The following is a 56,228-nucleotide window of genomic DNA, read 5'->3' on the forward strand; positions in this document are numbered from 1 at the left end:
AAACAGGGTTTCTCGTACCCGATCGGTGGTCGGACGCAGGCCCGCGCTATCGGGGACCGGCAATTTGCGGCCGCGCCACTGGCCACCAATGATGCGGATCTGACCAGCAGCGCCGCTGCTGCGGGGGGATTTACTCATTTTGCTCACAACTCGTCATAATTTGTTGCGTAGTTTAACGGGCGTGGCAGGCAGAAGAAACGTAAAAAAGGGTGCTGTGGTGCGCTGGCTGGAAAGTGTTAGACTAGTGAGTTGGTATGGCGCGCGTAATTCACTGATTTTTACGCGGCTCACAACCTGTAAATTGAATTTTTTATCCCCTGGGAACAGCGTGCTACCGGGAATAAGCCATCGAGGAGTGTGGTCACACAATGGCAAAAGAGAAAAAACGCGGCTTTTTTTCCTGGCTAGGTTTTGGCAAAGAAGAAGAGACGCAACAGCCAGCGGAAGAGAAGCAGCAACCTGCTGAAGTCGCCCAAGAGCCAGCCGTTGAGGAGAGCGCGTTAGATCGCGCCGAAGCGCAGGCTGAAGCAACGGTCGCCGTCACTGAACAGGTGGCCGAACAGCAGGCCGAGCCGGTTATTACCGTCGTTGAAGAAGAGATTGTGCCGGTAGCGATCGCTCAACCTGAGGTTGCGCCGATTGAAGAAGAACCAGAGGCTGCAGCGCTGGCGCAGGACGACGACATCGCGCTAAGCGATGAAGAACTGGAAGCGCTGGCACTGGCTGAAACGGCACCTGAGGAAGCGGAAGCTGAGGATACCGTTAGCGATCTGCCGCTGGCCGCCGCGCCGATTGTTCAACAAGAGCAGGAGCGTCCAACCAAAGAGGGCTTCTTTGCCCGTCTGAAACGCAGTCTGGTAAAAACCCGTGAAAACCTCGGTTCCGGATTTATCGGGCTGTTCCGCGGCAAGAAAATCGATGACGATCTGTTTGAGGAGCTGGAAGAACAGCTGCTGATTGCTGATGTTGGCGTCGAAACCACGCGCCGCATTATCACCAATCTGACCCAGCAGGCGAACCGTAAACAGCTACGCGATGCAGAAGCCTTATACGGTTTACTGAAGGCAGAGATGGCCGGCATTCTCGATAAAGTCGATGCACCGCTGGATGTCGCGGGCAAAACGCCATTTGTCATTCTGATGGTGGGTGTCAATGGTGTGGGTAAAACCACCACCATCGGTAAGCTGGCGCGTCAGTACCAGGCCGAAGGTAAATCTGTGATGCTGGCGGCAGGCGATACGTTCCGTGCCGCTGCGGTTGAGCAGCTTCAGGTTTGGGGCCAGCGCAATAACATCCCGGTTATCGCGCAGCATACCGGTGCCGATTCCGCGTCAGTGATTTTTGATGCCATCCAGGCGGCGAAAGCGCGTAACGTTGATGTCCTGATTGCCGATACGGCGGGTCGTCTGCAGAACAAATCGCACCTGATGGAAGAACTGAAGAAAATCACCCGTGTGATGAAAAAGCTGGATGAAGATGCGCCGCACGAAGTGATGCTGACGATTGATGCCAGCACCGGGCAAAACGCGATTAGCCAGGCCAAACTGTTCCATGAGGCGGTGGGTCTGACGGGCATCACGCTAACAAAACTGGATGGCACCGCGAAAGGTGGTGTGATCTTCTCGGTTGCCGATCAGTTCGGTATTCCGATTCGTTATATCGGTGTCGGGGAAGGCATCGAGGATTTACGGCCGTTTAAGGCCGCAGACTTTATTGAGGCACTGTTTGCCCGAGAGGACTAATTGGGATGATTCGCTTTGAAGAGGTCAGTAAGGCATATCTGGGCGGACGCCAGGCGCTCCAGGGTGTGGATTTCCATCTGCGCCCCGGCGAAATGGCGTTTCTGACCGGCCACTCTGGCGCGGGGAAAAGTACCTTACTGAAGCTGATTTGTGGTATTGAGCGCCCGAGCGCCGGGCAGATCTGGTTCAGCGGGCACGACATTACCCGGCTGCGGAATAGCGAAGTGCCCTTTTTACGTCGCCAGATTGGCATGATCTTCCAGGATCACCATCTGCTGATGGACCGTTCAGTGTATGACAACGTGGCAATCCCGCTGATTATCTCGGGTGCCAGCGGTGAGGACATCCGTCGTCGCGTGTCAGCGGCGCTGGATAAAGTCGGCCTGCTCGACAAAGCGAAAAGTTTCCCGATTCAGCTCTCTGGCGGTGAACAACAGCGCGTCGGGATTGCCCGTGCCGTAGTGAATAAGCCCGCAGTTTTGCTGGCGGATGAACCGACCGGTAACCTCGATGAAGCGTTGTCAGAAGATATTTTGCGCCTGTTTGAAGAGTTCAACCGCGTGGGTGTCACGGTATTAATGGCGACCCATGATATGGGGCTGATCGCCCGGCGTAACTACCGCATGATGACGCTTAATCAGGGACGCCTGCACGGAGGCCATGATGGTCAATAAACGCAATAAGCGCACACCCGCGCCGAAAGCGAAGCAACAGCCGAAAAGCAAAGCGCTGAAGGGCGGCTGGCAGGAACAGTGGCGCTATGCGCTGCGTGGCACGCTGTCTGATATGTGGCGTCAGCCGCTGGCAACGCTGCTGACGGTGATGGTTATCGCTATCTCGCTGACGCTGCCGAGTGTCTGCTATATGGTGTGGAAAAACGTCAGTCAGGCGGCGACCCAGTGGTATCCAGCGCCGCAGCTGACGGTGTATCTCTCCAAAACGCTGGATGACACTGCGGCAGAAAACGTCACCGCGCAGCTTAAACAATTGGATGGTGTGGATAACGTCAATTATCTGACGCGTGAAGAGGCGCTCAACGAGTTCCGCAACTGGTCTGGTTTTGGTGGGGCGATGGACATGCTGGAACAGAATCCGTTGCCTGCCGTGGCGATCATCACGCCAAAACTGAATTTCCAGAACTCCGATACCATGGCGAATCTGCGCGATCGCGTGGCGAAAGTGCAGGGCGTGGATGAAGTGCGGATGGACGACAGCTGGTTTGCCCGCCTGGCGGCGCTGACGGGTCTGGTCGGGCAAATTGCCTCGATGATCGGCCTGTTGATGGTGATTGCGGTGTTCCTGGTGATTGGCAACAGCGTGCGTCTCAGCATCTTTGCCCGTCGCGATACCATTAATGTGCAGAAGCTGATCGGTGCCACCGACGGCTTTATTCTGCGTCCGTTCCTGTATGGCGGTGCCTTACTTGGCTTTAGCGGAGCGGTGTTGTCGCTGATCCTGTCGGAAGTGCTGGTGCTGCGTCTGCAATCCGTGGTGGCGCAGGTGGCCACGGTGTTCGGCACCACCTTTGTTCTGGAAGGGTTTTCCTGGGATGAAGGGCTGCTACTGCTGCTGATTGCCGCGATTATTGGCTGGATTGCCGCCTGGCTGGCGACAGTACAACATTTACGCCGATTTACGCCGCAGTAAACGCCTGACACATTTTTTTGGTATAATAGTCCTCTGCTGCCGACACTCGGGCGCAGAGGATTTTTTCTCCGCTTCCCTTCCTGTCATCTGTGTGTAAAATATTCACTGTTACTATGGAACTTGTGGATAACTTTGTTCTCTAAGTTCGGGTAGCACAGATTGCTTTCGGATTTCAGGCGACGTTGACATACTGTATCGTCTGCCCAAAGAAATGTGCGGCAATATTCAACTGAATTTGTGAGGGTTTGAATGACCAAAGAAATGCAAACTTTAGCTATTGCTCCTCTTGGTAACCTGGAATCGTATATCCGGGCTGCCAACGTCTGGCCGATGCTATCGGCAGAAGAGGAAAAAGCGCTGGCTGAACGGCTGCATTACCAGGGCGATCTGGATGCAGCTAAGACGCTGATCCTGTCTCATCTGCGCTTTGTTGTTCATATCGCTCGTAACTATTCCGGTTACGGCTTGCCACAGGCGGACCTGATTCAGGAAGGCAACATCGGCCTGATGAAGGCGGTGCGCCGCTTCAATCCTGAAGTCGGTGTGCGTCTGGTGTCGTTTGCCGTGCACTGGATTAAAGCTGAGATTCACGAGTACGTACTGCGTAACTGGCGTATCGTGAAGGTCGCTACCACCAAAGCACAGCGTAAGCTGTTCTTTAACCTGCGTAAAACCAAGCAGCGTCTGGGCTGGTTTAACCAGGACGAAGTTGAAATGGTAGCGCGTGAGCTGGGCGTGAGCAGCAAAGACGTGCGCGAAATGGAATCCCGTATGGCAGCGCAGGACATGACTTTCGACATGTCGTCTGATGACGAAAGTGGCGAAAGCAAAAGCATGGCTCCGGTGCTGTATCTGCAGGATAAAACCTCTGACTTTGCCGATGGCATCGAAGAGGATAACTGGGATGCGCACGCCGCCGATAAACTGACCGACGCGATGCAGGGGCTGGACGAGCGTAGTCAGCACATCATCCGTGCGCGCTGGCTGGATGAAGAAAACAAAACCACGCTGCAGGAACTGGCCGACCAATACGGTGTTTCCGCAGAGCGTGTGCGCCAGCTGGAAAAGAACGCCATGAAGAAACTGCGTATGGCGATTGAAGCCTGATAAGGCTCAGAAAAACAGGCGACTCCCGGAGTCGCCTTTTTTATGCCCGCAATTCATCGAATCCAGCCATCAACCTGCGCACGAAAACCACAAGCCTGCATAAACGCGGCGCGTATGCCTTGATTGGCCTCGCCGTCATCAGCAATCCACCAATCCGCCAGTGAACTGTTCTGCGCCAGTGTCTCTTCCAGTAAGTATTTCCCCACCCCGCGGCGACGCGTGACTTCGCGCACGCTGAGATGCGTAATCTTCCCCTGAGTGCCCTGAATCGTCAGTTGCAGTGCCGCCAGCAGGCGGTCATTAAAACGTGCGGCATAGACACGCTGCGTTTCGCTGAGCTGAGCGTCCAGTTGCGAAATATCGATCTGCGGCCAGACTTTGGTCAGGTCGATACGATCCTGCGTCGTCAACGATGTTAAGCGCTGAATAGTGAGCTTCATTACCCGTACCTGTACTAGTGCAAAGGGCATAGTGTAGCGAATTTAGACAGTCAGAGCGCTGTCACTTTTTTTTGATAAAAACAGGTCAAACAACAGCCAGTTTGCCAGGATTGTGGTTTAACAGTCCAGATGTTGTTTATTAAGCCAGCATAATACGCTGGTGAAATGGTGAAAATTCGGCCATAACAACCAGAGGATTCTGCTGTTTGACCTGGTCATTACTGAATATGTCAGTTGATTTACAGAAGAAAGTTCCTGTTTAATAACCTGAAAAATAACGCCTTATTACCTATAAATGCCAGAAAAGTGCGCTAACTCATTATTCCTGAATCAGTTTTCCTCTTTCACTGGCAGAAAATAAACCAACACACAACAGACACGACACAACAGATGGGGAAGTTCGCATGAAAATGAGTAAAGGACGCGCATTATTGGCGGGCTGCGTGGCGCTGGCGATGAGCCACGCGGCGCTGGCAAAAGACATCAAAATTGCCATCGTTGGTGCGGCAACCGGTCCGGTAGCCCAGTACGGTGACATGCAATTTACCGGTGCAGCGCAGGCCATCAAGGACATCAACGCCAAAGGCGGTGTCAACGGCGATAAGCTGGTGGGCGTGGAATATGATGATGCCTGTGACCCGAAACAAGCGGTAGCGGTGGCTAACAAAGTGGTTAACGATGGTATCAAATACGTTATCGGCCACCTCTGCTCCTCTTCAACTCAGCCTGCGTCTGACATCTATAATGATGAAGGCGTGCTGATGATCACCCCAGCGGCCACCGCACCGGAACTGACGGCGCGCGGTTATGCTGACGTGCTGCGCACCACCGGCCTAGACTCCGATCAGGGCCCGACAGCGGCCAACTACATCCTGGACACCATCAAACCGAAACGTATCGCGGTGGTGCATGATAAGCAGCAGTATGGTCAGGGTCTGGCGGAATCGGTGCAGAAAACCCTGAAAGCCAAAGGCGGCAACGTGGTGCTGTTCGAGGGTATCACCGCCGGTGATAAAGATTTCTCCACCCTGATTGCGCGTCTGAAGAAAGACAACGTCGATTTCGTTTACTACGGTGGTTATTACCCGGAGCTGGGCCAGATTCTGCGCCAGGCAAAAGCAGCAGGCCTGAATGCAGGCTTTATGGGACCAGAGGGTGTGGGCAACGCTTCGCTGTCTAACATCGCGGGTGATGCGTCTGAAGGCCTGTACGTGACGCTGCCGAAGCGTTATGACCAGCTGCCGGGCAACAAAGCCATCGTTGATGCTATCAAAGCCAACAGCGCACCGAACCGCAAAGATCCGACCGGTCCGTTCGTCTGGACCACCTATGCGGCGATTCAGTCACTGGTGGCCGGTATCGAACGCAGCAAAAGCGACGAACCGGATGCTATCGCGAAGAACCTGAAAGAAGGCGCGCCAGTGCCGACAGTGATGGGCGACCTGAGCTGGGATCAGAAAGGTGACCTGAAAGGCTTCGAATTCGGCATCTTCAAGTGGCACAAAGACGGCTCATCTACAGCGATTAAGTAATCGTTGCATCCAGCACGAAATCAGGGCGGCCTTCAGGCCGCCCTTCATCAAATCCGGTCAATTTACCGCCAGTCGCGGTAACGATTTACCATCACGGACGTGTTTCTAAGGTACTTGTTATGTCCGAGCAGTTCCTCTACTTCCTCCAGCAGATGTTCAACGGAGTGACCCTGGGCAGCACCTATGCGCTGATTGCCATCGGGTACACCATGGTTTACGGCATTATCGGCATGATTAACTTCGCCCACGGCGAGGTGTACATGATCGGTAGCTATGTTTCCTTTATCGTGATTGCCGCGCTGATGATGATGGGCATCGACACCACCTGGCTGATGATTGCCGCCGGGTTTGTCATGGCGATCATCATCTCCAGCGCCTACGGCTGGAGCATCGAGCGTGTGGCTTATAAGCCGGTACGTTCCTCGAAGCGCCTGATCGCGCTGATCTCCGCCATCGGTATGTCGATCTTCCTGCAAAACTACGTCAGCCTGACGCAAGGCTCGCGCGATCTCGCGCTGCCGAGCCTGATCACCGGCCAGTGGACGCTGGGCGAAAGCAACGGCTTTGCCGCCACGCTCTCCACCATGCAGCTGATGATCTGGGTGGTGACCTTTATCGCCATGCTGGCACTGACGATTTTTATCCGTTATTCACGCATGGGCCGCGCCTGCCGTGCCTGTGCTGAAGACCTGAAAATGGCCAGCCTGCTGGGCATCAACACCGACCGCGTGATCTCGCTGACCTTTGTGATTGGCGCGGCGATGGCGGCCGTCGCCGGGGTGCTGCTGGGGCAGTTCTACGGCTCCATCAACCCGTTTATCGGTTTTATGGCGGGGATGAAAGCCTTTACCGCCGCGGTGCTGGGTGGTATTGGCAGCATTCCGGGGGCGATGATTGGCGGCCTGGTGCTGGGCATTGCCGAAGCGCTGACGTCAGCTTATCTCTCCACCGAATATAAAGATGTGGTCTCCTTTGCGCTGCTGATTGTGGTGCTGCTGGTCATGCCGACCGGCATCCTTGGCCGTCCGGAGGTGGAAAAAGTATGAAGCGCCTCGGTCTGGTTAATGCCGTTATCTCTACGGTGATGTTGTTGGTGCTTGCCACCTTTTTTATGGGCATGCGCCTTGATCTTGATGGCACCAAACTGGTGGTGTCGAACGCCGGAACGGTGCGCTGGAACTGGATTTTTGTCGGTTGCGGCGTGGTGTTTTTGTTCCAGCTGTTGCGTCCGTTATTCCAGGGCGTGTTGAAACGTGGCGGAAACGGGCTGGTACTGCCGGGCTTTGATGGTTCAACGCCGAAGCAGAAGCTGGTGATGGCGCTGTTTATCGTCGCCGCGGTGATCTGGCCGTTCCTGGTGTCGCGCGGCAGTGTGGATATCGCCACCCTGACATTGATCTACGTGATGCTGGGGCTGGGCCTTAACGTGGTGGTGGGGCTGTCTGGCTTGCTGGTGCTGGGCTACGGCGGCTTCTATGCCATCGGTGCTTATACCTTCGCTTTGCTGAACCACTACTACGGTTTTGGTTTCTGGCAGAGCCTGCCGCTGGCGGGGCTGGTGGCCGGTGCGTTTGGTTTGCTGCTCGGCTTCCCGGTGCTGCGTCTGCGCGGCGACTATCTGGCGATCGTCACCCTCGGCTTTGGCGAGATTGTGCGTATCCTGCTGCTGAACAACACCGCTATTACCGGTGGTCCGAATGGCATCGCGCAGATCCCGAAACCGACCTTCTTTGGCCTGGAGTTTGGCCGCAAGGTCAGCGAAGGCGGCTGGGGCACCTTCCATGAGGTGTTTGGTCTGAAATACGACCCGAATGACCGCGTTATTTTCCTCTATCTGGTCGCGCTGCTGCTGGTGGTGCTGACGTTGGTTATCATCAACCGTCTGCTGCGCATGCCGCTCGGACGTGCCTGGGAAGCGCTGCGCGAGGATGAAATCGCCTGTCGTTCCCTCGGCCTCAGCCCGACGCGTATCAAGCTGACGGCGTTCACCATCAGTGCTGCCTTCGCCGGGTTTGCCGGTACGTTGTTCGCCGCGCGCCAGGGCTTTGTCAGCCCGGAATCCTTCACCTTTGTCGAGTCGGCGTTTGTGCTGGCGATTGTGGTGCTGGGTGGGATGGGATCGCAGTTTGCCGTGATCCTCGCGGCGGTGCTGCTGGTGGTGTCGCGCGAGCTGATGCGTGATCTGAATGAATACAGCATGTTGGTGCTGGGTGGCTTAATGGTGCTGATGATGATTTGGCGTCCGCAGGGTCTGCTGCCGATGAAACGTCCGCATCTGAAATTGAAACAGGGTAAAGCGGGAGAGCAGGCATGAGTCAGCCTTTATTAGCGGTAGAAGGCCTGATGATGCGCTTTGGTGGCCTGCTGGCGGTGAACAACGTGGCGCTGGAACTGCGCGAACAGGAAATCGTGTCACTGATTGGCCCGAATGGTGCCGGTAAAACCACGGTGTTCAACTGTCTGACCGGTTTCTACAAGCCAACGGGTGGCAGCATCAAACTGCGTGACCAGCATCTGGAAGGATTGCCGGGGCAGAAAATCGCGCGCATGGGCATTGTGCGAACCTTCCAGCACGTTCGTCTGTTCCGTGAGATGACGGTGATTGAAAACCTGCTGGTGGCGCAACATCAGCATCTGAAAAGCGGCGTGTTCTCCGGCTTATTTAAAACCCCGGCTTTCCGTAAAGGGGAAAGCGAAGCGCTGGACCGTGCCGCCACCTGGCTGGAGCGTATTGGTCTGCTCGAACTGGCTAACCGCCAGGCGGGTAACCTGGCTTATGGTCAGCAGCGTCGGCTGGAGATTGCGCGCTGTATGGTGACGCGTCCGGAAATCCTGATGCTGGATGAGCCTGCCGCCGGTCTTAACCCGAAAGAGACACACGAACTGGACGAGCTGATCGCGGAACTGCGTGGCGAGCATAAGGTATCGGTGTTGTTGATCGAACATGATATGAAACTGGTGATGGGGATTTCTGATCGCATCTACGTGGTCAATCAGGGAACACCGCTGGCCAATGGCACGCCGGAAGAGATTCGTAACAACCCGGACGTGATCCGTGCCTATTTAGGAGAGGCGTGATATGGCCAACCCGATGTTAACCATTGAAAACGTCAGCGCCCATTACGGCAAAATCCAGGCGCTGCATAACGTCAGCCTGTATATCAATCAGGGAGAGATTGTCACCCTGATCGGTGCCAACGGCGCGGGTAAAACCACGTTGCTCGGCACGCTGTGCGGCGAGCCGCGTGCCACCTCAGGTGCCATCACGTTTGATGGCAAAACCATTACCGACTGGCAAACCGCGCGCATTATGCGTGAGGCGATCGCCATCGTGCCGGAAGGGCGGCGGGTGTTTTCGCGCATGACAGTGGAAGAGAACCTGGCAATGGGCGGCTTCTTTGCCAGCCGTAGCCAGTATCAGGAGCGTATTGAACGCGTTTATGATCTGTTCCCGCGTCTGGCGGAACGTAAAGTGCAGCGCGCCGGCACCATGTCCGGTGGTGAGCAGCAGATGCTGGCGATTGGCCGTGCGCTGATGAGCCAGCCGCGCCTGCTGTTGCTGGACGAGCCGTCGCTCGGCCTGGCTCCGATTATCATTCAGCAAATTTTCGACACCATCGAACAATTGCGTAAAGAAGGGATGACCATCTTCCTGGTGGAGCAAAACGCCAACCAGGCGCTGAAACTGGCCGACCGTGGCTACGTGCTGGAGAATGGGCATGTGGTGCTGGAGGATACGGGTGAAGCGCTGCTGTCCAATGAAGCGGTACGTAGCGCTTATTTAGGTGCCTGACCCCGTAGCGGCGCGATTTATCGCGCCGCTACGCAATGTGCGGTTGGCAAGAACGTACCAATCTAAACCATAGCCCTTGTCACACTCCCGTCATTAACCTGTTATTTTTCCGTCATTTTCCCGTGTCATGTTACTTCGCGAACAAAAAATGCGTGATTTCGCGCGCGCCTCAAGCACAGGAAAACATTATGTCCGCTTTTACGCTTCGTCCCCGTCTGATGAGTGCCCTGCTCGGTCTGGCGCTCAGCGGTAATGCGCTGGCTGCGACCGAAATTCCTTTCTGGCACTCCATGGAAGGCGAGTTAGGCAAAGAAGTCGATTCTCTGGCACAACGTTTTAACCAGGCTCACCCAGACTACAAAATCGTCCCGGTCTACAAAGGCAACTATGAACAGAGCCTGGCGGCGGGGATTGCAGCTGTGCGTACCGGTAAAGCACCGGCCATTTTGCAGGTGTATGAAGTGGGTACCGCGACCATGATGGCGTCCAAAGCCATTGTGCCGGTGCATCAGGTGTTCCAGGACGCCGGTATCGCGTTTGATGAAAAACAGTTCGTCCCGACTGTCGCGGGTTACTACAGCGACTCCAGCGGCCATTTAATCTCTCAGCCGTTCAACAGCTCCACCCCGGTGCTGTACTACAACAAAGATGCCTTCAAAAAAGCCGGTCTGAACCCGGATCAGCCGCCGAAAACCTGGCAGGAACTGGCGAAAGACGCCGATGCGCTGCGTAAAGCAGGCATGACCTGTGGTTATGCCAGTGGCTGGCAGGGCTGGATTCAGATTGAAAACTTCAGTGCCTGGCATGCTCTGCCAGTGGCGACCAAAAACAACGGCTTTGACGGCACAGACGCGGTGCTGGAATTCAACAAGCCGGTGCAGGTTCGCCATATCCAGATGCTGGAAGATATGAACAAGAAGGGTGATTTCACCTACTTTGGTCGTAAAGATGAATCAACCGCCAAGTTCTATAACGGCGATTGCGGCATCACTACTGCCTCTTCCGGTTCACTGGCGGATATCAAGCATTACGCCAAATTCAACTTTGGTGTCGGCATGATGCCGTATGACTCCACCGTACCGAACGCACCGCAGAACGCCATCATCGGTGGTGCCAGCCTGTGGGTGATGAAAGGCAAAGATGCCAACACCTACAAAGGTGTGGCTGAGTTTATGCAGTTCCTGGCCCAGCCGGAAATCGCAGCGGAATGGCACCAGAAAACCGGTTATCTGCCGATCACCACCGCAGCGTATGAGCTGACCAAACAGCAGGGCTTCTATGACAAGAACCCAGGCGCAGACATTGCGACGCGTCAGATGCTGAACAAAGATCCGTTGCCGTTTACTAAAGGGATGCGTCTGGGCAACATGCCGCAGATTCGTACCATCGTGGACGAGGAGCTGGAAGGCGTGTGGACGGGCAAACAGTCACCGCAGGCAGCGCTGGATAACTCAGTGAAACGCGGAAACGAACTGCTGCGCCGTTTTGAGCAGCAGGTGAAGTAACCGCCGTAACGGGGCAGATCTGCGCGATCTGCCCCGATCTTTTTGCCTGAACGAGTCCGTTATGTCCTCATCATCACGCCCGGTTTTCCGCTCCCGTCTGCTGCCTTATTTGCTGGTACTGCCACAGCTGGTGATTACCGCCATCTTCTTTTTGTGGCCAGCGGGTGAAGCGCTGTGGTATTCGCTGCAAAACCTTGATCCCTTTGGCATCACCAGCACCTTTGTCGGGCTGGATAACTTCCGTCGCCTGTTTAACGATGAATACTACCTGGCGTCTTTCTGGACCACCATTGAGTTCAGCACGCTGGTGACAGTATGCGGCATGCTGTTTTCGCTACTGCTGGCGGCGCTGGTGGATTATGTGGTGCGGCTGAAGAAGCTGTATCAAACCCTGCTGTTGCTGCCGTATGCGGTGGCTCCGGTAGTGGCGGCGGTGCTGTGGATGTTCCTGTTTAACCCTGGGCTCGGGCTGTTCAGCCATCTTCTGAACCAAATCGGCTACGACTGGAACTACGCGCAGAACAGTGGTCAGGCGATGTTCCTGATTGTACTGGCGTCGATCTGGCAGCAGATGAGCTACAACTTCCTGTTTTTCTTTGCCGCGCTGCAATCGATCCCCAAATCGCTGGTGGAAGCGGCGGCGATTGACGGAGCCGGACCGGTGCGCCGTTTCTTTAACCTGTCTCTGCCGCTGATCACCCCGGTGAGTTTTTTCCTGCTGGTGGTCAATCTGGTGTACGCCTTCTTCGATACCTTCCCGGTGATCGATGCGGCGACCGGCGGTGGCCCAGTGCAGGCTACCACCACGCTGATTTATAAAATTTATCGCGAAGGTTTTACCGGGCTGGATCTCTCCTCGTCGGCGGCGCAATCGGTAGTGCTGATGTTGCTGGTGATTGGCCTGACTATCCTGCAATTCCGCTTTGTCGAGCGTAAGGTGCAATACCAATGATTGAGAACCGACGCGGGCTGGATATCTTCAGCCACACGCTATTGGTGCTGGGCGTGCTGACCATTCTGTTTCCGTTGTATGTCGCCTTTGTCGCGGCCACGCTGGATAACAACGCGGTGTATCAGGTGCCGATGACGCTGATCCCGGGCACGCATTTATGGGACAACATTTCCCGCATCTGGACCCAGGGTGTTAACGGCAGCGGCCCGGCCTTTGGCCTGATGTTGTTCAACAGCCTGGTGATGGCGCTCGGCATTACCGTGGGAAAAATTGCCGTCTCGATGCTGTCGGCGTTTGCGCTGGTGTGGTTCCGCTTTCCGCTGCGCTCGCTGTTTTTCTGGCTGATCTTCATCACCCTGATGCTGCCGGTAGAAGTGCGTATCTTCCCGACGGTGGAGGTGATTTCGACGCTGCATATGCTCGACAGCTACAGCGGTCTGACGCTGCCGCTGATGGCATCGGCCACTGCCACCTTCCTGTTTCGCCAGTTCTTTATGTCACTGCCGGATGAATTGATTGAAGCGGCGCGCATCGACGGTGCCAGCCCGCTGCGTTTCTTCTGGGATATCGTGCTGCCGCTGTCGAAAACCAATCTGGCGGCGCTGTTCGTGATCACCTTTATCTACGGCTGGAACCAGTACCTGTGGCCGCTGCTGATTATCAATGACGCCAGCCTGGGTACCGCGGTGGCGGGGGTGAAAAGTATGATCAACACCAGCGGCGGACCGACGCAATGGAATGAAGTGATGGCGGCAATGTTATTAACCCTGATCCCACCAGTGGTGGTGGTTTTAGTCATGCAGCGTGCCTTTGTGCGTGGCCTGGTGGAGAGTGAGAAATAAAATGGCAGGCGTAACCCTTCAGACCGTCACCAAATCGTATGACGGCAAAAATCAGATCATTCAGCCGTTGAATATCACCATCAACGACGGTGAATTTATGGTGATGGTGGGCCCTTCCGGCTGCGGTAAATCGACGCTGCTGCGGATGGTTGCCGGGCTGGAGCGCGTCACCTCCGGCGATATTTATATCGACGACAAACGCGTGACTGACCTCGAACCGAAAGATCGCGGCATTGCCATGGTGTTCCAGAACTACGCGCTCTATCCGCATATGACGGTGGAAGAAAACATGGCCTACGGCCTGAAAATCCGCGGGATGGGCAAAGAACAGATTCGTCAGCGCGTGCTGGAAGCGGCGCGCAGCCTGGAGCTGGATCACCTGCTGACGCGTCGTCCGCGCGAGCTGTCCGGCGGCCAGCGCCAGCGTGTGGCGATGGGACGCGCTATCGTGCGTGAACCTGCGGTGTTCCTGTTCGATGAACCTTTGTCGAACCTCGATGCCCGCCTGCGCGTGCAGATGCGTCTGGAGTTGCAGCAGCTGCATCGCCGTCTGCAAACCACCAGCCTGTACGTTACCCACGATCAGGTCGAAGCGATGACGCTGGCACAACGGGTGATGGTGATGAACAAAGGGGTCGTTGAGCAGTTGGGCACGCCAGTTGAAGTGTACGAGCGTCCCGCCAGCCAGTTTGTTGCCGCCTTTATTGGTGCACCGGCGATGAACCTGCTGCCGGGGCAAATCAACAGCGACGGCACGCGTTTCAATCTCGATGCACTGCATGCGCTGCCGCTGGGAGAAAGCAAAGCGAAATGGGCCAACCGCCCTCTGACGCTGGGCATTCGCCCGGAACATATCCAGCTCAGCAGCCGCGAAGAGGGGGGCATTCCGCTGGTGGTGGAGACGCTGGAAATGCTCGGTGCCGATAATCTGGCGCATGGTCGTATCGGTGACGCGCGATTGGTGGTACGTTTGCCGCACAGCGAACGCCCGCAGGCGGGCAGCACACTGTGGCTGCAACTTCCGGCGAATGCGTTACATTTCTTCGATTCAACCCATGGAAAGCGTCTGGAATGAGTAAGCACAACTGGCCTTATCCGCACATCGTTGCCCATCGTGGCGGCGGGAAACTGGCCCCGGAAAATACCCTCGCCGCCATTGATATGGGCGCGCATTATCGCCATCAGATGATTGAGTTTGACGCCAAACTCTCCGACGATCGGCAGATTTTCCTGTTACATGACGACACGCTGGATCGTACCAGTAATGGCTGGGGCGTGGCGGGCGATCTGCCCTGGGACAAACTGGCGCAGCTGGATGCTGGCAGCTGGTTTAGCAACAAGTTTGCCGGTGAACCCCTGGCGTTGCTGAGTGATGTGGCAGCACGCTGTCGTCAGCATCAAATGATGGCGAATATTGAAATCAAACCGACCACTGGCAAAGAGGTGGAAACCGGGCGTGATGTGGCGTTAGCCGCACGCGATCTGTGGCAGGGGCAAACTGCGCCACTGTTGTCATCCTTTTCGTATGATGCGCTGGAAGCCGCCATGCAGGCGGTACCGGAACTGCCGCGTGGTTTATTGCTGGATAGCTGGCATGACGACTGGCAGGCGCTGACGGCGAGCCTCGATTGCGTGTCGATACATCTCAACCATAAGTTGCTGGACGCCGAACGTACCGCGCAGCTGAAGGCGGCGGGTCTGCACATTCTGGTGTATACCGTGAATCAGCCCGAGCGGGCGCGCGAGCTGCTGAGCTGGGGTGTCGATGCGATCTGTACCGACCGCATCGACATTATCGGTCCCGACTTCCGTTAGTATCCATTCTGCTGTTGTTGCGGTTGCTGGCCCGGCTGCGCGTTAATGACGCGTTGCTGGGCGCTATCGCGATGTTCCTGCATTTTGCGCTGCAAATCCTGTTTTTGCTGCTGCTGATCCTGTTGCAGTTTCAGCTTCTCCTGTTGTTGCTGAATTTGCATCTGCGTCTGCATCCGTTGCTGACTCGGGTTATAGCCGGGTTCGAACGGCTGGTTGGTATTATTCAGCATATTCGCCATGCTGCTTAACGGCAGCAGGGCCGCGAAAACGATTAGCCATTTTTTCATGGTCATTCCTCCATTAATACCGCCGTGCTGTGTGCCACTGGTGCCTTTCAGGCACCAACGCGGTAATCATAAGTTTATGCGATATTAAAAAGTCGCTATCCAGGAGTGCGCCGAATTTAGCGAAGCTGCTAATCTTTTTTCAGTGTTTGTAAACACTTGCATCAATGATAACAAATGTAAACAACTGAAAAGGATGGTAGCGGCATGGGGATACAAGGCAGTGTGCGCCGGTTTAGCTGGGCGTTGTTGATGAGTTTTACCCTGGTACAGGGCACGCAGGCGGCAGTGGGAAGCGCGCCGCCGGTTTCTTACGGTGTGGATAGCGACACCTTTCATCCGGTGAAGGCGAAACACGGCATGGTGGCATCGGTGGATGCCACAGCCACGGAAGTGGGGGTGCAGATTCTCAGGCAGGGCGGTAATGCAGTCGATGCCGCCGTGGCGGTCGGTTTTGCACTGGCGGTGACCCATCCGCAGGCCGGTAACCTCGGCGGTGGCGGATTTATGCTGCTGCGTACCGCTTCCGGCCACACCACCGCCATCGACTTTCGTGAAATGGCCCCGGCACGCGCCTCACGCAATATGTTCCTCGACAAGCAGGGCAATGCCGACAGTAAGTTATCACTCACTTCCCATCTGGCCTCCGGCACGCCGGGTACCGTCGCCGGTTTTGCACTGGCAGCGCAGAAATATGGCACGCTGCCGTTAAGCACCTTGCTGGCACCAGCGATCAAACTGGCGCGTAACGGTATCATCGTCAATGATGCGCTGGCAGACGATCTGGCCACCTATGGCAAAGAGAATCTCATCAATCATGACAATAGCCGCGCCATTTTCTATAAAGCAGACGGCCAGCCTTACCAGCAAGGCGATCGTCTGGTGCAGAAAAACCTCGCGCACAGCCTGCAACTGATTGCCCAGCAGGGACCAGACGCTTTTTATAAAGGTAAAATCGCCGACGAAATCGCTGGAGAAATGGCGCAACACGGCGGCCTGATTGGCAAGGCCGATCTCGCGGCTTACCGGGCTGTCGAGCGTAAACCGGTGAGCGGCAGCTACCGTGGCTATGAAGTGTTTTCAATGCCACCACCGTCCTCCGGTGGCATCCACATTGTTGAGATCCTCAATATCCTGGAAAATTTCGACCTGGCAAAAATGGGTTTCGGCAGCGCGGATGCGATGCAGGTGATGGCTGAGGCGGAAAAATATGCCTATGCCGACCGTTCGGAATATCTCGGCGACCCGGATTTCGTCAAGGTGCCGCAGCAGGCGCTGACCAGCAAAGCTTATGCGAAATCGCTGGCACAGCAGATCGACATCAACAAAGCGCGTCCATCAAGCGAAATCAAACCGGGCAAGCTGGAGCCGTATGAAAGCAACCAAACCACTCACTTCTCGGTGGTGGATAAAGACGGTAACGCGGTGGCGGTGACCTACACCCTGAATACCTATTTTGGCAGCGGTATCGTCGCGGGTCAGAGTGGCATCCTGATGAACAACGAAATGGATGATTTCTCCGCTAAGCCGGGCACGCCGAATATGTATGGCTTAGTTGGTGGTGACGCTAACGCAGTGCAGCCAGCCAAACGTCCGCTTTCCTCGATGTCGCCGACCATCGTGGTGAAAGACGGGAAAACCTGGCTGGTGACCGGTAGTCCGGGGGGGAGCCGTATTATCACCACTGTGCTGCAAATGGTGGTTAATAGCATCGATTTTGGTATGAACGTCGCGGAAGCGACCAATGCTCCACGTTTTCATCATCAGTGGCTGCCGGATCAGTTGCGTGTGGAGAAGGGGTTTAGCCCGGATACTTTGCGTTTGCTGGAGAGCAAGGGGCAGCATGTGAAGGTCATGCCCGCGATGGGCAGCACCCAGAGCATTATGATTGGGCCGGATGGCACGCGTTATGGGGCGTCCGATCCGCGCTCGGTGGATGATTTGAGTGCGGGGTATTGAACCTCGTTCAGGGGTGATTTCGTTCGCTTCGAGCTGATTTCGTTCGCTACTGACTTAGGTAGTTTCAGTTCGCCAGTGCGGCGACCGAGCAAAGGGGGCCAGGCCGTCCCCTTTGCATTCCCCGGCCCTGCGCCGCCTGCCTCGCCGCTTCGCGGCTTTTTCGCGCGATAAATCGCGCCGCTACAACTTCCGACGGACCGGCGTCGATTCGCTCCTGCTCAACGCCGCCTTTCGCCGCATCCATGCGGCTCATCCTGGAATCGCTCCCTCGCTCAGCGAGTCCGGATGGTGCTCACACCCCCGCTGCAACCACGATGACTTTCTGGGTTTTTTCTTTTGCTGTTTGTTTTTTATTAGATGGTCCTGCAAACGGGGGGGTGAGCGGCATTCGCAGCGCCGAGCGCAGAGTGAAGGCCAGGACGAGCCGCATGGATGCGGCGAGAGGGCGGCATGAGCCATGGATGGCGAATCCGCGTGGTCCGTTGGCCTGAGTGATAAGCGAGGGAACAGCGCGTAGCGCTGCGCGAGGACGCCGCAGGGCGCGGATTGCAAAGGTCCGCGCCCTCGGACCTTTGCCCGTCCGCCTGCACAGGCGGTCCTGAAACTCGGCAATGCCTGGCGGGCGGAACCTTCTCGGTGTCAGCGCACTGCAACGGGCGGAACCCCCTATTTCAACCGCGCCATATAATCGGTATCCACCAGCTCGCCGTTACGCATTGCATGGCGGCGCGCGGTGCCTTCCCGCTCAAAACCGAACTTTTTATACAAACCAATGGCGGCGACATTGTCAGCAAACACCGTCAGTTCAATGCGCGTCACCTGCAACCAGTTGTCGCAAAGATCCACCATCGCCGCCATCAGCGCGGAACCCACGCCACGGCGATGAAACGCCGGATCGACGCCCATCCCCAGGGTGGCGGTATGGCGACGGCGCATCACCTCCAGCACGCTGACGGTGAGTTGTCCCACCACCTGTCCCTCAATGCACGCCACCAGACGTTGCTCCCCCGGGCGAATGCTTTGCAGTCGCTCCTGCCACAGCGCCGGTGATTGCAACGGCAGGTGCAGGGTATCCGCCTGGGTTTCTGCGTGGCTATACAGCTGGAACAGCGCGGTGGCATCAGCGGGCGTGGTGTGGCGGACAACGATGGGACTCATGGTGCGGCTCCTTATGCAAAATGGAAAAATCCCCTTTAACATCAAGGATTTTATACGTTGCGTCAATGGAAAATAATTCGCAAAAGGACTTTACAGACGAGAATGATAATGATTATTATTGCGATGCGGCCCCGGGAAGTCCTCCTGACAAACCGGGAAAGCACGACATTGCTCACATTGCTTCCAGTATTACTTAGCCAGCTCGGGTGCTGGCTTTTTTTTTGCCTTTTTCCGACATCCGGCACCGATCCTGCTTCCTGCGCCCCGTTTACAAACGTATGACAATTTAATGATAGACTCAGCGTATCTCTGACCTCAGGCGCTTACGATGAAGAAGAAAAGACCGGTACTACAGGACGTTGCCGATCGCATCGGCATCACAAAAATGACTGTCAGCCGCTACCTGCGCAATCCTGAACAGGTCTCCGCTGCGCTGCGCGACAAAATCGCCATCGCGCTGGATGAACTGGGTTATATCCCGAACCGCGCGCCCGACATGCTCTCCAACGCCACCAGCCGCGCCATCGGCGTATTGCTACCGTCACTCACCAACCAAGTCTTTGCTGACGTGCTGCGCGGCATCGAAACCGTCACTGATGAGGCGGGTTATCAGACGCTGGTGGCGCACTTCGGCTACAACGCGCAGAAAGAAGAGCTGCAACTGCGTTCGCTGTTGGGATGGAACATCGATGGGGTGATTCTGACGGAGCGCAGCCATACGCCGGGTACGCTGCGGATGCTGGAAGTGGCCGGTATTCCGGTGATCGAAATGATGGACTCGGTCTCGCCGTGTCTCGATATGGCTGTCGGTTTTAATAACGTCGAAGCTGCGCGCCAGATGACTCACGCTATTCTGAAAAAAGGCCATCGGCACACCGTTTATCTCGGTGCACGCCTTGATGAACGTACTCTGCAGAAACAGCAGGGTTATGAGCAGGCCATGCGTGAAGCAGGGTTAACGCCACACAGCGTGATGATGGAAGATGCTTCATCGTTCAGCGCCGGATCTTTGCTGCTGCGTGAGGCACAAAAGCGCTATCCGCAGACGGACAGCCTGTTCTGTACCAACGATGACCTCGCTGTCGGTGCGATGTTTGAGTGTCAGCGTCAGGGATTGCGTGTGCCTGACCAGATGGCGATCGCCGGTTTCCACGGTCACGATATCACCCAGGTGGTAAATCCGCGTCTGGCGACGGTGCTGACTCCGCGTGAGCGTATGGGACGGGAGTCTGCGGCAATGCTGCTGGCGCGCATTGGCGGCGATCGTTCCGTCACCGCACCGCTGGATGTCGGCTTTGAAATTGCCGAAGGCGGCAGCATCTGATTCTGGCGATTTTTTGAGTCAGTTCACACTTTCGTGCTTTTCCCGGCAAAAGGGTTGCCAGCCTGTGACCGGGTGCCGACAATGATGATCGAATTTGTTATCGGTAACATTGGCAGGAATCACTGCCGGAGCGCAAAAAAATGACAACGCCATCCCCGTCGCACCATGTTTTTATCCTGATGGGTGTGTCCGGCAGCGGAAAGTCTGCCGTCGCCAATCAGGTTTCACACCAACTTAACACCGCCTTTCTTGACGGTGACTTTCTGCATCCACGTAGCAACATCATGAAAATGGCCGAAGGCCATCCACTGGATGACAACGATCGCCGCCCGTGGTTACAGGCGCTGAACGATGCCGCCTTTGCCATGCAGCGCACTCAGGCAGTCTCCATCATTGTTTGTTCAGCGTTGAAAAAGTCCTATCGCGACATTCTGCGTCAGGGCAACCACAACCTGAAATTTGTCTATCTAAAGGGTGATTTTGAAACCATCGAATCACGCCTGAAAGCCCGCAAAGGCCACTTCTTCAAACCACAGATGCTGGTAACGCAGTTTGCCACGCTGGAAGAACCCGGCGCGAACGAACCCGATGTACTGGTGGTTGATATTAATCATTCACTGGATGAGGTAGTTGCGGCCACGGTTGCGACCATCAAGGGAGCAATCAACAAGGGTTAGTCATGAGTACCGCAACGCTGGTGTTAACTGCAGCAGGCTCTGTCCTGCTGCTGCTGTTTTTGGTGATGAAAGCGCGTATGCACGCCTTTGTCGCCCTGATGTTAGTGTCTATTGGTGCCGGTTTGTTCTCCGGTATGCCGCTCGATAAAATTGCCGATACCATGCAGAAAGGCATGGGCGGTACGCTTGGTTTCCTCGCGATTGTGGTGGCGCTGGGCGCGATGTTCGGCAAAATCCTGCATGAAACCGGCGCGGTCGATCAGATTGCCATCCGCATGCTGAAAACCTTTGGTGAAAGCCGCGCGCATTACGCGATGGGCATTGCCGGGTTGATCTGTGCGCTGCCGCTGTTCTTCGAAGTGGCGGTGGTGCTGCTGATCAGCATTGCCTTTGCTGTGGCGCGTCGTACTGGCGACAACCTGGTGAAGCTGGTGATCCCGCTGTTTGCCGGGGTGGCGGCGTCTGCCGCGTTCCTGCTGCCGGGGCCAGCTCCAATGCTGCTGGCATCACAGATGCACGCTGATTTTGGCTGGATGATTTTGCTGGGCCTGTGTGCCGCTATCCCTGGCATGCTGATCGCCGGTCCGCTGTTTGGCAATCTGATCGCTAAGCATGTGACCTTTAGTTCGCCGCCGGAGGATCATCAGCCGGATGTGGAAGAGGGCAAGCTGCCATCGTTTGGCTTCAGTCTGTCGCTGATCCTCTTCCCGCTGCTGCTGGTGGGGCTGAAAACCATTGGCGCACGTTTCACCACGCCGGGCACAAGTCTGTACCAGTGGCTGGAGTTTATCGGCCACCCGTTTACCGCGATTCTGCTGGCCTGTCTGGTGGCGATCTATGGTCTGGCCTATCGCCAGGGCATGGATAAAGAGAAGGTGATGCAGGTGTGCGGCAGCGCACTGCAACCCGCGGGGATCATTCTGCTGGTGATTGGTGCCGGTGGCGTGTTCAAGCAGGTACTGGTGGATTCCGGGGTTGGTCCGGTGCTGGGTCATGCGCTGATTGGTGCGGGTCTGCCGATTGCGCTGGCCTGCTTTATCCTTTCGGGTGCGGTACGTGTGATTCAGGGATCGGCAACGGTTGCCTGTCTGACGACCGTCGGCCTGGTGATGCCGGTGATCGAACCGCTGCATTACAGCGGCGCGCAGCTGGCGGCGCTATCAATTTGTATCGGCGGTGGCTCCATCATTATCAGCCACGTCAATGACGCAGGTTTCTGGTTGTTTGGCCGCTTCACCGGCGCTTCCGAAGGCGAGACGCTGAAGACCTGGACAATGATGGAAACCATCCTCGGCACCACTGGCGCGATTGTCGGGATGATTGCGTTTACGTTGTTGTCATAACAACCATGCGCAATAAATTGCGCCGCTACAAATCGCAGAGATCGGTAGCGGCGCGATTTATCGCGCTGTGTTATTCATCATCCCGATCGTCATCCGGCTGCTCCAGCACCGTGTAAGCCACGGCACAGAACAGCGAGTTCAGACGCTTCATATCCCCCAGCAGGCCAAGGTGCAGCGAACTGGTTTCGATGCTTTGCACATTTTGCTGGTGCAGACGTTCGACGTGGGCATGGGAAAAACGACGAATCAGAATCCGGAAGCGATGCTTGGCGCGGCGCAGACGTTTGGCGCTGGCGACATCGTGTGACAAAAATACCGACAGGCTAAGCCGCAGGTTATTCAGAACCTGTTCCTGCAGAGTCTCCAGCTCCTCCAGCCCTTCGGGTGAGAAGGCCCGGCGCGCGGCCAGCGCTTTATCCGCCACGTCAGCGCTCATGCGTTCGATGATATCTCCCGCCTGTTCCAGGTTCAGTGCCATCTCAATGATCTCAGCCCAGCGGCGCGAATCCTCTTCCGGCAAATCCTCTTTCGGCATGCGTGCCAGGTAGAGTTTGATGGCGGTGTACAGCACGTCGACGTCATCGTCCAGCCTGCGCACCGCGCGCTCTTCGCGCAGGTCGCCATGCACCACTTTGCTGAAGGTCTCCACCATCTGCTCAACCACATCACCGATACGCAGCGTTTCACGCGCCGCATTAACCAGCGCCAGCGCCGGGGTGTCGAGGGCGCTGCTGTCGAGGTGTTTCGGTTTCAGGCGGGCATCGATTTCCGTGTCATCGCTGATCATCCGGTGGCACAGGCGCGCCATCGGTTCAGCGAACGGCACCATCACCAGACAACGAATCAGGTTGTAGAAAACATGGAAGAAGATCACCAGTTCTTCATCATGCACTGGCAGCTTATCCAGTATATCGGCGATCGGATTGACGAACGGCAGGATGGCAACACAGCCGATCAGTTTGAACAGCAGGCTGCCGAGCGCCACGCGTTTACCCGCTGCATTGGAGCCGCTGGCGTTAATCATCGCCAGCAGGCCGCTGCCGAGGTTGGCACCAATCACCAGACACAGCGCCACTTTAAAGGAGATCACTCCGGTAGCAGTGAGGGTCGCGGTAATCAGCACGGCGGCAAGGCTGGAGTAACTAATGATGGCGAATACCGCACCAATCAGGGCATCCAGCATCACGTCGCCCGTCAGGGTGGCGAACAGCACATGTACGCCCGCCGCTTGGGTGATCGGGCGGGCTGCCGCCACAATCAGCTGCAATGCCAGCAGAATCAGCCCGAGACCAATGCTGGCACGTCCCAGCTGGCCGATGCGCATCTGCTTGCGGCTGAGGAACGCGATCACACCAAACAGAATAAACAGCGGCGAGAGCCAGGAGAGATCGAAGGTCAGGATACGCGCCATGATCGCCGTACCGACGTCCGCGCCGAGTACCACCACCAGGGCGGGTGTCAGGCTAACGAGGTTCTGGGCGACAAACGAGGTGACCAGCAGGGTGGTGGCATTGCTACTCTGAACCAGCGCAGTGACGCCGATACCGGCGAGAAATGCCATCGGTTTTTTTTCCACGCTGCGACTGAGTACGCGGCGTAAGTCGGCACCGTAGACCCGCATAATCCCGGTACGGACGATGTGGGTGCCCCATACCAGCAGGGCCACGGCAGACAAAAGGTTTAACAGGGTTAACACGTAAGCAGGCTCCTTAACCGTCAGGCTTTAACAGCAGGCTGCGAGCCTGACGGAGAGCGCAACCTGTACAAGGTAATGCCGCGCTGCGTTGCCAATTTTTCCTGTAATTTAAGCGACCTGGCGCAACGTCGACATCTCTAACTGTAGCCCAATCTGCATCCCGGTGGGGTGTAAATCGGCGACGCTACGGTTCAAAACATCAACTGAAAGCTCGACATTGTGCGCCAGCACACGATAGCGGATGACGTTGCCCAGCAGGCTATGGCTGAGAATAGTGGCCGGAATACCCGCTTCCGGGGCGCAGATCAGGATCGATTCCGGACGAATCGCCACCTGGCCGGTAAAGGTTTGTCCGGTCAGCTGAGTTGCCTGCTCGGCACTCAGCAGGTTGTAGTTGCCGATAAAACCAGCAGCAAACAGATCGGCGGGCTGGGTATATAAGGCTTCGGCGTTGCCGTTCTGCACAATTTTACCGCGATTCATCAGCACGATACGGTCGGAGAGCGTCAGCGCTTCTTCCTGATCGTGGGTGACGAAAATGGTGGTGAGCTTCAGTTCCTGCTGAATATTACGGATCTGCTCGCGCAAATGGCGGCGGATACGCGCATCCAGCGCCGACAGCGGTTCATCCAGCAGCAGCAGGCGCGGACGCGTCACCAGTGAACGTGCCAGCGCTACGCGTTGACACTGGCCGCCGGACAGCTGATGCGGATAGCGGCGGGCGAAATCGGTCAGTTCAACTAACGCCAGTGCCTCCATTACCCGTTGCTGGATCTCACCCGCGGCCAGTTTCTGCATCTTCAGGCCGAAAGCCACATTCTTTTCAACCGTCATATTCGGGAACAGCGCATAGCTCTGAAACACCATGCCGATGGTGCGCTTCTGCGGTGGCAGCGGCACGATATCCTGACCCTGCAACAAAATCTGGCCGCTATCGACCGAGGTTAACCCGGCGATACAGCGCAGCAGCGTGGATTTGCCGCAGCCGCTCGGGCCGAGCAGGGTGACAAATTCGCCCTCATCGGCGCTGAAATCGATATTTTCGAAAATGGTAGTTGGGCCGTAGCTTTTATTCAGCTGTTTGACGTTCAGATAACTCATGGTCAGCCTCGTTCAGGATTGAGGGCGTTCGCCAGCCAGGTAACCAGCAGGACGACAACAAAATAGGAGATCACCAGTGCGCTGGTGAAATGGCCGCTGCCATTGCGCATGTTGTAGAGATAAACCTGTAAGGTTTCATAGCGGGTGCCGACCAGCAGGTTAGCGAAGACAAACTCACCTATCAGGAAAGAGAAGGAGAGCAGCACGGCAATGAACACCCCTTTGCGCAGGTTGGGCAGCACCACAAACAACGCGGCCTGCCAGGTGCTGGCACCGAGCAGGTGTGCGGCATCAATCAGCTCCCGCAGGTTGATGGCCTGCATATTGTTGGAGATGGCGCGATAGATAAACGGCAGCGCGATGGTGAAGTAACACCCCACCAGAATCCACGGCGTACCGGTCAGCATCAGCGGCGATGATGAGTACAGCTGCAATAAACCCACTGACGAGACCACCGGCGGTACGGCAAACGGCATCAGGATCAGCACGTTCATCACCGCGTCCAGCTTCGGAAAATAGTAAGCGATCACAAACATCGCAGGCAGCACCAGCACTAACGAGAATAGCAACGCGCCAAAACAAATCAGCAGCGAGTGGCCGAGCGCGGTCAGGAACCGGCTGTCGCTCCACAATTCAAAGAACCACTTTAGCGTGTAGCCCTGCGGCAGAATGGTATCGCTCCATTCTGAGGAGAGCGCATACAGCAAGGTCGCGATCAGTGGCGTGGCCAGGATAATCAGCAGCAGCCAGACAATCAGGCGGTGATAGACTTTTTCTACGCGAGACATGGGCCGCTCCTCAGGACGGTTTAGCGTTGAGATAACTGCGGCGCACCAGATATTGCTGCACCACCGTAATCAGCGCCATCAGCAGCACCAGCAGCATCGCCAGCGCGCCGCCGGTGTTGGGATCAAGCGAGATATCGCCCGATACCAGCGCGGCAATACGCACCGGCACCACGTTAAAGTTACCGGTGGTGAGTGCATAAATGGTGGCATACGCGCCAAGGGCGTTTGCCAGCAGAATCACAAAAGTGCCGAGCAGGGCCGGGAACAGAATCGGCAGGCCGATATGCCACCAGTAGCGCCAGCGGCTGGCCCCCAGCAGTGCAGCGGATTCCTGCCAGTCCTGACGCAGGCCATCAAAGGCCGGATACAGCAACAGAATGCCGAGCGGGATCTGGAACCAGGTGTAAACAATCACCATGCCGTCGCGCGAGAACAGTTTGAAGCTTTCCAGCAAATTGTAGTGGCGCAGCAGCAGCGTCAGGCAGCCGTTCAGGCCCAGCAAAATGACAAAGGCAAACGCCAGCGGGACGCCGGCGAAGTTGCTGGTCATGTTGGTAAATGACATCAAAAAACGCTGAAAGCGTCCGCTGCCCAGCTGATGCAGTGAATATCCGGCGACCAGCGCAATCAGCAAACCATAAATGCTCGACCAGATGGAGATATCCAGCGACAGGCGAAACGCCTGTAAATAGAAGGGTGAGGTCAGGATATCGGTGTAATTATCCAGCCCCCAGGCTTCATTCATGTCGCTCCAGAAGCTGTTGATGGCGATCCACAGCAAGGGCGCGAGCTGGAATGCTACCCAGAACAGGGCAAAGGGCAGCAACAGCAGTAGCGCGAGGCCTTTACCCTTCATGACGCGGCTCCGCCAGCAGGCCGCGGCAGACCGGTTTATCATGCTCAACGCCAAGCAGGGTGCAGACGATACCGCACAGCTCCGTCTGTTGTGGTTCCAGATCAGGCTGCTTTGAGAAGCCCTCACCAAACACAAACAGCGGGACATGGGTCTCTTCCGGCAAAATGCCGCCGTGCGAACGGTCGTCGTTCATGCCGTGATCGGCAGTGACAATCACCTGATAACCGGCGGCCAGCCAGCCCGGCATCCAGTGCGACAGATAACCATCGGCCATGCGTGCGCGGTTGCGGTACTGTGGCGATGACAGGCTATGTTTGTGCCCGGCATCATCGATGTTCATCGGGTGGATCAACAAAAAGTCAGGGTCATGACGCAGACGCAGGCTTTCCGCGTCTTCAAACAGATGGGAATCCGGATAGCCGTCGTCCCAGTAAAAGTGCCCATATTGAATGGGCAGATCAGGCGCGACCGTATGCCGGTCGCGCGCTGCATTGAAGGGGGTTTGGTTATAGAGTTCACTCACCCAGTGGTAGGCAGCGGCAGCGGTGGTTAAACCGGCGGCGCGCGCGTAATGGAAGATGCTGCGCTCTTTACTCAACCGGCTGACACCGTTATGAATAATACCGCTGCGCACCGGCGTGATGCCGGTAAGAATGCATTCATACAGCGGTCGCGACAGTGACGGCAGTTCGCAGGTCAGCGTGTAATATTGACCATTGCCCTGCGCGCATTCGGCAAACAGGTAGCCCATCGCATGTTGTGCGACCTGATTGCTCAACCCATCCAGTACCACCAGGATCGTTTTCATCCCCTTCTCCTTACTGCTGCATATTGATGATTACGTTCTCCTGCCACAGACGCGGCAGCGCTTTTGACGTTTTGTCCCAGGCAGCCTGGTCTTTGATCGGGCGGGCATTTTTATATTCAGACTGCGGCAGCAGTTTGGCCTGCACGTCTGCGGGCAGCGTCAGGTATTGCGCGCGAATCGGGCGGGCATAACCTTTCGCCAGGTTGGTTTGGCCAGCATCAGAGAAGATATATTCACGCGCCAGTTTGGCGGCGTTCGGGTGTTTGGCGTATTTGTTGATGATGGTGGTGTAACCAGAGGTCACGGAGCCGTCAGACGGGATCACCACTTCATAGCGGTTTTTGTCGATCTGATCGCGATAGTTCAGGCCATTAAAGTCCCACACCACAGCAACCTGGATTTCGCCTTTTTCGATGTTGGCAATCACCGGATCGGTCACGCCCAGGCGGCCCTGTTTGGCGAGATCAGCAAAGAAACCCAGTGCCGGTTTCAGGTTCTTTTCATCACCGCCCAGCGCATAGTTGGCCGCTAGCACGCCGTTGGCAGCCTGAGCAGCCACGCCTACGTCACCGATAGTGACCACATACTTACCTTTCTTCAGATCGGCCCAGCTGTGCGGCACATCTTTAACCTGCTGTTTGTCGACCAGGAAAGCGATGGTGCCGGTATAAGCCAGCATCCAGTTACCTTCTTTGTCTTTCGCCCAATCCGGGACCTGATCCCAGTGTGTTGGCTTATAAGGCTGAGCCAGACCTTTCGCGACCGCAACAGGACCGAAAGCGGCACCCACGTCACCGATATCGGCGCTGGCGTTCTCTTTCTCTGCGGCAAATTTCGCCAGTTCCTGCGCCGAAGACATATCGGTATCGCTGTGCTTCAGGCCATATTTGCTGCTGATGTCATTCCATGTGTCTTTCCAGTTGGCCCAGCTATCTGGCATGCCGACACTGTTGATTTGACCTTCGCTGCGCGCGGCTTTTTCCAGCGCGGCAAGATCGTTGTCGGCAGCTTGCGCGGCGGGCAGCGCAAGCAGTACGGCACTGGCTACTACAGAGGCGATTAACGCTTTCATCTCAGTTGCTCCCGGTGTAAGTTGAGGGACATCTTGGTCTAGTCCAGCAAGAACCGAGCCAATGTAGCCTTTGCATATGAAGGTTTTATGACTACAGCGGTAAAATGTGGTGTGGCGAGCAAATCCACATGCCATGCTGGAGCGCAATGATGTCGGGCATAGCTTGTCACTGAATTGTCATCGAACTGTCATAGTGCAGCTTCGCACCAAAATGAGGCTTTATAGATGTCGTCGAAAACGGCGGACGTAATTGCAGCCGCGCTGCACAGTCGTATTGATGCAGGGGAGTTCGCCAGCGGGCGCTTACCGGCTGAACGCAGCCTGAGCGAACAATATTCCACCACGCGTATTACCCTGCGTGAAGCGCTGGGATTGCTGGAGGCGCAGGGCATTATCTACCGCGAGCTGCGGCGTGGCTGGTTTCTGGCACCGCCAAGGCTGGTATATAACCCGCTGCATCACAGCCATTTCCACGCGATGGCGGCACAGCAGGGACGTATTGCCAGCACCGAAGTGATTGAGGCGCGCCAGGTACTGGTGCTGCAATCGGTGGCGCAACAGTTGCAGCTGGCGGAGGGGGATGATGTTTATCTGATTCGTCGTCTGCGCCGCATCGATGGCCGTGCGGTGTTGTATGTGGAGCACTACCTCAATCCACATTATTTTCCCGGCCTGCTCGAAGAGGATCTCACCCGTTCCCTGACTGACCTCTATAACCAGCGCTATGGCATCCGTTACGGCGGTGCGCGCTTTACTATTTTGCCGGGGCCATTGCCTGCTCGCGCAGCGCCTGCGCTGAATGTTGCCAGTGGCACACCGGGGTTACTGATCACCCGTATCAACCGTGACCAGCATAAACGGGTGATTGACTGTGACTGTGAATACTGGCGCTACGATGCGCTCTGTGTGGATGTTGATGTCTGAGTATATTGTGAATTTGATCACACTATCGCATGATAGCGCCAGAGATAAGGCGTTCTATTAAGGCGAAGAAATGACTGAAAAATCAATGGCGGGGCAACTGATTGCCCGGGGTCTGCAATGGGTGCTGAACCTCGGGTTGGTGATCCTGGCAATCATTCTGGTGGTGTTTCTCGGTAAAGAAACTATCCATCTGGCGAATGTGCTGTTCAGCACTGGCGAACAGGCATCGTCATTCCTGCTCATCGAAGGGATTGTTATCTATTTTCTCTATTTCGAGTTTATCGCGCTGATTGTGAAGTATTTTCAGTCGGGTTATCACTTCCCGCTGCGCTACTTCGTCTATATCGGTATTACCGCGATTATTCGTTTAATTATTGTCGACCATAAAAATCCTTTCGATACGCTGTGCTATTCGGCGGCGATTCTGATTCTGGTGATTACCTTGTGGCTGGCGAACAGCAACCGCCTGAAACGCGAGTAATTCACCTGCTATAGCGGCGCGATGTTTTATTTTGCCTTCGGGTGCCGAAAACCGCGCCGTTACCAATTCGTGCAAGCACGCAGCGGCAGTGGTGCGTTACACTGAGACACTTTTTTCTGTGGAGTGTTTTTATGTCTCAGGATGCGCTGGCGCAACTGCGCGCGCTGCACTGGCTGCCCGCTTCTTCTCCTTTGCTTTCCGCTCCTTTGCTGGACTGGCTTATGGAAGAGGATTCAATGACCCGGCGCTTTGAGCAGCATTGCCAGCAGGTCACCGTCAAGGTTGTGCGTGAAGGTTTTATCCCTGCCAGTGAGCTGGAGGATGAAGGCCAGCAACTGCCAGAGGATGAACGCTTCTGGCTGCGGGAAATTATCCTGTGTGGTGACGGTATCCCCTGGCTGGCTGGGCGAACGCTGGTGCCCGAAAGCACGCTAAATGGACCTGAGCAAATGCTACAGCAACTCGGCACGCGACCTCTTGGCCGTTATCTTTTTGCTTCTTCAACGCTGACACGCGATTTTATCGAACCAGGCCAGGTTGATGAATTGTGGGGACGTCGTTCACGCCTGCGTCTATCGGGCAAGCCGCTGTTGTTAACTGAACTGTTTTTACCTGCGTCACCGCTGTACCGCACGCAGGTTCAAGGATAAAGATTGTGCAAAAGACTCTGGGAATAAATAAATTGCAGGCGTACAGCCGCCTGATGCGTATAGATAAACCCATTGGTACCTTGCTGTTGCTGTGGCCCACACTATGGGCGCTGTGGTTATCGGGGATGGCGATCCCGCCGTTATCGGTACTGCTGGTGTTTGTGTTGGGTGTGATCGTGATGCGTGCAGCCGGTTGTGTGATCAATGACTACGCTGACCGTAAAGTCGATGGGCATGTGAAACGCACTGCCGCCCGCCCGCTAGCCAGTGGCCTGGTGTCTGAGAAAGAGGCAAAGCTGCTGTTTGTTGGCCTGGCGTTGTTGGCATTTGTGCTGGTACTGACCATGAATCTTATGACGATTCTGCTGTCGGTTGTCGGGCTGGCACTGGCCTGGGTCTATCCCTTTATGAAGCGCTATACCCATCTGCCACAGGTGGTCCTGGGCGCGGCATTTGGCTGGGCGATTCCGATGGGTTGGGCCGCAGTTAGTGAGTCCTTACCTCTGGTTTGCTGGCTGGTGTTTATTGCTAACCTGTGCTGGACCGTTGCATACGATACGCAATACGCCATGGTGGACAGGGATGATGATCTGAAGATTGGGGTGAAATCGACGGCGATTCTGTTTGGTCGGTATGACAAGCTGATCATCGGCCTGCTACAACTGGCGACGCTGGGTCTGATGGCTGTGGTGGGATTACTGCTGAATCTGAATGGTGCATTTTACTGGTCGCTGCTGCTGGCGGCAGGTTTGTTTGTCCATCAACAGAAACTGATTGCCCGGCGCGAGCGTGAGCCCTGCTTCCAGGCGTTCCTCAACAATAACTACGTTGGCCTGGTGCTGTTTATTGGCATTCTGTTGAATACCCTGCCGTTTATTGGTTTGATGTAGTCGCGGTAGATCAGATGAAAAAAAAGCCGTCATCGGTAAAGGATGACGGCTTTTTTATTTCTGGCTGGCGTTAATCGTGAACGGTGGCGCTCTCAATCGTCAGGCGCACATCGCTGGTGACCAGCTCTGCCAGCATCAGCCACATAATCTGCGTACGTTGCACATCGGCATCGCCGCTGTCGTTGAGATAGCCCTCATCTCGCAGGGTCATCACCAGTGTCGTGAATACCGCTTTATCGAAGAACTCTGGTGCATTAATGCCATGGAGCACTGACAGGCGCTGTGCCAGCGTGCGGCTCTCTTTCTCCAGCGTGCCCCGGTTGATGCTGGGTTTCGCGCTGAGGATGGAGAAGGTAATGGCAAAACGCTGTAAGGTTTCACGAATACCGGCTGCCAATAGCTGAAGGGTACGAGAGCGTGCAGCACTCAGCTTCAGCAGGCCATCCTGTTGGCTCACCAGACCCTGGCGCGCCATTTCAGCACAAAGATTCTGCAGCAAGACAGGTAACTCATCGCTGCTCCAGCGCAGGAACAGTTCACTCTTCAGCATTGGATACACCAGACTCACCTGGCGCAGTAACTCCGCTTCACTGATTTCCCGGTGCTGCTGCACAATCGCGGCAATCAATGATGGCATAACCAGCATATGCTGGATATTGTTGCGGTAATAGGTCATCAGAACCGCCTGCTCGCGCGGCAGAATGATGATGTCACCAATGTTGTCCTGCTCGGTCTCAAACTTGTTCATGCCCATGGCGTGATCAAGCAGCGCTTCAGCACTGAGGTCCGGCACTGTGGCTTCTGACGAGTAAGGGACATTGCGCAGCAACTGGGTATAGCATTCCAGTTGCTCAATCAGTTGCTCGCGGGTAAGCGAACGCTGACGAGATGCCAGCAGTGCGGTAACGCACAGGTTCATCGCATTGGCGGCCCCGGCTTCGTTAATTCGCACCATCAGACGGTTCGCGATGTCATTGACGGCGGGGGTCATCCACGCCTGACGCGGTGGTTCAATCGGATCGATGGACTCACGCCATTCCGGCACATGTTTGTTCAGGTAATTCACCAGCGGCAGCGGTTCGCCGAAGTTGACATAACCCTGGCCCAGATTGCGCAACTTGCGCAGGCCGCGCACCATCTGCATAAAGCCTTCTTTTTCTTTCACCGCCCCGCGCAGTTCTTTGGCGTAGGTCCCCACTTCCATCACATGCTCGTACCCAATGTAAATCGGCACGAAGGTGATCGGACGGCTGCTGCCACGCAACAGGGCCTGTAACGTCATCGACAGGGTGCCGGTTTTCGGGTCCAGCAGGCGGCCGGTACGTGAACGTCCACCCTCGACAAAGTATTCAACCGAGTAGCCGCGATTAAACAACTCGCCAAGATATTCACGAAAAACAGTAGAATAGAGCTTGTTGCCTTTAAAGGTACGGCGAATAAAGAACGCACCCAGGCGACGGAAAATCGGACCGGCAGGCCAGAAGTTAAGATTGATACCGGCAGCGATGTGCGGTGGTACCAGGCCCTGGTGGTAAAGCACATAGGAGAGCAGCAGGTAATCCATATGGCTGCGATGGCAGGGAACATAGACAATCTCGTGACCATCCTGTGCCAGCTGACGTACGCGCTCGCCGCCATTGACGTTGATACCCTGATAGAGTCGGCTCCACATCCATCCCATGACGCGGTCAGTGACGCGGATGGCCTCATAGGAGAAGTCAGCCGCAATCTCTTCCATCATTTCAATGGCGTTCTGCTGTGCCTTCTCATGGGAAATCTTTTTGCTGCGCGCTTCATCTTCCACAGCCTTTTCAATGGCTTTCGATTGCAACAGCTTGTTAAACAGATCCTGGCGGGCGGGTAAACGCGGGCCGATGGCAGCCAGACGCTGGCGGGCGAAGTGAATACGCGCCACGCGGGCCAGTTTTTGCGCAATTGACTTGTCAGTTCCATGCTCGGTTGCCATCTGACGTAGCGACACTGTCGGCGAGAAGCGGACAAAGCTGTCGCGGCCATGCCAGAGAATGGCAAAGAACTTCTGTACACCGTTAAGAATGCGCAGATGTGGCGTCTGTTCACCCTGTACTTCACGGCCTGGTGCGCGTCCAAACATCACCGACACGGGCAGCATTTGCACATCCAGTTCGGGGTTGCTGCGATGCAGATCGAGATAGTCATGAAATAGCTTCACTGACTCCAGATTCGGCACGAAATAAGGGAAAACGCGCGGACCGTCGTGGATAAAGACATAGCGTGGCAACAACGTACCATCAATTTCCAGCGGTGTAAGCGGATCCGGCAGATCGTGTTTCAGACACTGCGAACGCAGTGTGAGTAGATCGGCCTTGGAATCGTAAGGCAGCACATATAGGATTGGCCGCGTTGAATCTAACCCATGTTCAGACACAGGATCCGACGGAATAGCCTTACTCTTTACCAAAATGGAGAGTGGTAAATTCAATAATTTATAATAAAGTTTACGCCAACCTGACATAGACAACTTTAAGCCTCTTGTTAGCAAAGCGCGGCAAGCATACCAGAAAGTGCCGCGAAGATCTGTGGCCGTGCCATTCCCGGCTGCCCAGACATTGACGTCAAAACGAGTAAAGGGTTCAACGACATGGCAAATAACGTCACCGGTATTCTCAGGATAGTGAAAGCTGCCGGTTATTCCTGGCAGGGATTGCGCGCCGCCTGGCAACATGAAGCGGCATTTCGCCAGGAGGCTATCGCCGCACTGGTGGCGATTGTGGTGGCATGCTGGCTGGATGTTGACGCAATCTCCCGCGTACTCATGATCGGTTCTGTGGTGCTGGTGGTCATCGTTGAGATTATGAATAGTGCCATTGAAGCCGTCGTCGACCGCATTGGTCAGGAGCGTCATCCGCTGGCCGGACGCGCGAAAGACATGGGGTCGGCTGCTGTATTGTTAGCTATCTTACTGGCTATTTTCGTCTGGATCGCGCTGCTTTGGTCGCATTTGCGATAAGGATTCCGGATTCATCAACTCGCTGATTTTTCCCTCAGTTTTGGTTTCCATTTCGCCAATACCTGTATATACTCACAGCGACTGTATAAACAACCAGGGGGCGGGATGAAAGCGTTAACCAGCAGGCAGCAACAGGTCTATGATCTGATTCGCGACCATATCAACCAGACGGGCATGCCGCCAACGCGTGCGGAAATTGCTGCTCAACTGGGCTTCCGCTCACCGAATGCGGCAGAAGAGCATCTGAAGGCTCTGGCACGCAAAGGCGTGATTGAAATCGTCTCCGGAGCGTCGCGCGGTATTCGTTTATTAATGGAAGAAGAAGCCAGTGAGGGGCTGCCGCTGATTGGCCGTGTCGCCGCGGGTGAACCGTTACTGGCCCAGGAGCATATCGAGGCTCACTACCAGGTTGATGCCAACCTCTTCAAACCTACCGCTGATTTCCTGCTGCGCGTTAGCGGCATGTCGATGAAAGATATCGGCATTATGGATGGTGACTTACTGGCGGTACACAAGACTCAGGAAGTGCGCAATGGCCAGGTCGTGGTGGCGCGCATTGATGATGAAGTCACAGTGAAACGCTGGAAAAAGCAGGGCGCGATTGTGCAGCTGCTGCCAGAAAACAGTGACTTCCAGCCGATTGTGGTCGATACCCGTGAACAGTCACTCACCGTTGAAGGGCTGGCGGTGGGTATCGTGCGCAACGGCGAATGGCTTTAATCCTTTAAATCCCCCACTACGGTAGCGCCTCTGCGCTGCCGTGGTTTGATTTGCCAAAATAACTGTAGCGCAGCACAAACCGGGACGGGCTGATGCAGCTGTTTTCCTCCTCTGATAAGACACTCTGGCGGCTGGCGCTGCCGATGATCCTTTCGAATATCACGGTGCCATTGCTCGGCGTGGTGGATACCGCGGTGATTGGCCATCTTGACAGTCCGATCTATCTCGGTGGCGTGGCAGTGGGTAGCACGGCAACCAGCTTCATTTTTATGCTGCTGCTGTTTTTACGCATGAGCACGACCGGACTGACTGCGCAGGCATTTGGTGCCAGCGATAAAACGGCGCTGGCGCGTGCGCTTACCCAACCGTTGCTTATCGCATTGATCGCAGGCGTGTTGTTTATGTTGCTGCGCACACCTGTCAGCAATCTGGCGGCTGCGCTAATGGGGGGCAGCGTTGCGGTACAGCAACAGGCGCAGCTGTTTATTCAGATTCGCTGGCTCAGTGCTCCCGCTACGCTGGCTAATCTGGTACTCCTGGGCTGGCTGTTGGGTGTGCAGTATGCACGTGCACCCGTTGTTTTGCTGGTGGTGGGCAACCTGGTTAATATTCTGCTGGATCTGCTGTTTGTGCTCGGTCTGCACTGGGGAGTGGCAGGTGCTGCTGCGGCTACAGCGCTGGCCGAATATGTCACCCTGGGTGTCGGGCTGTTAATGGTCGCTCGGGTATTAAAGCTACGTGGTATTGATTTCACCCTGCTAAAAGCGAGCTGGCGCGGTGGTGCCGCCCGCCTGTTTCGTCTCAATCGCGACATTATGTTGCGCTCATTTCTGCTGCAAATCTGTTTTGCTTCTCTGACGATCTTTGGCGCGCGCATTGGGCCGGATGTGGTTGCAGTCAACGCGGTTCTGCTGATGTTTCTCACTTTCACAGCTTACGCATTGGATGGTTTCGCTTATGCGGTTGAAGCCTGCTCTGGTGAAGCGGTTGGTGCGAAAGATCGCAGCCAGTTGTTGTTGGTCTGGCACGCGGCATGCCGTCAGGCGGGCCTGGTGGCGTTGCTGTTCGCCATGATGTATGCCCTGTGCGGGGTGCAAATTGTCGGGTTGCTGACCTCGCTGGACGAACTCCGCGAAGCCGCCGACCGTTACCTGGTGTGGCAGGTGGTGATGCCCCTGGTGGGGGTATGGTGTTATCTGCTGGATGGCATGTTTATCGGCGCGACGCGTGGCAGGGAAATGCGTAACAGCATGGCGCTGGCGGCGCTGGGTTATGGCCTGTCGTTGCTCACCTTACCCTGGTTGGGAAATCATGGTTTGTGGCTGGCGGTGACGGTATTTCTGGCATTACGCGGACTCACGTTGTGGCTGGTCTGGCGTCATCACTGGCGTCACGATAGTTGGTTTTCGCATAGTGGAATATAATTTGTTAATTACAGATTAATCCGTAAGTGTGCTATCTGATATTCATTGTCTACTATAATTATCCTTAACAGCGCAATTAAGTAGCGTGTTATATCGGTTTTTACCTTCAGGAAATGGGTATGCCGTCAACTCACTGGAAATGACATGGAGAACGGTTATGAACAAAGACGAAGCGAGTGGAAACTGGAAGCAATTCAAAGGGAAAGTGAAAGAAAAATGGGGCAAGCTGACTGATGATGATATGACCGTCATCGAAGGGAAACGTGATCAGCTTGTCGGTAAAATTCAGGAACGCTACGGCTACGCTAAAGACCAGGCCGAGCGTGAAGTGAAAGACTGGGAAAGTCACAACAAGGATCACCGCTGGTAACGGACCCGTTTAAGGACGATGCTCCTAAGCTCCGATCCTGATGATCGGGTTGGCACAAGGAGGTGCCATTTATCCCTTCCTCAACCGCTTTTTGCCTTCAACCTGATGATCATGATCGCAACTTTCATGATGGGTACAGGCTTCCACTTCGGCACAATTTTCACAGAGTCCGTGGGCTTCAATCACGCTATGGCGCAACGCAAAACCCGCTTGTTCAGCCAATCCGGAGATGATCTTTTCAACGCCATGCGCATGTTTTTCACTGACGGCTGCACAGCGGTCACAAACCAGCATCACTGAGGTGTGTGCAGGTTCATCAAAATGATGGCAGACCACGTAGCTGTTGTTGGATTCAACGCGATGGATAAATCCCTGCTCCAGCAGAAAATCCAGTGCGCGATAGATGGTTGGCGGTTTTGCCTGGGGTTCACTGACGCGCAATTGATCCAGTAAATCATAAGCACTGATCGATCCATTTTGCTCGGCCATCAGGCGTAGCACTTCGGCACGTTGTGTGGTCAGACGCACGCCGCGTTGCAGGCAAAGCGTTTCAGCCTGGTTCAGAAGTTGGTCTGGCGACAAATTTGACATAAGTGTTCTCCGGGTGGCGAGTGATGTTATTTTATCACACAAATTTTTACGCTGCTGTGATTGCTTTTCTCGCTGAACATTGCCAGGAAAAATCTTGTTTTTCATAAGATTAATATCAGTGTTATTCCCCTTTTTTTCTCATACTGTCATCTGCGTTCTTTGTTACGGATTTATTATAAAGCCGGCTAATTGGTTTTTGCTTTGCAACTCACCGACTTAGCGTCTAAGGTTCAAAAGGGCTTAAGTAATGTCTGGCCTTAATTTAGACATCGTTTAATTTTCTGCATAAATACACGACAGATTGCTGCACCAGCAGTCAATTCTGCGAATAGCAGTGCTATTTCCTTTTATTTCACAGCAATAAATCGTTAGCCCAGGTTCACAATAAGGGCTGGTAAATTGTTTCGTCGATGACGTAGTCACGACATTTGAAAGGTGATGGCAGGCTCATGGTGAAGACATTATTCAGGCGCAAAAAAGTTGCTTATCTTGTTGTTTTGAATTCAGTATTTCTTTCCTCTTCAGCTCTGGCAGCAGGTACCTGGTACGACGCACGTAATGACGCAATGGGCGGCACAGGTGTTGCGTCTTCCACCTGGAGCTCTGCGGTACTGGCGAACCCGGCATTGATGACCAAAGCAAAACCTGATGATGACGTAAGCATCATTTTCCCTTCAGCGGGTGTGCAGGTTACCGATAAAGACAAACTGATTAATAAAGTCGATGACATTACGGATACCGTTGACCGTTATCAGGATGTCATCAATAACTTAACCTTCCAGGATTATCTCAACGGCTACCCGCAGCTTAAAGCCGCAGCAGGGGATATGGCGAATCAGTTGAGTGACCTGCGTGGCAACAAAGCAGATGGCTCGGCGGGTGTGGCGCTGGCTGTCACCGTGCCAAATGAGACGCTGCCCTTTGCGTTTATCACCAAGGCTTATGGCACTGCACATGTTCGTGCGAATGTGGCGCAAAGCGATATAGATTATCTGAACGGCGTGGCCGACGGGACCATCATTCCGGTGCCGGGTGATGAAGATAATTTGCGCTCCAGTGCCAATGGGCTTGCGGCGTTAGTGACTGATTACGGTATTTCCGTGGCGCACCAGTTTACTATTGCGGGCCATCCGGTCTCTGTAGGCATCACGCCAAAACTGCAGAAAACCTGGTTGTATAATTACACCGCCAGCATCTACAACTACGACAAAAGCGACATCAACAACAGCCGTTATCGCAGTTCCGATACCGGTTTCAACGTGGATGCCGGTATCGCCACTGATTTTGCCGACAATTGGACTTTCGGTTTGACCGGTCAGAACCTGATTTCGCGCAACATCGATACCAAAGAAGTGGATGGCTATCGCGATACTTACCAAATCCGTCCGCTGGTCACTACCGGTCTGGCCTGGAACTACGGTCCTGTGACCCTGACTGGCGATGTCGATCTGACGCAAACTAAGCGTTTTAAATCAGAAGACAGTAGCCAGTATATCGGCGTGGGTGGCGAGTACCGTGTGCTGGACTGGTTGCAGCTGCGTGCCGGCTATCGCGCCGATATGAAGTCGAATGATACCAACGTTTTCACTGCCGGTTTTGGTGTGTCACCATTCAACAATACGGTACATCTGGATCTGGCCGGTTCGGTTGGTGCAGACAATACCTGGGGTGCGATGGTGCAGCTCGGATTTAACTTCTGATTGATGTTCATCACACCGACGGGCGGCTGTGTCGCCCGTCAATCCTGTGGTATGATTGCGCAGATTCTCATCACTTAACCCCGGATTTACTGCGTTTCATGACCGATACCTTCTCTTCGCAACGTTTTTCCATTGCTCCCATGCTCGACTGGACTGACCGTCACTGTCGTTATTTTCACCGCAAGTTAAGCGGCGATACGCTGCTTTACACCGAAATGGTGACCACCGGCGCAATCATTCATGGTAAGGGCGATTATCTGGCCTTTAGCGAGGATGAGCATCCGGTCGCACTGCAACTGGGTGGCAGCGATCCGGCGGCGTTAGCGCAGTGTGCTCAGTTGGCAGAAGCGCGTGGCTATGACGAGATCAACCTTAATGTAGGGTGTCCGTCCGATCGTGTGCAGAATGGTCGCTTCGGTGCCTGTCTGATGGGAGAAGCTGCGCTGGTCGCGGATGGTATTAAAGCAATGCGCGATGTGGTGAGCATTCCGGTGACGGTGAAAACCCGCATCGGCATTGATGATCAGGATAGCTACGCATTCCTGTGCGATTTCGTTGGCACTGTGGCGCAGCAGGGGGGTTGTGACACCTTCATTATACACGCGCGTAAAGCCTGGCTTTCGGGTCTGAGTCCGAAAGAAAACCGTGAGATTCCGCCACTCGACTATCCACGCGTCTACCAACTGAAGCGCGATTTCCCGCAGTTAACTATGGCTATCAATGGCGGTATCAAAACGCTGGAAGAGGCGAAAATCCACCTGCAACATATGGATGGTGTGATGATGGGGCGCGAAGCCTATCAGAACCCCGGCATTCTGGCGCAGGTTGACCGTGAATTGTTTGGGCGTGATACCCCGGTGGTGGATCCTGTGGCGGTGGTGCGCAGTATGTACCCTTATATCGAAGCGGAACTGGCGAAGGGGACTTACCTCGGCCACGTCACACGCCATATGCTGGGGCTATTCCAGGGAATCCCGGGAGCACGCCAGTGGCGTCGTTATCTGAGCGAAAATGCGCATAAACCGGGAGCGGATGTGCGTGTGCTGGAAGCCGCACTGGCACTGGTGGCGGATAAGATCCCACAGGAAGCCTGATTGGATTCGTAACGGCGCGATTTATCGCGCTGTTACGGCAGATCTATGATCTGGCATCACAGAACACGGTTTTATTTACACCACAAGTTAGTGAATTTCACCATTTCCTCTGCGCGCAATTCGCACAAAATCCAACAATATCAGATAGTTAGCGAAATTCTCATTCTGGCACGCATCTTGTAATGCATCACCTGTTACCAACACAGGAGAGCCTTCGTGGAAATATTATTTATTATCGGCTTTTTTCTCATGCTGCTGCTGACCGGCGTGTCATTGCTGGGTGTGATTGCGGCGCTGATTGTTGCAACGGTGCTGATGTTCCTCGGTGGGTTGTTTGCGCTTGTTATCAAATTGTTGCCGTGGCTGGTGCTGGCCGTGGTCGCCGTCTGGTTATATCGAGCCTTCACCACGCCTGATGGTGAAATAAAGATGCAGCGACTGAAAAGAAAAATCAGTAAGTTAGAGAAGAATGGCTGGCGCTAAATGCGGGTGTGATCACAGAGTTAATCATTGCTTAGTACAAATACGCAATTAAACATATTTTTTACTTATGTTTTCTGCCAGGATAGCTGCCGTTGAGTCAACAATGAATTCATCGCCGCTGTCCCTACACCAGCGCGAACTATAAAAAAGAAAAAGGGGCTTCCTACGGGAAGCCCCGTTTGCTTTCTGGCGTCAGGGAATCAGCAGGCTGGATCCCAGCGTGGCGCGGCTTTCCAGCACGCGATGAGCCTCGGCCGCATCGCTCAGCGCAAATTTTTGCTGTTCCGGCACGGTGATTTTAATCGCATGGCTGGCGATCAGAGAAAACAGTTCAGCACTGGCGCTGTCGAGTTCTTCACGGTTGGTAATGTAGCCGAACAGCGAAGGGCGAGTGACAAACAGCGACCCTTTCTTATTCAGAATCCCTAAATCGACACCGGTTACTGCGCCGGAAGCATTACCAAAACTCACCATAAGGCCATGACGGCGCAGGCTATCGAGTGAAGGTTCCCAGGTATCTTTACCGACTGAGTCGTATACCACCGCCACTTTTTTACCGTTCGTTAGCTCGCTAACACGCTGCGCAATATCCTCGTCGCGATAGTTAATGGTGGCCCAGGCTCCGGCATCTTTGGCCATCTGCGCTTTTTCGGCTGAGCCGACGGTGCCAATCAGGTGCGCACCTAACGCTTTCGCCCACTGGCAGGCAATCAGGCCAACGCCGCCAGCCGCCGCATGAAACAGGAACGTCTCATCCGGTTTGACTTTATAGGTCTGGCGCAGCAGATATTGCACCGTCAGACCTTTCAGGAACGAGGCTGCTCCCTGCTCAAAACTGATTCGCTCCGGCAAAATCACCAGACGATCTTCGTGCACATTGTGCGCCTCGCTGTACGCGCCGAGGGATGACTGGCAGTAGACCACGCGGTCGCCCGCCTTAAAACGCGTCACCGCAGAACCGACTTTTTTCACCACGCCCGCCGCTTCGGTGCCCAGCCCGGATGGCTTCGTCGCGACCGGATATAATCCGCTGCGCACGTAAGTGTCGATGTAATTGATGCCAATCGCCCGGTTTTCTACCTGCACTTCATGTTCAGCGGGATCGGCAAGATCAAAATCCACCCATTGCAACACTTCAGGGCCGCCGTGTTCGTTGAACTGAATACGCTTTGCCATTCTGACTCCTGTGATTGTTCAGCCTGTGACGTTATACTTGCGCGTCACTACTTAAGATCGGTAATGCATTCACTATGGCAGGAAATAAACCCACCAACAAATCGAACGAACCCCGCGACCGTCAGCTGGAAGGTGTGAAAATGCCACCGCATTCCATTGAGGCGGAGCAGTCGGTACTCGGTGGGTTGATGCTGGATAACGAGCGCTGGGACAATGTGTCCGAGCGTGTGGTCGCGGATGATTTTTTCAATCGCTCACACCGGCTGATCTTCTCCGAAATGCAACGGCTGCTGGAAGCCGGTCAACCTATCGACCTGATTACGCTGTCGGAATCGCTGGAAACACGGGGTGAACTGGATATGGCGGGGGGCTTTGCCTACCTGGCCGAACTGGCGAAAAACACCCCAAGTGCCGCGAACATTGGCGCTTATGCGGATATCGTACGTGAACGTGCGGTGGTGCGTGAAATGATCTCGGTGGCGAACCAGATCGCCGATGCCGGTTATGATCCGCAAGGGCGCAGCAGTGAAGATCTGCTCGATTTCGCCGAATCTAACGTCTTTAAAATCGCGGAACAGCGCGCCAATAAAGATGATGGCCCGAAAAACATTGAGCAAATCCTCGAAGCCACGGTATCGCGCATTGAATCGCTGGTTGCCACGCCGCACGATGGTGTTACCGGGGTGGATACCGGTTATCAGGATCTGAACAAAAAAACCGCCGGTTTACAGGGCTCGGATCTGATTATCGTTGCAGCTCGTCCGTCGATGGGTAAAACCACGTTCGCCATGAACCTGTGCGAAAACGCCGCCATGCTGCAGGAAAAACCGGTACTGATCTTCAGTCTGGAGATGCCCAGCGAACAGATCATGATGCGTATGCTGGCTTCATTATCACGCGTTGATCAGACCCGCATCCGTACCGGCCAGCTGGAAGATGAAGACTGGGCGCGTATTTCGGCCACCATGGGTATCCTGCTGGAAAAGAAGAATATGTATATCGATGATTCTTCTGGTCTGACGCCGACGGAAGTGCGCTCCCGTGCACGCCGTATCTATCGTGAAAACGACGGTCTGAGCATGATCATGATCGACTACCTGCAATTGATGCGTGTGCCATCGCTGTCCGACAATCGTACGCTGGAAATTGCGGAGATCTCGCGCTCGCTGAAGGCGCTGGCAAAAGAGTTGAATGTGCCGGTCGTGGCGTTATCGCAGCTGAACCGATCGCTGGAGCAGCGTGCTGATAAGCGCCCGGTCAACTCGGATCTGCGTGAATCCGGCTCGATCGAACAGGATGCTGACCTGATCATGTTTATTTATCGTGATGAGGTTTATCACGAAAACAGCGATCTGAAAGGTATCGCTGAGATCATCATCGGTAAACAACGTAATGGACCGATCGGTACAGTACGTCTGACCTTCAATGGCCACTGGTCGCGTTTTGATAACTACGCAGGCCCGCAATACGACGACGAATAATCCTCTTTCCCCCTATGCATGCACGATTTGTGCATGCATTTCACGTCATCACAAAATAGTGTTGGACAACCCCGTCTTTAATCAGGTTATCTGTAGCAAAGCGCACCCTATTACGCTGTGGAAGCAGAATGACTCAGGTAGACGATTACGACCTTAAGATACTGACATTATTACAATCTAATGGCCGCCTCACGAACCAGGAACTCAGTGATTTGGTGGGCCTTTCGGCGTCCCAATGTTCACGCCGCCGCATCAATCTGGAACAGGCAAACCTGATTCTCGGCTATCATGCCCGGTTGTCGCCCGATGCTATCGGCCTCGGCATGGTGGGTTTGATTGAAGTGCGGTTGATTAATCACACCCCCGATTACGAAGAAAGTTTTCACCGGATGGTGGAGCAGGAAACCGCCATCGTCGATGCGTTTAAAACCACTGGTGACGCCGATTATCTGCTGAAAGTTGCCGTGTCTGACCTGGCTTCATTGAGCGCGTTAATCAGCCAGCTGGTGTCGGGTCATCAAAGCGTGGCCCATGTTAAAACGTCGGTGGTATTAAGCCGTTTAAAAGAGAACGGTTTGATGATAATTCCCGAGCACAAAACGCGCCAAAAAAGTGCGTGATGTGCTAGTCTGGTGCAATTAATGCCATTCAAATGCAAAAAACGCGCACCAGATAACAGATTTGTGCATGGATTTATGGATTAGTCATTCATCAATGCACAAAAACCTGCAATAAAGCGCCTTAGTTATCAATTGGATAATCACTGGCACCCATCGGCGACGAGCAGACGTCGCCGATGTGGTGCGTTTTTTGCATTTGAACCGCATCAATTGCAATGAGAAAAATCCATGGATAACGTTGTTCAACCTACCAAAATTCCCCATTCCCGCATTGAAGATGCGTTGGCGATTGTGCTGGGTACGCTGATGGTCTCGTTTGGCGTCATTATGCTAAAGCAGGCCGGTGCGCTCACCGGCAGCTCAGCCGGGATTGCCTTCTTAATCAGCTATCTGACACCGCTTTCGTTTGGCAGTGCGTTTTTCCTGATTAACCTGCCGTTTTACTGGCTGGCAGTGCGCCGGATGGGCTGGGAATTTACCCTGAAAACCTTCTGTGCCGTGGCGCTGGTCTCGCTTTTTACCCATCTGCATCCGCTGTTCATCCATTTTTCTGCGCTAAATCCGTTTTATGCGACATTGTTCGGTAACGTGGTGATGGGAATTGGGTTTATAGTGTTGTTTCGTCACAAGGCCAGCCTGGGTGGCGTCAATATTCTGGCGCTCTGGCTGCAGGACCGCATCGGTCTGCGCGCCGGAAAACTGCAAATGGCCGTCGATACCTGCGTGGTGCTGGCGTCGTTATTTGTGGTCTCTGTACCTATGTTGCTTGCCTCGATAGCGGGTGCGGTGGTCCTCAATCTCATCATCGCCATGAATCACCGTCCTGGCCGCTATATGGTTTGACGATGCATCGTTACCTGACTTTTATGACCAATCATGGAGATCTGCACCGTGTTTCAAAATGTTGATGCCTATGCCGGCGATCCGATTCTGTCGTTGATGGAAACCTTCAAACAGGACCCGCGTGACAATAAAGTGAATCTGAGCATCGGCCTCTATTACAACGAGCAGGGCATCATTCCTCAGTTGCAGGCCGTAGCCGCAGCGGAAGAACGCCTGCAGGCGGCACCGCATCAGGCTTCGCTTTACCTGCCAATGGAAGGTTTCGGTCCTTATCGTAACGCGATTGCCCCGCTGCTGTTTGGCAATGAGCACCCGATGCTGAAAGCGGGTCGCATTGCCTCCATTCAGACGCTGGGTGGTTCCGGTGCGCTGAAAGTGGGTGCGGACTTCCTCAAACGTTACTTCCCGAATTCAAATGTCTGGGTCAGCGATCCAACGTGGGAAAACCATATCGCTATTTTTAACGGCGCAGGTTTCGAGGTGAATACCTATCCCTGGTATGACGCAGAAACCAACGGCGTGAAATTTGATGCCTTTATCGCGGCGCTGAAAACCCTGCCGAAGCAAAGCATTGTGCTGCTGCATCCGTGCTGCCACAACCCAACCGGTGCTGATCTGACCGATGCGCAGTGGGATCAAACCGTTGAGGTACTGAAGGCGCAGGAGCTGATTCCGTTCCTCGACATCGCTTATCAGGGCTTTGGTGCAGGTATGAACGAAGATGCCTATGCGATTCGCGCGGTGGCTGCTGCGGGCCTGCCAGCGCTGGTCAGCAACTCCTTCTCGAAAATTTTCTCACTGTATGGTGAGCGTGTCGGCGGACTCTCCATTGTCTGTGATAGCGCAGAAGAAGCGGGCCGTGTGCTGGGTCAGTTGAAAGCCACCGTGCGTCGCAACTACTCCAGCCCGCCGAACTTCGGTGCTCAGGTGGTTTCCTGTGTGCTGAACGATGAAGCATTGCTGAATAACTGGCTGGCGGAAGTTGAAGCGATGCGTCTGCGCATCATTGAAATGCGTCAGGCGTTAGTCGCGGTGTTGCGTGAGAAGCTGCCGGGTCAAAACTTCGATTATCTGCTGAAGCAGCGCGGTATGTTCAGTTATACCGGCCTCAGCGCCCAGCAGGTTGATCGCCTGCGTGATGAGTTTGGCGTGTACCTGATTGCCAGCGGTCGTATGTGTGTGGCGGGTCTGAATAGCCGCAACGTCCATCAGGTGGCGGAAGCCTTTGCTGCCGTGATGTAACGCCTGCCTCTGGCCGTATCTGAACCGCCATGCCTTCGGGCTGGCGGTTTTTTTATGGATAAATCATCAAGCTTGCCGAAAAACAATAGTTTTTGTCAGAAAACAGAAGACGATAGTAAGTAGCCTAAAGAATAATTAATCCTGACTCAGAAAGAATTAAAGGGTTTTATAAATCGACTCCACTAAATTTTAATATTCTTCTGGATTTTTTTTAATAAACCTTTTGATCTTGATGAATAATTTTACAATCAGGAGGTTTATTATGTTGGAAAATGTTATTCACACTCGAACTTGTAATGGGATACTATCCACCTCAATTCCTACCACGCAAGCAGAACCTGAAAATAATGAGGGTGACTTAGATTATGAAGAGTACGCTATATCTGGCACTGATGGGGATTTAAGTGTTGGTGTCTATCGGCCTAAATCAGTTAATGGGCAAGGTGATGCGTTTATTATCGATGATAAAACCTTTGCTTCGCTGAGGCAGAATGAGGACGTATTTAAAGAGCTGGGTAAGTTATGTGAACACAGTAACAGTTCAATTGTCGTGGCTAAACACCTAATGCAGGATTCTGATGGCAGTGATGGGGAGAAAATAATAAAGTCATTGTCAGATGATGGTGTTTTTGACAAACATCGCATTCACAATGTGAAAAATCCATCTGGAGATATTAGCGCGATATTCAGATGTGTTAATACTGTGATGGATTTAAAAGGAAAAACTAATAATGAACTGACTGAAGATTATCGCAGTTGTTTCAGAGGATTCGAGAATGATTTTGTCACCACGATTGTTGTCGATGGGGAGCTCAGAACCATCGTGAATGGCGATCTGCCCAAACTGATCGCAAAAGAGTTAGCTCAGGAATCGGCGAAAGTGATCATTGGCGGCGCAGGCTGGGTGGCGGGGGGCGCTCTTGCGAGTGTGCTGCTGCCGTCTGCGGCCGCAGGAGCCGGTGCTTTAATTTTAGGCAAGGCTTTATATAAATGCAGTACCCAACTGTTATCTTCCGCAATAGACCGGATATTGCTTGCCTACCGATGCCCATTCCCCAACTGGGTTTATCCTGTTGGCTCTGATATGAAAGCCGCATATGAAAATGCGCAGACACCGCGTTTTTTCCCATTCCTGGCCAATATCAATATGAACCATGAGTTGTCTGGTCGTTTACTTAAAGATGAACCACAATTAGACATAAACAAACTCTTTGTCGGGCGAAAACCTGCTCCTGAGTCTCTACCCGAAGGCACTTTAATCATCAGGGAAGCTCCCCCACTTTTGACTAAAGTGAAACCAGAAAATAAAAAAAGCTCGCGTTCTAAAGTTGGCTCTTTGGCAGCAGCAATGAATACGCATAAAAGCCAGAAGGATACTGTGCAGGGTTCTAACGGAGGGATCGCCAGTCAAACTTTAAACGTTGCTCTTGATTATGCCAGGACGCCATTTATGGCCTTAGATATATTTTCGAACCGGGCATACGATTGGATAAAGGCGGGGAAAGGTATTGATCTGGAGAAGGCACAGAAGTTAAAAGATGTGATTAAATTTGCAAGTGAGAATCATCAGAGAAACGTTCAGAAATTTGATCTTATCTGCGACGAAATGGCAGCCAGGAATATTAATACTGACAACATTCGGCAAAATATTCCAGACAGTATCACAACCTATCTTTCATTCTTTACCGATACTAAAGTCACAAAAGATACCGTTGAGTGGAAAGCCGGTAAGGTCAGTGCGACGCTTGATGATCTGACGCGATTAGTTGATTCAATGGCGAGAGGTGATAATCCAGCCAAAACGCTCGCAAAAGAAAAGAGATATTATACGGAACAATCTGCGGATAAATTATCAAAGGCGGATACGCAATCTACAGAGGATCGCGTCAAACTTTATTCAGCAATGATTACGAGTTCGCTGAAGGATGATTTATCTGCTCAGGTCAAAACCATGGTTAATTCTTTGAAGTATGCCCATAAACTGCATGCTGAGTTTGACAGTGGCAAAGTGGACAAAGATTACAGCCGATTTATTAACAAAGAAGGGCTGCAAAGGCAGGTTGAAATGTTGCCGAAACTGGCGGGGATGCTTGAGGAGCTGGACCTGGAAATCGAGGCATTTTTGCCTGCGCTCAGTCTGTCTGCGGCACGGGAGTCATTCCGCAAATCTGAAGATTTATCAAAGATAAATCAAAAAACGCCTAAAGCCATCACTCTCAATGAGGCGAACCTCGAAAGAATCCATAACATGCTGGAAAAGTGTATGGCGGCATGCCTGTATGCCAATGAGATACATCTGGAGCCAACCCTCAATCGTGGAGAGGATGTTTTACCGTCCGGCAAGGATGAGGTCTCTGCAACACATGCGTTATCCGAAGAGGCGTTCGCAGGCCTGCTATTGCCGCTGGAAAAAGCGGTAAAAAGTATTAGCGCCAGTGCTTCTTCACTGGCAGCCCTGGGTTTTGTCGCGTAGGCGGCAGTGCTTCACCAATCAGCCGCCATGTCTCCGGGCTGGCGGTTTTTTTCGCACTATTCCAGGCCGCTTTTTCCTTTTCCTTTACCTTTTGCCGACATGCTGCACACTTAAACGGTGTGTTTAATTCAGGATTCCAGTATGTGGCACCAGCAAACCTTAACGCTTAGCGCTAAACCCCGTGGTTTTCACCTGATCACTGACGAGGTAGTCGGGCAAATTCGTGCGCTATCAGATGTGCGTATCGGGCAGCTGCATTTGTTGCTACAACACACTTCAGCCTCGCTGACACTCAATGAAAATTGCGACCCCACGGTACGTAGCGATATGGAACAACATTTCCTGCGTCATGTGCCGGAAAATGCCCCGTATCAGCATGATTATGAAGGTGCAGATGATATGCCTGCGCACATTAAGTCATCGTTACTCGGCGTATCCTTGTTACTTCCGGTCAGCCGGGGACGGCTGGTATTGGGTACCTGGCAGGGGATTTATCTCGGTGAACATCGGGTACACGGCGGATCGAGGCGCATAGTCGCCACCTTACAAGGGGAGTCATCATGAACACTTCGGATTTACTGACGTATTGCATGAGCAAGCCGGGCGCGGAACAGAGCGTACACAGTGACTGGAAAGCCACGCAGATTAAAAGTGAAGGTATTTTGTTTGCCATGGTGCATGACGTAAAGGGACGTCCGGCGGTATCGCTGAAAGCCACGCCTGCGCTGGCAGAGTTATTACGTGAGGAGCATAGCGATGTGTTTCCAAGTGAACATCTCAATAAAACCCACTGGAGTACCCTGTGGCTGGATGGTTCACTGAAGGATTCGCAGATTTACTATCTGGTGGATGCCTCCTGGCAACAGGCTGACGCCACGCGCGCGGCGGGCGTCAGCCATAACGAGGATTAAGCCGCAGCTTCCTCACGCAGGGTGTTGATATCAATCACAAAGCGGTACTTCACGTCGCTTTTCAGCATACGCTCGTAGGCTTCGTTGATTTGGTTCATGGCGATCAGTTCGATATCGGAAGTGATACCGTGCTTGCCACAGAAATCCAGCATTTCCTGGGTTTCCGCAATGCCACCAATCAGCGAGCCAGCGATGCTGCGACGCTTGAAGATCAGGTTAAACACCTGTGGTGCCGGGTGATCATGTTCCGGTGCACCCACCAGTGTCATATTGCCATCGCGTTTCAGCAGGGCAATAAACGGGTTGAGATCGTGCTGTGCTGCCACGGTGTTGAGGATGAAGTCAAAGCTGTTGAGGTGCTGTGCCATCTGATCGGCATCTTTCGAAATCACCACTTCGTCAGCGCCCAGACGTTTACCATCTTCGATTTTTGACGGTGAAGTGGTAAACAGCACTACATGCGCACCCATCGCATGTGCCAGTTTCACACCCATATGGCCCAGGCCACCCAGGCCGACAATCCCCACTTTTTTACCCGGACCGACGTTCCAGTGGCGCAGCGGCGAGTAAGTGGTGATACCGGCACACAGCAGCGGTGCGACACCCGCCAGATCGAGGTTTTCTGGTACGCGCAGCACAAAGTTTTCATCCACGACCATGCTGGTGGAGTAGCCGCCGTAGGTGATGGCTTTGGTTTCGCGATCTTCACCGTTATAGGTGCCGACAAATCCGTTTTCGCAATATTGCTCCAGCCCTTCCTGGCAGCTCGGACAGCTGCGGCAGGAGTCAACCAGACAACCTACACCTACCAAATCACCCACTTTGTATTTGTGGGTGTGTGCGCCAACCGCAGTGACGCGACCAACGATTTCATGGCCCGGCACCACCGGGAAAATGGTGTTTTTCCATTCATTACGCGCGGTATGAAGGTCAGAGTGGCAGACGCCGCAGTACAACACTTCAATCTGCACATCATGAGCGCGCAGTTCGCGCGGCTTATAGTCGAACGGGGCGAGTTTGGATTTCGCGTCCTGTGCGGCATAGGCATGCGTAATATTCATGGTGTCTCCAGTTACGATGTGTCGAGAGTTTTTTGCGGGATCCCGTCAACCGAAGCGGGCGGGATAAAGGCACGTTAAGCGTGCCAAAAAGGAACTGTGTAAGGATAGTCAGCCAGGTAGAAAGCGTATATGCCTGAAGTTGTCTGATTCTTGCCTGTTTCTGCATTTCGCTGCGGAATCCGGCAGAAAAAATCAGGCCCGCAATCGCGGGCCTGGGAAGGGAATTATTTAGTTAACATCGGTTTAAGGAAGCGTGCCGTGTGGGATTTTTCACACTGCGCCACGGTTTCCGGTGTCCCTGCGACCAGGATTTCACCGCCGCCGCTACCACCTTCCGGGCCGAGATCGACAATCCAGTCCGCGGTTTTAATCACGTCAAGGTTGTGCTCAATCACCACGATGGTGTTGCCCTGGTCGCGCAGCTGATGCAGCACTTCCAGCAGTTGCTGGATATCGGCGAAGTGCAGACCGGTGGTCGGCTCATCGAGGATGTATAGCGTCTGTCCCGTACCGCGTTTCGACAGCTCGCGCGCCAGTTTAACGCGCTGTGCCTCACCACCGGACAGCGTAGTGGCAGACTGACCGAGGCGGATATAGGACAGACCCACATCCATCAGCGTTTGCAGCTTACGCGCCAGCGCAGGCACGGCATCAAAGAAGTCACGCGCTTCTTCAATGGTCATCTCCAGCACTTCGTGGATGCTTTTGCCTTTGTACTTAATTTCCAGCGTTTCGCGGTTATAGCGTTTGCCTTTGCACTGATCACAGGGGACATAAATGTCCGGCAGGAAGTGCATTTCCACTTTGATCACGCCATCGCCCTGGCAGGCTTCACAGCGTCCGCCGCGTACGTTAAAGCTGAAACGGCCCGGGTTATAACCACGGGAACGCGCTTCCGGCACACCGGCAAACAACTCACGAACCGGGGTGAAGATGCCGGTATAGGTGGCCGGGTTAGAACGCGGAGTTCGGCCGATCGGGCTTTGATCGATATCGATCACTTTGTCGAAATGCTCAAGGCCGGCGATCTCGCGATACGGAGCCGGTTCGCCGCTGGTGGCACCATTTAACTGGCGCTGAGCAATCGGGAACAAGGTATCGTTGATAAGCGTAGATTTACCGGAACCGGAGACGCCGGTGATACAGGTAAACAAGCCAACCGGCACCGTCAGCGTCACATCTTTCAGGTTATTGCCGCGTGCGCCAGTGAGCTTCAGCACTTTGGCCGGATCACCTTTGACGCGCTCCTTCGGTATGGCGATTTCACGTTTGCCGCTCAGGTACTGGCCGGTGAGAGAGTCTTCATGCGCCATGATGGCATTGACATCACCTTCCGCCACCACCTGGCCGCCGTGCACTCCGGCACCTGGGCCGATATCAATAATATGGTCGGCGGCACGGATCGCATCTTCATCGTGTTCGACCACAATCACCGTATTGCCGAGATCGCGCAGGTGAATCAGGGTGCTCAGCAGACGTTCGTTATCACGCTGATGCAGACCAATGGAGGGTTCATCCAGCACATACATCACGCCAACCAGCCCTGCACCAATCTGGCTTGCCAGACGGATACGCTGTGCTTCACCACCGGAAAGTGTCTCGGCGGAACGCGACATGGAAAGATAATTCAAGCCCACGTTGACCAGGAAGCTCAGGCGGTCGCCAATTTCTTTCAGCACTTTTTCCGCGATTTTGGCGCGCTGGCCGCTCAGTTTGAGTTCGCGGAAGAAATCCATCGCGTGACCGATGCTCATATCCGAGATGGTCGGCAGATTGGTATTTTCCACGAAGACGTGACGCGCTTCGCGGCGCAGGCGGGTACCTTCGCAGCTGGCACAGGCACGGTTGCTGATAAATTTCGCCAGTTCCTCGCGGACTGCGTTGGATTCCGTTTCTTTATAACGGCGTTCCATATTGTGCAGCACGCCTTCAAACGGATGGCGACGTACCGAGGTATCACCACGGTCGTTGATATATTTGAACTCGATGCTTTCCTTGCCGGAACCGTACAAAATCACCTGCTGCGCTTTGTCGCTCAGGCTGTTGAACGGGGCTTCGACATCGAAATCGAGATGCTCTGCGAGCGAGCGCAGCATCTGGAAATAGTAGAAATTACGGCGATCCCAGCCGCGAATCGCGCCGCCAGCCAATGACAGTTCCGGGTTTTGTACCACGCGGTCAGGATCGAAATATTGTTGTACGCCGAGACCGTCGCAGGTCGGGCAGGCTCCCGCCGGGTTGTTAAACGAGAACAGACGTGGCTCCAGCTCGCGCATACTGTAGCCACAGATCGGGCAGGCAAAGTTGGCGGAGAACAGCAGTTCTTCGACGCTGCTGTCGTCCATATCCGCGACAATCGCCGTGCCACCGCTCAGCTCCAGCGCGGTTTCGAAGGATTCGGCCAGACGGGTGGCAAGATCGTCACGCACGCGGAAGCGGTCAATCACCACTTCGATAGTGTGCTTCTTCTGTAGTTCCAGCTTCGGCGGATCGGAGAGATCGCAAACCTCGCCATCGATACGGGCGCGGATGTAACCCTGGGTCGCCAGGTTTTCCAGCGTTTTGGTGTGTTCACCTTTGCGATCTTTCACCACCGGAGCCAGCAGCATCAGGCGGCGGCCCTCTTCCTGTGACAGCACCTGATCCACCATTTGGCTGACAGTCTGTGCCGCCAGCGTGACATCATGATCCGGGCAACGCGGTTCACCGACGCGGGCAAACAGCAGACGCAGGTAGTCATGGATTTCCGTGATGGTACCCACCGTCGAACGCGGGTTATGGGAAGTGGATTTTTGCTCAATGGAGATGGCGGGCGAGAGACCTTCAATGTGGTCAACGTCCGGTTTCTCCATTAAAGAAAGAAACTGGCGCGCATAGGCAGAGAGCGACTCCACATAGCGACGCTGACCTTCCGCGTACAGCGTATCAAACGCCAGAGAGGATTTACCGGAACCTGACAGGCCGGTAACCACAATGAGTTTGTCGCGAGGGATGATCAGGTTGATGTTTTTCAAATTATGGGTGCGGGCACCACGAACTTCGATCTTATCCATTCACCTTTCCCGGATTAGAAGCACTCGCCGCGCCTTGCCGACGGCGGCCAGAAGAAACGCGTATTATGGCACAAAAAATAGACTGAATAAATATCCAGTGTTTTGTGTTTTTTTTGTCTATTATGGAAGCGCGCTCGAAAGTGGGAACAGCCGCCATGACGTGTTAGAATTGATCGTTTAGAATTGACGCATTAACTCATCGGGAGACAGCAACATGGCCAGTCGTGGCGTTAACAAAGTGATTCTTGTCGGGAATCTGGGTCAGGATCCGGAAGTGCGTTATATGCCGAATGGTGGTGCAGTTGCCAACATTACACTGGCTACGTCAGAAAGCTGGCGCGATAAGCAAACCGGTGAAAACAAAGAGATCACTGAATGGCACCGCGTTGTGCTGTTTGGCAAGCTGGCGGAAGTGGCCGGTGAATATCTGCGTAAAGGTTCGCAGGTCTATATCGAAGGTCAGCTGCGCACCCGTAAATGGCAGGACCAGGGTGGTCAGGATCGTTACACCACCGAAATCGTGGTCAATGTTGGCGGCACCATGCAGATGCTGGGTGGACGTCAGCAAGGCGCTAATGCCGGTGGTGCGCCGATGGGCGGCCAGGGCGGCGGCAACAATAACGGCTGGGGCCAGCCGCAGCAACCGCAGCAGAGCGGCGGTAACCAGTTCAGCGGCGGCGCACAGCAGCGTCCGCAGCAGCAGAGCGCACCGGCGAACAATGAACCGCCGATGGATTTTGATGACGACATTCCGTTCTGATTCGATTTGCTTTGCAGACGTTTTAAAACCCCGCTGGTCGGGGTTTTTTATTGCCCAAATCCCACATACGAAAAAGGCCACCTTGCGGCGACCTGTCCCGGTACTTCCCTGTACGACCATCCGTTATTTATACAGTTCTGCGGTCATATGAACACGATTATTGGTGTTCGCTTCGGTGATTTTGTACTGAGCACCCTGTTGCGCTGCCTGAGCGGCGATTTTGGCTTCTGCACCGTCCAGAGTTGAAGCGGAAGCGGTAATGCTCTGTGCGAAGCTGCCGAAAGAAACCAGTGACAGGGCCGCAACTGCAACGAAAGTTTTGATAGATTTCATGGTCATTTCCTCAGAGATAATTTTTAGTTGGTGGGGCGTTGTGCCCCGATGTGAGAAAGAATAGACCTGTAGCCCGGTAAGTAAAAGCTGATGGTTTTGCTGAAAGCATTCAAAAAAATTGATTAAATTTTCGTATGCATCGCGACACGACAACGGAGTGCGATATATCACGAGATAGTCTTTCATTTAACCTTTTGCCACATTCCCTCTGAAGTGGCACAAAAAGCCGTTCATGCGCCATGCTGCTCCGCCATCCTGTCTGACCAATTATCCCGGCTGAATAAGGAGCGTGAGTGAACCTCAACCGCCGTACATTTTTATTAGCCCTCAGTGCGCTGGGCGTGGTGCGCAATGTTCAGGCGTTCACTGCGGAAGATCCTTTGCCACTGGATGTCGCGTTAGTTTCACCGTGGATGGCGAATCAGGTGGCACTGACGCGGAATAACCTGTTGTTTCTTGGCTTGCCGCGCTATGCCAAAGATAAGCCGACGCCGTCACTGGCGCGACGTGAATCCGATGGCACCCTGCGACCCTTTCCGGGCAATAGCTGGAATGAATGGCAACCCGGTAAAGATGGACGCAATGCGTTTGTTTACCTGAATTCCGTGCATATTTTTGCCGATGATACGGTGTGGTGTGTCGATCAGGGTTCACTTAGCGCGGGGGTATTCTCGCCAGAAGATGCGATACCGCAACCGGGGGCGCAGAAACTGGTACAGCTGGATGCCCACAGTGGCGCAATCCTGCAAATCCTGCGTTTTGACGATGAGATCCTGCCGCCAGGCGCGCAAATGAATGATCTGCGATTCCACGGCAACGCGCTGTATATCAGCGATTCCGGCCTGGGCGGCATCATCGTGCATGACATGGTCAGTGGCAGAACGCAGCGCCGCCTGTCTGGTATGCGCGTGGTGAAAGCGTCAGATAAAGCCCCGCCCGCGATGTTAGCCGGGGTCAAAGGGGGTAAAACCTTCCATCCGCCCAATAGCGATATGATCGAAATTACCGCCGATGGTCAATGGCTGTATTGGGCTGCACCGACCGGCCCGCTATATCGGGTCGAGACCCGCTGGCTGCAACAAACTGAGCTGAGTGATGAACAACTCATCAGCCATGTTGAGCAGGTATACGACAATAATTTCTCCGGAGGTTGTTGCATGGACTCGGCGGGAAATGTCTATTTTTCCGAAACCGTGACCCACAATATTCGGGTCCTTGCTCCCTCCGGTGAGACACGGGTACTGACCAGTGATAAGCGGCTACTGCGGCCGGACGGTACCTTCATCAGTCATGACCGGCAGTTCTACATCCCGGTAAAACAACCGCTGGCAGCGCAACCCGGCGCAGCTGCGTGCTTCGCCATTTATAAGCTGTCACTGCCAGATGAGTTTCAGGGGATCAGCCTCGGCGGCGCGGTTACGGGTTAACGGCTTCCACCTGCCAGCTGGCAAGCAGTTCGGCTGTCGGGCGAACCTGTACGGGATTGCCCGGCAGAATCAGATCTGCCCAGACTTCGTT

The 56,228-nt window shown here is 54.3% G+C and carries 55 protein-coding genes (2 of these 55 running past the window's edge); 38 read left to right on the forward strand and 17 right to left on the reverse strand.

Going from position 1 to position 56,228, the window contains the following annotated elements; all coding sequences use genetic code 11:
- Nucleotides 1-138, reverse strand: partial view of a 16S rRNA (guanine(966)-N(2))-methyltransferase gene (gene rsmD, locus AC6I8X_RS01550; RefSeq protein WP_332668069.1) — the 5' portion only. 453 nt of this gene lie to the left of the window's left edge; only the first 138 of its 591 coding nucleotides appear in the window; its start codon is at nt 136-138; its stop codon lies off the left edge, out of view.
- 230 nt (nt 139-368) lie between these two features.
- Between rsmD and ftsY the strand changes: the two genes are divergently transcribed.
- The 4 genes from ftsY to rpoH all read left to right on the forward strand — a co-directional run bounded on the left by ftsY (nt 369) and on the right by rpoH (nt 4,496).
- Nucleotides 369-1,742, forward strand: a complete 1,374-nt coding sequence (ftsY, locus tag AC6I8X_RS01555; RefSeq protein ID WP_497840442.1) for a signal recognition particle-docking protein FtsY — start codon at nt 369-371, stop codon at nt 1,740-1,742.
- A 5-nt stretch (nt 1,743-1,747) separates the two neighbouring features.
- Nucleotides 1,748-2,416: a cell division ATP-binding protein FtsE gene (gene ftsE / locus AC6I8X_RS01560; protein ID WP_084871797.1), complete on the forward strand. Its 669-nt coding sequence runs from the start codon at nt 1,748-1,750 to the stop codon at nt 2,414-2,416.
- Entirely contained in the window at nt 2,406-3,389 is a 984-nt protein-coding gene (gene ftsX, locus AC6I8X_RS01565) for a permease-like cell division protein FtsX (RefSeq protein WP_416413247.1), read from the forward strand. The genes ftsE and ftsX overlap by 11 nt, the downstream gene beginning before the upstream one ends.
- 249 nt (nt 3,390-3,638) lie before the next feature.
- Nucleotides 3,639-4,496, forward strand: coding sequence for an RNA polymerase sigma factor RpoH (rpoH, locus tag AC6I8X_RS01570; RefSeq protein ID WP_084871799.1), 858 nt, complete (start codon nt 3,639-3,641; stop codon nt 4,494-4,496).
- 53 nt (nt 4,497-4,549) lie between these two features.
- On the opposite strand, the gene panM is transcribed toward rpoH, so the two are convergent.
- Nucleotides 4,550-4,936, reverse strand: a complete 387-nt coding sequence (panM, locus tag AC6I8X_RS01575) for an aspartate 1-decarboxylase autocleavage activator PanM (protein ID WP_313688798.1) — start codon at nt 4,934-4,936, stop codon at nt 4,550-4,552.
- 404 nt (nt 4,937-5,340) lie between these two features.
- On the opposite strand from panM, the gene AC6I8X_RS01580 reads away from it, so the two are divergent.
- The 10 genes from AC6I8X_RS01580 (at nt 5,341) to ugpQ (ending at nt 15,375) form a co-directional block, all read left to right on the forward strand.
- Entirely contained in the window at nt 5,341-6,468 is a 1,128-nt protein-coding gene (locus tag AC6I8X_RS01580) for a branched-chain amino acid ABC transporter substrate-binding protein (protein WP_313688800.1), read from the forward strand.
- A gap of 119 nt (nt 6,469-6,587) precedes the next feature.
- Nucleotides 6,588-7,514: a high-affinity branched-chain amino acid ABC transporter permease LivH gene (gene livH / locus AC6I8X_RS01585; protein WP_084871802.1), complete on the forward strand. Its 927-nt coding sequence runs from the start codon at nt 6,588-6,590 to the stop codon at nt 7,512-7,514.
- A complete protein-coding gene (locus AC6I8X_RS01590; protein ID WP_313688802.1) occupies nt 7,511-8,782 on the forward strand; it encodes a high-affinity branched-chain amino acid ABC transporter permease LivM in 1,272 nt (423 codons plus the stop codon). The genes livH and AC6I8X_RS01590 overlap by 4 nt, the downstream gene beginning before the upstream one ends.
- Nucleotides 8,779-9,546: a high-affinity branched-chain amino acid ABC transporter ATP-binding protein LivG gene (gene livG / locus AC6I8X_RS01595; RefSeq protein WP_084871804.1), complete on the forward strand. Its 768-nt coding sequence runs from the start codon at nt 8,779-8,781 to the stop codon at nt 9,544-9,546. The genes AC6I8X_RS01590 and livG overlap by 4 nt, the downstream gene beginning before the upstream one ends.
- Before the next feature lies 1 nt (nt 9,547).
- Complete coding sequence (gene livF, locus AC6I8X_RS01600) at nt 9,548-10,261, forward strand: high-affinity branched-chain amino acid ABC transporter ATP-binding protein LivF (RefSeq protein ID WP_084871805.1); 714 nt, start codon at nt 9,548-9,550, stop codon at nt 10,259-10,261.
- A 188-nt stretch (nt 10,262-10,449) separates the two neighbouring features.
- A complete protein-coding gene (gene ugpB / locus AC6I8X_RS01605) occupies nt 10,450-11,766 on the forward strand; it encodes a sn-glycerol-3-phosphate ABC transporter substrate-binding protein UgpB (protein WP_084871806.1) in 1,317 nt (438 codons plus the stop codon).
- A 61-nt stretch (nt 11,767-11,827) separates the two neighbouring features.
- The gene (gene ugpA / locus AC6I8X_RS01610; protein ID WP_313688885.1) at nt 11,828-12,718 is read left to right on the forward strand and encodes a sn-glycerol-3-phosphate ABC transporter permease UgpA; all 891 of its coding nucleotides are present in this window, start codon (nt 11,828-11,830) and stop codon (nt 12,716-12,718) included.
- The gene (gene ugpE / locus AC6I8X_RS01615) at nt 12,715-13,560 is read left to right on the forward strand and encodes a sn-glycerol-3-phosphate ABC transporter permease UgpE (RefSeq protein ID WP_313688883.1); all 846 of its coding nucleotides are present in this window, start codon (nt 12,715-12,717) and stop codon (nt 13,558-13,560) included. Before ugpA ends, ugpE begins: the two co-directional genes overlap by 4 nt.
- A gap of 1 nt (nt 13,561) precedes the next feature.
- Entirely contained in the window at nt 13,562-14,635 is a 1,074-nt protein-coding gene (locus AC6I8X_RS01620) for a sn-glycerol-3-phosphate import ATP-binding protein UgpC (protein ID WP_299447208.1), read from the forward strand.
- Entirely contained in the window at nt 14,632-15,375 is a 744-nt protein-coding gene (gene ugpQ, locus AC6I8X_RS01625) for a glycerophosphodiester phosphodiesterase (RefSeq protein WP_313688880.1), read from the forward strand. The genes AC6I8X_RS01620 and ugpQ overlap by 4 nt, the downstream gene beginning before the upstream one ends.
- On the opposite strand, the gene AC6I8X_RS01630 is transcribed toward ugpQ, so the two are convergent.
- The gene (locus AC6I8X_RS01630; RefSeq protein WP_313688878.1) at nt 15,372-15,662 is read right to left on the reverse strand and encodes a DUF2756 domain-containing protein; all 291 of its coding nucleotides are present in this window, start codon (nt 15,660-15,662) and stop codon (nt 15,372-15,374) included. The two genes, ugpQ and AC6I8X_RS01630, sit on opposite strands and share 4 nt — an antisense overlap.
- Nucleotides 15,663-15,866: 204 nt before the next feature.
- Between AC6I8X_RS01630 and ggt the strand changes: the two genes are divergently transcribed.
- Nucleotides 15,867-17,618, forward strand: coding sequence for a gamma-glutamyltransferase (gene ggt / locus AC6I8X_RS01635; protein WP_497840443.1), 1,752 nt, complete (start codon nt 15,867-15,869; stop codon nt 17,616-17,618).
- Nucleotides 17,619-18,284: 666 nt separating this feature from the next.
- Here the strand turns inward: ggt and AC6I8X_RS01640 are convergent.
- Entirely contained in the window at nt 18,285-18,776 is a 492-nt protein-coding gene (locus AC6I8X_RS01640) for a GNAT family N-acetyltransferase (protein WP_497840445.1), read from the reverse strand.
- Between the two features lie 328 nt (nt 18,777-19,104).
- Between AC6I8X_RS01640 and gntR the strand changes: the two genes are divergently transcribed.
- The 3 genes from gntR (at nt 19,105) to gntU (ending at nt 22,120) form a co-directional block, all read left to right on the forward strand.
- On the forward strand, nt 19,105-20,100 hold the full coding sequence (gene gntR / locus AC6I8X_RS01645; protein ID WP_299447223.1) for a gluconate operon transcriptional repressor GntR: 996 nt from the start codon (nt 19,105-19,107) through the stop codon (nt 20,098-20,100).
- A gap of 140 nt (nt 20,101-20,240) precedes the next feature.
- A complete protein-coding gene (gntK, locus tag AC6I8X_RS01650) occupies nt 20,241-20,777 on the forward strand; it encodes a gluconokinase (RefSeq protein WP_084871815.1) in 537 nt (178 codons plus the stop codon).
- 2 nt (nt 20,778-20,779) lie between these two features.
- Nucleotides 20,780-22,120, forward strand: coding sequence for a gluconate transporter (gene gntU / locus AC6I8X_RS01655; RefSeq protein ID WP_084871816.1), 1,341 nt, complete (start codon nt 20,780-20,782; stop codon nt 22,118-22,120).
- Between the two features lie 70 nt (nt 22,121-22,190).
- Here gntU and AC6I8X_RS01660 read toward each other — a convergent pair whose 3' ends face one another.
- The 6 genes from AC6I8X_RS01660 to AC6I8X_RS01685 form a co-directional block, all read right to left on the reverse strand.
- A complete protein-coding gene (locus tag AC6I8X_RS01660) occupies nt 22,191-23,816 on the reverse strand; it encodes a Na/Pi cotransporter family protein (RefSeq protein WP_313683592.1) in 1,626 nt (541 codons plus the stop codon).
- Nucleotides 23,817-23,924: 108 nt separating this feature from the next.
- On the reverse strand, nt 23,925-24,917 hold the full coding sequence (locus tag AC6I8X_RS01665; RefSeq protein WP_313683593.1) for an ABC transporter ATP-binding protein: 993 nt from the start codon (nt 24,915-24,917) through the stop codon (nt 23,925-23,927).
- A 2-nt stretch (nt 24,918-24,919) separates the two neighbouring features.
- Nucleotides 24,920-25,705, reverse strand: a complete 786-nt coding sequence (locus AC6I8X_RS01670) for an ABC transporter permease (protein ID WP_299447235.1) — start codon at nt 25,703-25,705, stop codon at nt 24,920-24,922.
- 10 nt (nt 25,706-25,715) lie between these two features.
- Nucleotides 25,716-26,561 (reverse strand): ABC transporter permease, encoded by an 846-nt coding sequence (locus AC6I8X_RS01675; RefSeq protein ID WP_084871820.1) that lies wholly within the window; start codon nt 26,559-26,561, stop codon nt 25,716-25,718.
- The gene (locus tag AC6I8X_RS01680; protein WP_313683594.1) at nt 26,551-27,369 is read right to left on the reverse strand and encodes an alkaline phosphatase family protein; all 819 of its coding nucleotides are present in this window, start codon (nt 27,367-27,369) and stop codon (nt 26,551-26,553) included. The genes AC6I8X_RS01675 and AC6I8X_RS01680 overlap by 11 nt, the downstream gene beginning before the upstream one ends.
- Nucleotides 27,370-27,379: 10 nt before the next feature.
- Entirely contained in the window at nt 27,380-28,441 is a 1,062-nt protein-coding gene (locus AC6I8X_RS01685) for an ABC transporter substrate-binding protein (RefSeq protein ID WP_084871822.1), read from the reverse strand.
- Between the two features lie 225 nt (nt 28,442-28,666).
- Between AC6I8X_RS01685 and AC6I8X_RS01690 the strand changes: the two genes are divergently transcribed.
- The 4 genes from AC6I8X_RS01690 to ubiA all read left to right on the forward strand — a co-directional run bounded on the left by AC6I8X_RS01690 (nt 28,667) and on the right by ubiA (nt 31,386).
- On the forward strand, nt 28,667-29,365 hold the full coding sequence (locus tag AC6I8X_RS01690; protein WP_497840446.1) for a UTRA domain-containing protein: 699 nt from the start codon (nt 28,667-28,669) through the stop codon (nt 29,363-29,365).
- A 70-nt stretch (nt 29,366-29,435) separates the two neighbouring features.
- Nucleotides 29,436-29,846 carry a phosphate-starvation-inducible protein PsiE gene (gene psiE / locus AC6I8X_RS01695; protein WP_084871824.1) on the forward strand — a complete coding sequence of 137 codons (411 nt, stop codon included), beginning with the start codon at nt 29,436-29,438 and terminating at the stop codon, nt 29,844-29,846.
- A gap of 131 nt (nt 29,847-29,977) precedes the next feature.
- A complete protein-coding gene (ubiC, locus tag AC6I8X_RS01700) occupies nt 29,978-30,496 on the forward strand; it encodes a chorismate lyase (protein ID WP_313683595.1) in 519 nt (172 codons plus the stop codon).
- Nucleotides 30,497-30,501: 5 nt separating this feature from the next.
- Nucleotides 30,502-31,386 (forward strand): 4-hydroxybenzoate octaprenyltransferase, encoded by an 885-nt coding sequence (gene ubiA, locus AC6I8X_RS01705; protein ID WP_497840447.1) that lies wholly within the window; start codon nt 30,502-30,504, stop codon nt 31,384-31,386.
- A gap of 70 nt (nt 31,387-31,456) precedes the next feature.
- Here ubiA and plsB read toward each other — a convergent pair whose 3' ends face one another.
- Nucleotides 31,457-33,880 carry a glycerol-3-phosphate 1-O-acyltransferase PlsB gene (gene plsB / locus AC6I8X_RS01710; protein WP_497841008.1) on the reverse strand — a complete coding sequence of 808 codons (2,424 nt, stop codon included), beginning with the start codon at nt 33,878-33,880 and terminating at the stop codon, nt 31,457-31,459.
- A 126-nt stretch (nt 33,881-34,006) separates the two neighbouring features.
- Between plsB and AC6I8X_RS01715 the strand changes: the two genes are divergently transcribed.
- The 4 genes from AC6I8X_RS01715 (at nt 34,007) to AC6I8X_RS01730 (ending at nt 36,889) form a co-directional block, all read left to right on the forward strand.
- The gene (locus AC6I8X_RS01715) at nt 34,007-34,375 is read left to right on the forward strand and encodes a diacylglycerol kinase (RefSeq protein WP_299458262.1); all 369 of its coding nucleotides are present in this window, start codon (nt 34,007-34,009) and stop codon (nt 34,373-34,375) included.
- A 105-nt stretch (nt 34,376-34,480) separates the two neighbouring features.
- The gene (gene lexA / locus AC6I8X_RS01720; protein ID WP_013507486.1) at nt 34,481-35,095 is read left to right on the forward strand and encodes a transcriptional repressor LexA; all 615 of its coding nucleotides are present in this window, start codon (nt 34,481-34,483) and stop codon (nt 35,093-35,095) included.
- A 92-nt stretch (nt 35,096-35,187) separates the two neighbouring features.
- Nucleotides 35,188-36,519 carry an MATE family efflux transporter DinF gene (gene dinF / locus AC6I8X_RS01725; RefSeq protein WP_313683597.1) on the forward strand — a complete coding sequence of 444 codons (1,332 nt, stop codon included), beginning with the start codon at nt 35,188-35,190 and terminating at the stop codon, nt 36,517-36,519.
- 157 nt (nt 36,520-36,676) lie between these two features.
- On the forward strand, nt 36,677-36,889 hold the full coding sequence (locus AC6I8X_RS01730; protein ID WP_299458256.1) for a CsbD family protein: 213 nt from the start codon (nt 36,677-36,679) through the stop codon (nt 36,887-36,889).
- 69 nt (nt 36,890-36,958) lie between these two features.
- Here AC6I8X_RS01730 and zur read toward each other — a convergent pair whose 3' ends face one another.
- Nucleotides 36,959-37,480 carry a zinc uptake transcriptional repressor Zur gene (gene zur / locus AC6I8X_RS01735; RefSeq protein WP_299458254.1) on the reverse strand — a complete coding sequence of 174 codons (522 nt, stop codon included), beginning with the start codon at nt 37,478-37,480 and terminating at the stop codon, nt 36,959-36,961.
- A 449-nt stretch (nt 37,481-37,929) separates the two neighbouring features.
- On the opposite strand from zur, the gene AC6I8X_RS01740 reads away from it, so the two are divergent.
- The 3 genes from AC6I8X_RS01740 to pspG all read left to right on the forward strand — a co-directional run bounded on the left by AC6I8X_RS01740 (nt 37,930) and on the right by pspG (nt 40,757).
- The gene (locus tag AC6I8X_RS01740; protein WP_313683598.1) at nt 37,930-39,180 is read left to right on the forward strand and encodes a conjugal transfer protein TraF; all 1,251 of its coding nucleotides are present in this window, start codon (nt 37,930-37,932) and stop codon (nt 39,178-39,180) included.
- Between the two features lie 98 nt (nt 39,181-39,278).
- Nucleotides 39,279-40,274 carry a tRNA dihydrouridine(20/20a) synthase DusA gene (gene dusA / locus AC6I8X_RS01745; protein WP_299458250.1) on the forward strand — a complete coding sequence of 332 codons (996 nt, stop codon included), beginning with the start codon at nt 39,279-39,281 and terminating at the stop codon, nt 40,272-40,274.
- A 216-nt stretch (nt 40,275-40,490) separates the two neighbouring features.
- A complete protein-coding gene (gene pspG, locus AC6I8X_RS01750) occupies nt 40,491-40,757 on the forward strand; it encodes an envelope stress response protein PspG (RefSeq protein WP_299458248.1) in 267 nt (88 codons plus the stop codon).
- Nucleotides 40,758-40,949: 192 nt separating this feature from the next.
- On the opposite strand, the gene AC6I8X_RS01755 is transcribed toward pspG, so the two are convergent.
- On the reverse strand, nt 40,950-41,933 hold the full coding sequence (locus AC6I8X_RS01755; RefSeq protein ID WP_313683599.1) for a quinone oxidoreductase: 984 nt from the start codon (nt 41,931-41,933) through the stop codon (nt 40,950-40,952).
- Between the two features lie 74 nt (nt 41,934-42,007).
- Between AC6I8X_RS01755 and dnaB the strand changes: the two genes are divergently transcribed.
- The 7 genes from dnaB (at nt 42,008) to AC6I8X_RS01790 (ending at nt 49,503) form a co-directional block, all read left to right on the forward strand.
- Nucleotides 42,008-43,414, forward strand: a complete 1,407-nt coding sequence (dnaB, locus tag AC6I8X_RS01760; RefSeq protein WP_084871836.1) for a replicative DNA helicase — start codon at nt 42,008-42,010, stop codon at nt 43,412-43,414.
- Nucleotides 43,415-43,542: 128 nt separating this feature from the next.
- Complete coding sequence (locus AC6I8X_RS01765; RefSeq protein ID WP_084871837.1) at nt 43,543-44,034, forward strand: Lrp/AsnC family transcriptional regulator; 492 nt, start codon at nt 43,543-43,545, stop codon at nt 44,032-44,034.
- A 228-nt stretch (nt 44,035-44,262) separates the two neighbouring features.
- Entirely contained in the window at nt 44,263-44,877 is a 615-nt protein-coding gene (locus AC6I8X_RS01770) for a YitT family protein (RefSeq protein ID WP_299458239.1), read from the forward strand.
- Nucleotides 44,878-44,925: 48 nt separating this feature from the next.
- Complete coding sequence (locus tag AC6I8X_RS01775) at nt 44,926-46,119, forward strand: amino acid aminotransferase (RefSeq protein WP_497840448.1); 1,194 nt, start codon at nt 44,926-44,928, stop codon at nt 46,117-46,119.
- A 262-nt stretch (nt 46,120-46,381) separates the two neighbouring features.
- The gene (locus AC6I8X_RS01780) at nt 46,382-48,592 is read left to right on the forward strand and encodes a hypothetical protein (RefSeq protein WP_497840449.1); all 2,211 of its coding nucleotides are present in this window, start codon (nt 46,382-46,384) and stop codon (nt 48,590-48,592) included.
- Between the two features lie 141 nt (nt 48,593-48,733).
- Complete coding sequence (locus AC6I8X_RS01785; protein ID WP_084871840.1) at nt 48,734-49,156, forward strand: secondary thiamine-phosphate synthase enzyme YjbQ; 423 nt, start codon at nt 48,734-48,736, stop codon at nt 49,154-49,156.
- Nucleotides 49,153-49,503, forward strand: coding sequence for an MmcQ/YjbR family DNA-binding protein (locus tag AC6I8X_RS01790; protein WP_299458235.1), 351 nt, complete (start codon nt 49,153-49,155; stop codon nt 49,501-49,503). Before AC6I8X_RS01785 ends, AC6I8X_RS01790 begins: the two co-directional genes overlap by 4 nt.
- On the opposite strand, the gene AC6I8X_RS01795 is transcribed toward AC6I8X_RS01790, so the two are convergent.
- Nucleotides 49,500-50,564 (reverse strand): NAD(P)-dependent alcohol dehydrogenase, encoded by a 1,065-nt coding sequence (locus AC6I8X_RS01795; protein ID WP_084871842.1) that lies wholly within the window; start codon nt 50,562-50,564, stop codon nt 49,500-49,502. The genes AC6I8X_RS01790 and AC6I8X_RS01795 overlap by 4 nt on opposite strands.
- Before the next feature lie 224 nt (nt 50,565-50,788).
- The gene (uvrA, locus tag AC6I8X_RS01800) at nt 50,789-53,617 is read right to left on the reverse strand and encodes an excinuclease ABC subunit UvrA (RefSeq protein WP_299458230.1); all 2,829 of its coding nucleotides are present in this window, start codon (nt 53,615-53,617) and stop codon (nt 50,789-50,791) included.
- A 214-nt stretch (nt 53,618-53,831) separates the two neighbouring features.
- On the opposite strand from uvrA, the gene ssb1 reads away from it, so the two are divergent.
- The gene (gene ssb1 / locus AC6I8X_RS01805) at nt 53,832-54,377 is read left to right on the forward strand and encodes a single-stranded DNA-binding protein SSB1 (protein ID WP_084871844.1); all 546 of its coding nucleotides are present in this window, start codon (nt 53,832-53,834) and stop codon (nt 54,375-54,377) included.
- A 123-nt stretch (nt 54,378-54,500) separates the two neighbouring features.
- On the opposite strand, the gene AC6I8X_RS01810 is transcribed toward ssb1, so the two are convergent.
- Complete coding sequence (locus AC6I8X_RS01810) at nt 54,501-54,710, reverse strand: YdgH/BhsA/McbA-like domain containing protein (RefSeq protein ID WP_013512484.1); 210 nt, start codon at nt 54,708-54,710, stop codon at nt 54,501-54,503.
- A gap of 293 nt (nt 54,711-55,003) precedes the next feature.
- On the opposite strand from AC6I8X_RS01810, the gene AC6I8X_RS01815 reads away from it, so the two are divergent.
- Complete coding sequence (locus tag AC6I8X_RS01815) at nt 55,004-56,137, forward strand: L-dopachrome tautomerase-related protein (RefSeq protein WP_497840450.1); 1,134 nt, start codon at nt 55,004-55,006, stop codon at nt 56,135-56,137.
- Here AC6I8X_RS01815 and AC6I8X_RS01820 read toward each other — a convergent pair.
- A protein-coding gene (locus tag AC6I8X_RS01820; protein WP_313683179.1) for an isochorismatase family protein crosses the window boundary here: on the reverse strand, nt 56,127-56,228 show its end. 438 nt of this gene lie beyond the right edge of the window; 102 of the gene's 540 nt are visible here — the last part of the coding sequence; the start codon falls outside the window, past its right edge — the gene reads right to left on this strand; its stop codon occupies nt 56,127-56,129. The two genes, AC6I8X_RS01815 and AC6I8X_RS01820, sit on opposite strands and share 11 nt — an antisense overlap.

Source organism: Pantoea sp. X-Soil-TKNS-1280 (assembly GCF_059730475.1).

What these genes read in the sequence shown, in the direction of transcription:
- AC6I8X_RS01770 (WP_299458239.1), top strand. Translation starts at nt 44,263, where the DNA reads ATGGATAACGTTGTTCAACCTACCAAAATTCCCCATTCCCGCATTGAA.
- AC6I8X_RS01690 (WP_497840446.1), top strand. Translation starts at nt 28,667, where the DNA reads ATGTCGTCGAAAACGGCGGACGTAATTGCAGCCGCGCTGCACAGTCGT.
- AC6I8X_RS01790 (WP_299458235.1), top strand. Translation starts at nt 49,153, where the DNA reads ATGAACACTTCGGATTTACTGACGTATTGCATGAGCAAGCCGGGCGCG.
- AC6I8X_RS01795 (WP_084871842.1), bottom strand. Translation starts at nt 50,564, where the DNA reads ATGAATATTACGCATGCCTATGCCGCACAGGACGCGAAATCCAAACTC.
- AC6I8X_RS01580 (WP_313688800.1), top strand. Translation starts at nt 5,341, where the DNA reads ATGAAAATGAGTAAAGGACGCGCATTATTGGCGGGCTGCGTGGCGCTG.
- ggt (WP_497840443.1), top strand. Translation starts at nt 15,867, where the DNA reads ATGGGGATACAAGGCAGTGTGCGCCGGTTTAGCTGGGCGTTGTTGATG.
- panM (WP_313688798.1), bottom strand. Translation starts at nt 4,936, where the DNA reads ATGAAGCTCACTATTCAGCGCTTAACATCGTTGACGACGCAGGATCGT.
- livG (WP_084871804.1), top strand. Translation starts at nt 8,779, where the DNA reads ATGAGTCAGCCTTTATTAGCGGTAGAAGGCCTGATGATGCGCTTTGGT.
- AC6I8X_RS01730 (WP_299458256.1), top strand. Translation starts at nt 36,677, where the DNA reads ATGAACAAAGACGAAGCGAGTGGAAACTGGAAGCAATTCAAAGGGAAA.
- AC6I8X_RS01785 (WP_084871840.1), top strand. Translation starts at nt 48,734, where the DNA reads ATGTGGCACCAGCAAACCTTAACGCTTAGCGCTAAACCCCGTGGTTTT.
- AC6I8X_RS01640 (WP_497840445.1), bottom strand. Translation starts at nt 18,776, where the DNA reads ATGAGTCCCATCGTTGTCCGCCACACCACGCCCGCTGATGCCACCGCG.
- AC6I8X_RS01630 (WP_313688878.1), bottom strand. Translation starts at nt 15,662, where the DNA reads ATGAAAAAATGGCTAATCGTTTTCGCGGCCCTGCTGCCGTTAAGCAGC.
- AC6I8X_RS01810 (WP_013512484.1), bottom strand. Translation starts at nt 54,710, where the DNA reads ATGAAATCTATCAAAACTTTCGTTGCAGTTGCGGCCCTGTCACTGGTT.
- psiE (WP_084871824.1), top strand. Translation starts at nt 29,436, where the DNA reads ATGACTGAAAAATCAATGGCGGGGCAACTGATTGCCCGGGGTCTGCAA.
- AC6I8X_RS01780 (WP_497840449.1), top strand. Translation starts at nt 46,382, where the DNA reads ATGTTGGAAAATGTTATTCACACTCGAACTTGTAATGGGATACTATCC.
- AC6I8X_RS01765 (WP_084871837.1), top strand. Translation starts at nt 43,543, where the DNA reads ATGACTCAGGTAGACGATTACGACCTTAAGATACTGACATTATTACAA.
- AC6I8X_RS01665 (WP_313683593.1), bottom strand. Translation starts at nt 24,917, where the DNA reads ATGAGTTATCTGAACGTCAAACAGCTGAATAAAAGCTACGGCCCAACT.
- AC6I8X_RS01740 (WP_313683598.1), top strand. Translation starts at nt 37,930, where the DNA reads ATGGTGAAGACATTATTCAGGCGCAAAAAAGTTGCTTATCTTGTTGTT.
- lexA (WP_013507486.1), top strand. Translation starts at nt 34,481, where the DNA reads ATGAAAGCGTTAACCAGCAGGCAGCAACAGGTCTATGATCTGATTCGC.
- ugpA (WP_313688885.1), top strand. Translation starts at nt 11,828, where the DNA reads ATGTCCTCATCATCACGCCCGGTTTTCCGCTCCCGTCTGCTGCCTTAT.
- ftsX (WP_416413247.1), top strand. Translation starts at nt 2,406, where the DNA reads ATGGTCAATAAACGCAATAAGCGCACACCCGCGCCGAAAGCGAAGCAA.
- AC6I8X_RS01755 (WP_313683599.1), bottom strand. Translation starts at nt 41,933, where the DNA reads ATGGCAAAGCGTATTCAGTTCAACGAACACGGCGGCCCTGAAGTGTTG.
- rpoH (WP_084871799.1), top strand. Translation starts at nt 3,639, where the DNA reads ATGACCAAAGAAATGCAAACTTTAGCTATTGCTCCTCTTGGTAACCTG.
- AC6I8X_RS01685 (WP_084871822.1), bottom strand. Translation starts at nt 28,441, where the DNA reads ATGAAAGCGTTAATCGCCTCTGTAGTAGCCAGTGCCGTACTGCTTGCG.
- dusA (WP_299458250.1), top strand. Translation starts at nt 39,279, where the DNA reads ATGACCGATACCTTCTCTTCGCAACGTTTTTCCATTGCTCCCATGCTC.
- ugpB (WP_084871806.1), top strand. Translation starts at nt 10,450, where the DNA reads ATGTCCGCTTTTACGCTTCGTCCCCGTCTGATGAGTGCCCTGCTCGGT.
- AC6I8X_RS01670 (WP_299447235.1), bottom strand. Translation starts at nt 25,705, where the DNA reads ATGTCTCGCGTAGAAAAAGTCTATCACCGCCTGATTGTCTGGCTGCTG.
- plsB (WP_497841008.1), bottom strand. Translation starts at nt 33,880, where the DNA reads ATGTCAGGTTGGCGTAAACTTTATTATAAATTATTGAATTTACCACTC.
- gntR (WP_299447223.1), top strand. Translation starts at nt 19,105, where the DNA reads ATGAAGAAGAAAAGACCGGTACTACAGGACGTTGCCGATCGCATCGGC.
- AC6I8X_RS01680 (WP_313683594.1), bottom strand. Translation starts at nt 27,369, where the DNA reads ATGAAAACGATCCTGGTGGTACTGGATGGGTTGAGCAATCAGGTCGCA.
- dinF (WP_313683597.1), top strand. Translation starts at nt 35,188, where the DNA reads ATGCAGCTGTTTTCCTCCTCTGATAAGACACTCTGGCGGCTGGCGCTG.
- gntK (WP_084871815.1), top strand. Translation starts at nt 20,241, where the DNA reads ATGACAACGCCATCCCCGTCGCACCATGTTTTTATCCTGATGGGTGTG.
- AC6I8X_RS01590 (WP_313688802.1), top strand. Translation starts at nt 7,511, where the DNA reads ATGAAGCGCCTCGGTCTGGTTAATGCCGTTATCTCTACGGTGATGTTG.
- ugpQ (WP_313688880.1), top strand. Translation starts at nt 14,632, where the DNA reads ATGAGTAAGCACAACTGGCCTTATCCGCACATCGTTGCCCATCGTGGC.
- AC6I8X_RS01620 (WP_299447208.1), top strand. Translation starts at nt 13,562, where the DNA reads ATGGCAGGCGTAACCCTTCAGACCGTCACCAAATCGTATGACGGCAAA.
- ssb1 (WP_084871844.1), top strand. Translation starts at nt 53,832, where the DNA reads ATGGCCAGTCGTGGCGTTAACAAAGTGATTCTTGTCGGGAATCTGGGT.
- dnaB (WP_084871836.1), top strand. Translation starts at nt 42,008, where the DNA reads ATGGCAGGAAATAAACCCACCAACAAATCGAACGAACCCCGCGACCGT.
- livH (WP_084871802.1), top strand. Translation starts at nt 6,588, where the DNA reads ATGTCCGAGCAGTTCCTCTACTTCCTCCAGCAGATGTTCAACGGAGTG.
- zur (WP_299458254.1), bottom strand. Translation starts at nt 37,480, where the DNA reads ATGTCAAATTTGTCGCCAGACCAACTTCTGAACCAGGCTGAAACGCTT.
- gntU (WP_084871816.1), top strand. Translation starts at nt 20,780, where the DNA reads ATGAGTACCGCAACGCTGGTGTTAACTGCAGCAGGCTCTGTCCTGCTG.
- ubiC (WP_313683595.1), top strand. Translation starts at nt 29,978, where the DNA reads ATGTCTCAGGATGCGCTGGCGCAACTGCGCGCGCTGCACTGGCTGCCC.
- ftsY (WP_497840442.1), top strand. Translation starts at nt 369, where the DNA reads ATGGCAAAAGAGAAAAAACGCGGCTTTTTTTCCTGGCTAGGTTTTGGC.
- livF (WP_084871805.1), top strand. Translation starts at nt 9,548, where the DNA reads ATGGCCAACCCGATGTTAACCATTGAAAACGTCAGCGCCCATTACGGC.
- ftsE (WP_084871797.1), top strand. Translation starts at nt 1,748, where the DNA reads ATGATTCGCTTTGAAGAGGTCAGTAAGGCATATCTGGGCGGACGCCAG.
- ugpE (WP_313688883.1), top strand. Translation starts at nt 12,715, where the DNA reads ATGATTGAGAACCGACGCGGGCTGGATATCTTCAGCCACACGCTATTG.
- AC6I8X_RS01675 (WP_084871820.1), bottom strand. Translation starts at nt 26,561, where the DNA reads ATGAAGGGTAAAGGCCTCGCGCTACTGCTGTTGCTGCCCTTTGCCCTG.
- AC6I8X_RS01715 (WP_299458262.1), top strand. Translation starts at nt 34,007, where the DNA reads ATGGCAAATAACGTCACCGGTATTCTCAGGATAGTGAAAGCTGCCGGT.
- uvrA (WP_299458230.1), bottom strand. Translation starts at nt 53,617, where the DNA reads ATGGATAAGATCGAAGTTCGTGGTGCCCGCACCCATAATTTGAAAAAC.